This is a genomic window from Mycobacterium sp. (assembly GCF_032159765.1).
GTDB lineage: Bacteria > Actinomycetota > Actinomycetes > Mycobacteriales > Mycobacteriaceae > Mycobacterium.
In genome coordinates, this window is record NZ_JAVHWM010000213.1 from 1 (window position 1) to 43,323 (window position 43,323).

The 43,323-nt window shown below is 66.1% G+C and carries 40 protein-coding genes and 1 tRNA gene; 14 read left to right on the top strand and 27 right to left on the bottom strand.

What is annotated here, in order from left to right; all coding sequences use genetic code 11:
* Positions 1-212 precede the first annotated feature (212 nt).
* Positions 213-2,000, top strand: a complete 1,788-nt coding sequence (locus QOH60_RS27150; RefSeq protein ID WP_526424983.1) for a hypothetical protein — start codon at positions 213-215, stop codon at positions 1,998-2,000.
* 31 nt (positions 2,001-2,031) lie between these two features.
* Here the strand turns inward: QOH60_RS27150 and QOH60_RS27155 are convergent.
* Both QOH60_RS27155 and QOH60_RS27160 read right to left on the bottom strand, forming a co-directional pair.
* Positions 2,032-2,104: transfer RNA gene (locus QOH60_RS27155), tRNA-Thr, on the bottom strand.
* Positions 2,105-2,160: 56 nt separating this feature from the next.
* Positions 2,161-3,369 carry a DNA polymerase III subunit delta' gene (locus QOH60_RS27160; RefSeq protein ID WP_526424984.1) on the bottom strand — a complete coding sequence of 403 codons (1,209 nt, stop codon included), beginning with the start codon at positions 3,367-3,369 and terminating at the stop codon, positions 2,161-2,163.
* A 44-nt stretch (positions 3,370-3,413) separates the two neighbouring features.
* On the opposite strand from QOH60_RS27160, the gene QOH60_RS27165 reads away from it, so the two are divergent.
* Positions 3,414-5,030 (top strand): adenylate/guanylate cyclase domain-containing protein, encoded by a 1,617-nt coding sequence (locus QOH60_RS27165; protein WP_526425016.1) that lies wholly within the window; start codon positions 3,414-3,416, stop codon positions 5,028-5,030.
* On the opposite strand, the gene topA is transcribed toward QOH60_RS27165, so the two are convergent.
* The 3 genes from topA to QOH60_RS27180 form a co-directional block, all read right to left on the bottom strand.
* Entirely contained in the window at positions 5,027-7,819 is a 2,793-nt protein-coding gene (gene topA / locus QOH60_RS27170) for a type I DNA topoisomerase (RefSeq protein WP_526424985.1), read from the bottom strand. The two genes, QOH60_RS27165 and topA, sit on opposite strands and share 4 nt — an antisense overlap.
* A 128-nt stretch (positions 7,820-7,947) precedes the next feature.
* Positions 7,948-8,526: a hypothetical protein gene (locus QOH60_RS27175; protein ID WP_526424986.1), complete on the bottom strand. Its 579-nt coding sequence runs from the start codon at positions 8,524-8,526 to the stop codon at positions 7,948-7,950.
* Positions 8,527-8,683: 157 nt separating this feature from the next.
* A complete protein-coding gene (locus QOH60_RS27180) occupies positions 8,684-8,887 on the bottom strand; it encodes a cold-shock protein (protein WP_003925183.1) in 204 nt (67 codons plus the stop codon).
* Positions 8,888-9,173: 286 nt separating this feature from the next.
* Between QOH60_RS27180 and sftH the strand changes: the two genes are divergently transcribed.
* On the top strand, positions 9,174-11,501 hold the full coding sequence (gene sftH, locus QOH60_RS27185) for a DNA 3'-5' helicase SftH (RefSeq protein ID WP_526424987.1): 2,328 nt from the start codon (positions 9,174-9,176) through the stop codon (positions 11,499-11,501).
* Positions 11,502-11,929: 428 nt separating this feature from the next.
* Here sftH and QOH60_RS27190 read toward each other — a convergent pair whose 3' ends face one another.
* From QOH60_RS27190 to ssd, 7 genes are read right to left on the bottom strand one after another with little or no spacing between them, the layout of a single operon-like run.
* A complete protein-coding gene (locus QOH60_RS27190; RefSeq protein WP_526425017.1) occupies positions 11,930-12,283 on the bottom strand; it encodes an Rv3654c family TadE-like protein in 354 nt (117 codons plus the stop codon).
* A complete protein-coding gene (locus QOH60_RS27195) occupies positions 12,270-12,599 on the bottom strand; it encodes a TadE family type IV pilus minor pilin (protein ID WP_526425018.1) in 330 nt (109 codons plus the stop codon). The genes QOH60_RS27190 and QOH60_RS27195 overlap by 14 nt, the downstream gene beginning before the upstream one ends.
* The gene (locus QOH60_RS27200; RefSeq protein ID WP_526424988.1) at positions 12,596-12,796 is read right to left on the bottom strand and encodes a DUF4244 domain-containing protein; all 201 of its coding nucleotides are present in this window, start codon (positions 12,794-12,796) and stop codon (positions 12,596-12,598) included. Before QOH60_RS27200 ends, QOH60_RS27195 begins: the two co-directional genes overlap by 4 nt.
* Before the next feature lie 46 nt (positions 12,797-12,842).
* On the bottom strand, positions 12,843-13,415 hold the full coding sequence (locus QOH60_RS27205; RefSeq protein ID WP_526424989.1) for a type II secretion system F family protein: 573 nt from the start codon (positions 13,413-13,415) through the stop codon (positions 12,843-12,845).
* Entirely contained in the window at positions 13,412-14,212 is an 801-nt protein-coding gene (locus QOH60_RS27210) for a type II secretion system F family protein (protein ID WP_526424990.1), read from the bottom strand. Before QOH60_RS27210 ends, QOH60_RS27205 begins: the two co-directional genes overlap by 4 nt.
* Positions 14,209-15,375: a TadA family conjugal transfer-associated ATPase gene (locus QOH60_RS27215; RefSeq protein WP_526424991.1), complete on the bottom strand. Its 1,167-nt coding sequence runs from the start codon at positions 15,373-15,375 to the stop codon at positions 14,209-14,211. Before QOH60_RS27215 ends, QOH60_RS27210 begins: the two co-directional genes overlap by 4 nt.
* Entirely contained in the window at positions 15,372-16,436 is a 1,065-nt protein-coding gene (gene ssd, locus QOH60_RS27220) for a septum site-determining protein Ssd (protein ID WP_526424992.1), read from the bottom strand. Before ssd ends, QOH60_RS27215 begins: the two co-directional genes overlap by 4 nt.
* Before the next feature lie 428 nt (positions 16,437-16,864).
* Between ssd and QOH60_RS27225 the strand changes: the two genes are divergently transcribed.
* Complete coding sequence (locus QOH60_RS27225; RefSeq protein ID WP_526424993.1) at positions 16,865-17,734, top strand: HAD-IB family hydrolase; 870 nt, start codon at positions 16,865-16,867, stop codon at positions 17,732-17,734.
* A 359-nt stretch (positions 17,735-18,093) separates the two neighbouring features.
* Here the strand turns inward: QOH60_RS27225 and QOH60_RS27230 are convergent, their stop codons facing one another.
* Genes QOH60_RS27230 through QOH60_RS27250 form a run of 5 tightly spaced genes read right to left on the bottom strand, consistent with a single transcriptional unit; the run spans position 18,094 to position 23,973 of the window.
* Complete coding sequence (locus tag QOH60_RS27230; RefSeq protein WP_526424994.1) at positions 18,094-18,840, bottom strand: oxidoreductase; 747 nt, start codon at positions 18,838-18,840, stop codon at positions 18,094-18,096.
* Positions 18,837-20,471 (bottom strand): dipeptide ABC transporter ATP-binding protein, encoded by a 1,635-nt coding sequence (locus QOH60_RS27235; protein ID WP_526424995.1) that lies wholly within the window; start codon positions 20,469-20,471, stop codon positions 18,837-18,839. The genes QOH60_RS27230 and QOH60_RS27235 overlap by 4 nt, the downstream gene beginning before the upstream one ends.
* Positions 20,468-21,406: an ABC transporter permease gene (locus QOH60_RS27240; protein ID WP_526424996.1), complete on the bottom strand. Its 939-nt coding sequence runs from the start codon at positions 21,404-21,406 to the stop codon at positions 20,468-20,470. Before QOH60_RS27240 ends, QOH60_RS27235 begins: the two co-directional genes overlap by 4 nt.
* A complete protein-coding gene (locus QOH60_RS27245; RefSeq protein WP_526424997.1) occupies positions 21,399-22,325 on the bottom strand; it encodes an ABC transporter permease in 927 nt (308 codons plus the stop codon). Before QOH60_RS27245 ends, QOH60_RS27240 begins: the two co-directional genes overlap by 8 nt.
* 4 nt (positions 22,326-22,329) lie before the next feature.
* On the bottom strand, positions 22,330-23,973 hold the full coding sequence (locus QOH60_RS27250; RefSeq protein WP_526424998.1) for a peptide ABC transporter substrate-binding protein: 1,644 nt from the start codon (positions 23,971-23,973) through the stop codon (positions 22,330-22,332).
* Positions 23,974-24,025: 52 nt separating this feature from the next.
* Here QOH60_RS27250 and acs point away from each other — a divergent pair, with 52 nt between their 5' ends.
* On the top strand, positions 24,026-25,978 hold the full coding sequence (acs, locus tag QOH60_RS27255; protein WP_526424999.1) for an acetate--CoA ligase: 1,953 nt from the start codon (positions 24,026-24,028) through the stop codon (positions 25,976-25,978).
* Between the two features lie 86 nt (positions 25,979-26,064).
* Here acs and QOH60_RS27260 read toward each other — a convergent pair whose 3' ends face one another.
* On the bottom strand, positions 26,065-26,721 hold the full coding sequence (locus QOH60_RS27260; protein WP_526425019.1) for a chymotrypsin family serine protease: 657 nt from the start codon (positions 26,719-26,721) through the stop codon (positions 26,065-26,067).
* A 193-nt stretch (positions 26,722-26,914) separates the two neighbouring features.
* Between QOH60_RS27260 and QOH60_RS27265 the strand changes: the two genes are divergently transcribed.
* Positions 26,915-27,424 carry a phage holin family protein gene (locus tag QOH60_RS27265; RefSeq protein ID WP_526425000.1) on the top strand — a complete coding sequence of 170 codons (510 nt, stop codon included), beginning with the start codon at positions 26,915-26,917 and terminating at the stop codon, positions 27,422-27,424.
* Positions 27,424-28,392: an alpha/beta fold hydrolase gene (locus tag QOH60_RS27270; RefSeq protein WP_526425001.1), complete on the top strand. Its 969-nt coding sequence runs from the start codon at positions 27,424-27,426 to the stop codon at positions 28,390-28,392. The genes QOH60_RS27265 and QOH60_RS27270 overlap by 1 nt, the downstream gene beginning before the upstream one ends.
* A 4-nt stretch (positions 28,393-28,396) precedes the next feature.
* On the opposite strand, the gene QOH60_RS27275 is transcribed toward QOH60_RS27270, so the two are convergent.
* The 4 genes from QOH60_RS27275 to nth all read right to left on the bottom strand — a co-directional run bounded on the left by QOH60_RS27275 (position 28,397) and on the right by nth (position 32,046).
* Positions 28,397-29,863 carry a MarP family serine protease gene (locus tag QOH60_RS27275; protein WP_526425002.1) on the bottom strand — a complete coding sequence of 489 codons (1,467 nt, stop codon included), beginning with the start codon at positions 29,861-29,863 and terminating at the stop codon, positions 28,397-28,399.
* A complete protein-coding gene (locus QOH60_RS27280) occupies positions 29,860-30,654 on the bottom strand; it encodes an NUDIX hydrolase (protein ID WP_526425003.1) in 795 nt (264 codons plus the stop codon). Before QOH60_RS27280 ends, QOH60_RS27275 begins: the two co-directional genes overlap by 4 nt.
* On the bottom strand, positions 30,651-31,283 hold the full coding sequence (locus QOH60_RS27285; protein WP_526425004.1) for a TlpA family protein disulfide reductase: 633 nt from the start codon (positions 31,281-31,283) through the stop codon (positions 30,651-30,653). Before QOH60_RS27285 ends, QOH60_RS27280 begins: the two co-directional genes overlap by 4 nt.
* An 82-nt stretch (positions 31,284-31,365) precedes the next feature.
* Positions 31,366-32,046, bottom strand: coding sequence for an endonuclease III (gene nth / locus QOH60_RS27290; RefSeq protein WP_526425020.1), 681 nt, complete (start codon positions 32,044-32,046; stop codon positions 31,366-31,368).
* A gap of 216 nt (positions 32,047-32,262) precedes the next feature.
* Here nth and QOH60_RS27295 point away from each other — a divergent pair, with 216 nt between their 5' ends.
* Positions 32,263-32,565: a hypothetical protein gene (locus tag QOH60_RS27295; protein ID WP_526425005.1), complete on the top strand. Its 303-nt coding sequence runs from the start codon at positions 32,263-32,265 to the stop codon at positions 32,563-32,565.
* 121 nt (positions 32,566-32,686) lie between these two features.
* A complete protein-coding gene (gene crp / locus QOH60_RS27300; protein WP_526425006.1) occupies positions 32,687-33,361 on the top strand; it encodes a cAMP-activated global transcriptional regulator CRP in 675 nt (224 codons plus the stop codon).
* An 87-nt stretch (positions 33,362-33,448) separates the two neighbouring features.
* Here crp and QOH60_RS27305 read toward each other — a convergent pair whose 3' ends face one another.
* Genes QOH60_RS27305 through sp36 form a run of 3 tightly spaced genes read right to left on the bottom strand, consistent with a single transcriptional unit; the run spans position 33,449 to position 34,883 of the window.
* Positions 33,449-34,234, bottom strand: a complete 786-nt coding sequence (locus tag QOH60_RS27305; protein ID WP_526425007.1) for an MBL fold metallo-hydrolase — start codon at positions 34,232-34,234, stop codon at positions 33,449-33,451.
* Positions 34,231-34,698, bottom strand: a complete 468-nt coding sequence (locus tag QOH60_RS27310) for a RidA family protein (RefSeq protein WP_526425008.1) — start codon at positions 34,696-34,698, stop codon at positions 34,231-34,233. The genes QOH60_RS27305 and QOH60_RS27310 overlap by 4 nt, the downstream gene beginning before the upstream one ends.
* Positions 34,695-34,883 carry a Sp36 family protein gene (gene sp36, locus QOH60_RS27315; RefSeq protein ID WP_526425009.1) on the bottom strand — a complete coding sequence of 63 codons (189 nt, stop codon included), beginning with the start codon at positions 34,881-34,883 and terminating at the stop codon, positions 34,695-34,697. Before sp36 ends, QOH60_RS27310 begins: the two co-directional genes overlap by 4 nt.
* 48 nt (positions 34,884-34,931) lie before the next feature.
* Here sp36 and bagA point away from each other — a divergent pair, with 48 nt between their 5' ends.
* Both bagA and bagB read left to right on the top strand, forming a co-directional pair.
* A complete protein-coding gene (gene bagA / locus QOH60_RS27320) occupies positions 34,932-35,963 on the top strand; it encodes an ATPase BagA (protein WP_526425010.1) in 1,032 nt (343 codons plus the stop codon).
* 53 nt (positions 35,964-36,016) lie between these two features.
* On the top strand, positions 36,017-37,117 hold the full coding sequence (gene bagB / locus QOH60_RS27325; protein ID WP_526425021.1) for an ATPase BagB: 1,101 nt from the start codon (positions 36,017-36,019) through the stop codon (positions 37,115-37,117).
* 16 nt (positions 37,118-37,133) lie between these two features.
* On the opposite strand, the gene QOH60_RS27330 is transcribed toward bagB, so the two are convergent.
* Both QOH60_RS27330 and QOH60_RS27335 read right to left on the bottom strand, forming a co-directional pair.
* Positions 37,134-37,724 carry a hypothetical protein gene (locus QOH60_RS27330; protein ID WP_526425011.1) on the bottom strand — a complete coding sequence of 197 codons (591 nt, stop codon included), beginning with the start codon at positions 37,722-37,724 and terminating at the stop codon, positions 37,134-37,136.
* Between the two features lie 192 nt (positions 37,725-37,916).
* A complete protein-coding gene (locus tag QOH60_RS27335; RefSeq protein WP_526425012.1) occupies positions 37,917-38,270 on the bottom strand; it encodes a WhiB family transcriptional regulator in 354 nt (117 codons plus the stop codon).
* Between the two features lie 348 nt (positions 38,271-38,618).
* Between QOH60_RS27335 and ponA2 the strand changes: the two genes are divergently transcribed.
* The 3 genes from ponA2 (at position 38,619) to cds1 (ending at position 43,220) form a co-directional block, all read left to right on the top strand.
* Positions 38,619-41,045 (top strand): transglycosylase/D,D-transpeptidase PonA2, encoded by a 2,427-nt coding sequence (gene ponA2, locus QOH60_RS27340; RefSeq protein ID WP_526425013.1) that lies wholly within the window; start codon positions 38,619-38,621, stop codon positions 41,043-41,045.
* Positions 41,046-41,172: 127 nt separating this feature from the next.
* A complete protein-coding gene (locus QOH60_RS27345; RefSeq protein ID WP_526425014.1) occupies positions 41,173-42,129 on the top strand; it encodes a metallophosphoesterase in 957 nt (318 codons plus the stop codon).
* Positions 42,126-43,220, top strand: coding sequence for an L-cysteine desulfhydrase Cds1 (cds1, locus tag QOH60_RS27350; RefSeq protein WP_526425015.1), 1,095 nt, complete (start codon positions 42,126-42,128; stop codon positions 43,218-43,220). Before QOH60_RS27345 ends, cds1 begins: the two co-directional genes overlap by 4 nt.
* The last annotated feature ends 103 nt before the right edge of the window (positions 43,221-43,323 follow it).

Below are 43,323 nucleotides of genomic sequence, written 5' to 3' on the forward strand. Positions count from 1 at the left end.
CTTCGACGTACGTCGCGGCGGCGGGACAAAAGGGACACCTGGTGGAGGCAGCGGCGGCCCATACCCCGTCTCCGGCATATTCGGCTGCATTTCGCTAGCTTAAGCGGCCCACCACCTCGTCAGGACCGCCAAACGCTCCCCCGCGATCCAATCGAGACGGATCGCGGCGCCTCGTACAGTCGTGGAGAACTTCCGTCGCCCTGAAAGGACCCATGGCACCCCGCACGGCCCGCATTTCCTGGGTCGCCGTCGTCGCCGCAGTCCTCATCGCCGCCCAACTCGGCGTCAGGGCCGTCCTTGCCTTCCGTGGCTACTTCTACTGGGACGACCTCATCCTGATCGGGCGCGCCGGCACCCAGAGCATCGTCTCGCCGTCGTATCTGTTCGACGACCACGACGGCCACGTGATGCCCGGGGCGTTCCTGGTCGCCGGTGCCATCACTCGCCTCGCCCCACTCAATTGGATAGGCCCGGCGATCAGCCTCGTCCTTCTGCAGCTTCTCGCCTCCGTAGCCCTGCTGCGCGCGCTCCACGTGATCCTCGGCTGGCGTCCGGTCCTTCTGCTGCCGCTGACGTTCGCACTTTTCACCCCGCTCGGCATTCCGGCTTTTGCCTGGTGGGCCGCCGCGCTCAACTCGCTGCCCATGCTGGCGGCGATGGCATGGGCGTGCGCCGATGCGATCCTGCTCATCCGTACCGGCAGGCAGCGGTACGCAGTGACCGCCCTGGCCGCCTACTTCGGCGGTCTGCTCTTCTTCGAGAAGGCTGCCGTCATCCCGTTCGTCGCCTTCGCGGTGACCGTGCTGTTGGCGCACGTCACCGAAGTTCCGCGCCCGCTGCGCACGGTCTGGCGACGCGGAATGTGGTTATGGATAAGCAGTCTCGCGCTCACCGCCGCATGGGTCGGCCTGTACCTCGCCCTTGTCAACCAACAGCGGTGGAGCTCCGACCTCGCGATGACCTGGAATCTGTTGCACCGTTCCGTTACTCACGGCATCGTGCCCGGACTCGTCGGTGGGCCGTGGTCATGGAACCGATGGGCGCCCGCATCCCCCTGGGCCACGCCGGGCCCAACCGTCATGGCCATCGGATGGCTCGCATTGGTTGGCGTACTGTCCATTTCCCTTGTCCGCAAACGACGAATTGTCCCCGTGTGGCTTGTCGCCGCCGGCTACGCCGTGGCATGCCAAGTGCCGATTTATCTGATGCGGTCGTCTCCGTTCACCGCTCTCGAACTCGCTCAAACGCTGCGTTACTTCCCCGACCTGGTTGTGGTGCTCGCACTCTGCGGCGCCGTGGGGCTGTGCGCACCCAATCGCGAAGCATCCGAATGGTTCGCCGCGTCACAACGCCGGACGGTTGTAAGCGCTTCTCTTGCAGTCGCTTTCATCGCATCGAGTCTCTATTCGACGGCGACATTCCTCACGAGTTGGCGTGACAACCCGGCTCAGCCATACCTGCAGAACGCCGAACGCACCCTCGCTGACGCGCACAGGGCTTCCGAATCGCCATTGCTCGACCAAGAAGTCGACCCGCTGGTGCTGCAGCGCATTGCCTTTCCGGAGAACCTGGCCAGTCACATGTTCGCCCTCGTGAGGGAGCGACCCCAATTCGCCTCTTCCACAAATGAACTCAAGACGCTTGATGCCACCGGTCGCGTCGTCAAGGCTCAGGTTACCTGGGTGCGCACCATCACCCCCGGCCCAACCCCGCAATGTGGCTACTTTGTTCAGACCAACATGCCTGCCCGCATGGCCCTCGACGGCCCTCTTCTTCCAGCTGACTGGACCGCTGAGATCAACTATCTCGCGAACACCGAAGGCTCCATGACGATGTCGCTCTCCGAAGGGACTGAGACGAAGGTACCCGTACACCCGGGGCTCAATCGCGTGTTCGTCCGCCTGTCCGGCGCCGGCGACGCAATCACCGTGCGTGCAAACACCGACGCGCTGTCGCTGTGTATCGCCTCCGGACCGGTCGGCTTCGTCGCACCCGTCTAGCCGCGAGGAAGTGGGCCACCTCAAAACGCTGAGCCACCTGGGGGAATCGAACCCCCGACCTATTCATTACGAGTGAATCGCTCTACCGACTGAGCTAAGGTGGCGCGCCCAGCAGCACCGGGCGGCACGAGTCTACGGCAGCCTCGGTGAGCGGCCCAAGTCAGTCGCGCAGCGCCTGGCCGATAGCTGCGACCATGCCGTCGACCGCGAACTTGGGCTTCACGTTCGTGGCCAACGCCTCCCGGCACTCCAGCACCGCCTCGATGCACGCGAGCAACCGTTCGGGTGCGGCATGGTCTGCCAATGCCTGCGCCCGCGAGGCCATGTCAGGATGGTTCGCGCGGACGGCTCCCGCTCCGGTGGCCACCATCAGCGCATCACGGAAGTAGTTCGCGAGGTCGATCATCGCCCGGTCGAGAGAATCTCGCGATGCCCGCGTCAGCCGCGACTTCTGGCGTCGCTCAAGGTCTTTGATCGCTCCGGTCGCACCCCGCAGCGTAGCCGCCGTGCCCTTGCCGGTGCCTCCGGCACCCAGCGCGGTTTTCAACTCCTCTGTCTCCGCCTCGTTCCGATCCTCTGTGAGTGCACGGGCCTCCGCGTCGGCGTTGCCCACCAACTCCTCGGCAGCGGCATACGCGCGTGAGGGCTTCACCGCCTCACGCACCAAACCCAGAGCCAACTGGCGACGGTCGCGGGCTTCGGGGTCTGTCGCCAGACGCCTCGCGCGGCCCACATGCCCACCGCTGACGGCCGCCGCCCACTGCGCATCCTCCGCCGACAGCCCGTCGTTCTCGATAAGAACCTGCGTGATCGCATCGACGGCCGGCGTCACGAGCGCGACATGGCGACACCGCGACCGCAGGGTGATGGCAATGTCCTCGGGATCCACCGAGGGAGCGCACAGCAGGAACACCGTCGACGGCGGAGGCTCCTCGACGACCTTCAGCAGCGCATTCGCCGCACCCTCGGTGAGGCGGTCCGCATCCTCTATCACCACGATCTGCCACCGGCCGGTGCTCGGCCGCCGAGACGCGATCTGCACGATCGCACGCATGTCGTCGACGCCGATGGACAGCCCCTCAGGGATGATCCTGCGGACGTCGGCGTGCGTGCCGGCCATCGTCGTCACACACGCACGGCATTCTCCACAGCCGGGCTCACCGTCGGAGCTGCACTGCAGCGCAGCGGCAAAGCACACCGCGGCCACAGACCGCCCCGAGCCCGGCGGCCCCGTGAGGAGCCACGCATGTGTCATAGTCCCGGTGACGGCCGCGCTGTGAGCCGAGTCACCGCGCGCTGCACGCGCCGCCGCGGTGAGCTCGCTTTCGACAGCCCCCTGGCCCACCAGGCGCCCGAAAACTCTGCTCATCACCGACAAACATAGTGCTCAGCACCGACACGGCCGGTCCGCTCATGCTATTCGCCGTCAGCCTGGCCCGATACGGTAGCTCTGTGGATAGGTCGGCCAGGAATCCCGGACGAATCAGCGCATTCGTCCGCTGGGTGGTGCGCACTCCCTGGCCGGTGTTTGTGCTCGGACAACTACAGGCCGACATCATCGGGGCGTTGTTCGTCCTCGGCTTTCTCCGATTCGGCCTGCCCGCCGAAGACCGCGTGCTGATCCAGAAGCTGCCGGAAGCCAATGTCGCGGTATTCGCCGGGGTGTTGATCTTCGCGTTCGTCCTGGGATCGATCTTCAGTTTGCGGCTGCTCACGCCTGTCTTCCGCTGGCAACGTCGCGATCGCGACGGGCGCCTGACCGAGGCCGATCCGCTCGCCACAGAACAGGCACGCACCCGCGCGCTGAGGATGCCCTTCTACCGCTCCGTCATCAGCACGATCAACTGGGTGCTGGGCGGGACGATCTTCATCATTGCGATCTGGCCGGTCGCCAGCCATTCAGCGCCGGTCGCCGCGGTGGCCACCGCGCTGGGGGCGACCGCGACGTCGATCATCGGGTACCTGCAGGCCGAGCGGGTCCTGCGGCCGGTCGCCATCGCCGCTCTCCGGTACGGGGTTCCGGAGCAGATCCACGCACCGGGCGTGATCCTGCGCACCGTTCTGACGTGGGTGCTGTCCACCGGGGTGCCGCTGCTGACGATCGTGGTGGCCATCGCGGCGGCCAAGCTGTCGATCCTGCAGGCGTCGGCAGACAAGCTCTTCATGCCAATTCTGTTGCTAGCCATCGCCGCATTGTTGATCGGCTTGGCTGGCACCGTTCTCACCGCGATGTCCATCGCGGATCCGCTGCGCCAGCTGCGGTGGGCGCTTGGCGAGGTGCAGCGCGGCAACTACAACGCCCACGTCCAGATCTACGACGCCAGCGAACTCGGCCTGCTGCAGGCTGGGTTCAACGACATGGTTCGCGAGCTGTCGGAGCGGCAGCGGCTGCGCGACTTGTTCGGCCGCTACGTGGGCGAAGACGTGGCCCGGCGCGCCCTGGAGAGCCGGCCGGAGCTGGGCGGCGCGGAGCGTGACGTCGCCGTGCTGTTCGTCGACCTGGTCGGGTCTACCGAGCTTGCCGCCACGCGCCCGCCCGCCGAAGTGGTGGATCTGCTCAACGAATTCTTCCGGATCGTGGTCGACACCGTGAACAGCCAAGGCGGGTTCGTCAACAAGTTCCAGGGCGACGCCGCCCTCGCGATTTTTGGTGCACCAATTGAACATCCGGACGCGTCAGGCGCGGCACTGGCTGCCGCGCGCGAGCTGCACGACGAGTTGATCGCGATGATCGGCGCCAACGAATTCGGCATCGGCGTGTCTGCGGGGCGTGCGATCGCGGGGCACATCGGCGCACTGGCTCGCTTCGAATACACCGTCATCGGCGACCCGGTCAACGAGGCCGCGCGGTTGACCGAGCTGGCGAAGCTCGAAGAGGGGCACGTCCTCGCTTCGGCGATTGCGGTCAGCAATGCGGTTGACGCCGAGGCGTTGTGCTGGGATGTGGGCGAGATTGTCGAATTACGCGGCCGCTCGGCACCCACGCAGCTGGCACGGCCGGTCAAACTCGCTGTGCCGACGAAGGTTTAGCTCGAGCGCTTGGCCGCCTTCTTCGCGCCAGTTTTCTTCGCGGCCTTGCGCGCGCCCTTCTTAGCTGCCGGCTTCACCGGCCCGCGGGCGCGCCGGTCGGCGAGCAACTCGGCGGCGCGCTCGTCGGTGAGGGACAGCACGTCGTCGCCCTTGCGCAGGCTGGCGTTGGTCTCGCCGTCGGTGACATACGGCCCGAACCGCCCGTCCTTGATCACCATCGGCTTGCCGGAGGCCGGGTCGGCCCCGAGTTCACGCAGAGGAGGCATCGAAGCCGCCTGCCGCCCACGCCTTTTGGGCTCTGAGTAGATTTTCAACGCGTCGTCGAGCGTGATCGTGAACATCTGCTCTTCGGTGGTCAACGAGCGAGAGTCGGTGCCGCGCTTGAGATATGGCCCATACCGTCCGTTCTGGGCAGTGATCTCTTCACCATTCGACGGGTCGACGCCGACGACACGAGGCAGCGACAGCAGCCGCAACGCATCCTCGAGTGTGACTGTCTCCAGGTCCATCGTGCGCAGCAGCGACCCGGTGCGCGGCTTGGGCCCGGTAGGTTTCTTGCCCTTCTTCGCACCCGCGCCGTCGCCGTCGTCGTCGCCGCTTTCGGGCTGGGGCAGCACTTCGGTGACATACGGCCCGTACCGGCCGTCCTTGGCGACGATCTCGTGTCCGCTCTCCGGGTCGACGCCAAGTGAGCGGCCCTCTTGCGGTGTGGCGAAAAGCTTTTCAGCCAATTCGAGGGTCAGCTCGTCGGGAGTGATGGCGTCGGACAGGTTCGCCCGCTGCGGCTTCGGTTCACCGTCGTCTCCGGCAACCATGCGCTCCAGGTATGGTCCGTTCTTGCCGACTCGCACGTAGATCGCACGGCCATCGTCGTCGTCAAAGAGCTTGATCGAGTTGACTTCTCGTGCGTCGATGCCTTCGAGGTTGATGCCGACCAGCTTCTTGAGGCCGCCGGCTCGCGCGATGGATTCAGGCACCCCGTGCTCGCCGCCGAAGTAGAAGTTGGTCAGCCACGCGGTACGCCGTTCCTGACCGTTGGCGATCTCGTCGAGCTCGTCTTCCATCGCCGCGGTGAATCCGTAATCGACCAGTCGGCCGAAGTGCTGCTCGAGCAGACCCGTCACCGCGAACGCGACCCACGAGGGCACCAGCGCGCTGCCCTTCTTGAAGACATATCCGCGGTCCTGAATTGTCTTGATGATCGACGAGTAGGTGGACGGGCGGCCAATCCCGAGGTCTTCGAGCGCCTTGATCAGCGACGCCTCCGTATAGCGCGCTGGCGGGTTGGTGGTGTGTCCGTCCGCGGTCAGCTCGGCTGCGGTGACACGCTGCCCCTCGTTGAGATCTGGGAGCCGGCTTTCGGCGTCGTCAGTCTCGCCGCCGGCAAGCTCGTCGAGGCTCTCGACGTATGCCGAGAGGAAGCCTGGGAACGTGATGGTCCGCCCGCTGGCGCTGAACGTCACGCTCTGACCAGTCGTGGCTTCCCCCGTGATCCGCAGGCTCAGCGTCGTCCCGCGGGCATCGGCCATCTGCGAGGCGACCGTGCGCTGCCAGATCATCTCGTAGAGCCGAAACTCGTCGTTGTCGAGCTGCGCGTGCAGCTGGCCCGGCGTGGAGAAGGACTCGCCGGAGGGGCGAATGGCCTCGTGCGCCTCCTGGGCGTTCTTCACCTTGCGCGTGTACTGCCGCGGCGTGGGGTGGACGTATTCCTCGCCGTACAGCTCGCGGGCCTGCCTGCGCGCGGCATCGATCGCCGACTGCGACAGCGTCGTCGAGTCGGTACGCATATAGGTGATGTAGCCGTTTTCGTAGAGGCGCTGCGCGATGCTCATCGTGCGCTCCGAGCTGAACCGCAGCTTGCGTCCGGCCTCCTGCTGCAGCGTGGACGTCATGAACGGCGCGTACGGCCTGCGGGTGTAGGGCTTGGACTCGACCGACGAGACGGTGAGGTCGGCGCCTTCGAGTCCCCGGGCCAATGCTCCGGCACTGGCCCCGTCGAGGACCAGTACCTCGTCGGCCTTCTTGATCTGGCCCAGCGAGTCGAAATCGCGGCCGGTGGCGACCCTGCGGTCGTCGACGTTGACCAGACGAGCGTTGAATGTTTGCGGTTTGGCCTCGGCGCCGGCGTCCATCTCGGCGACGACGTCCCAGTAGCTCGCGCTGAGGAACGCCATCCGGTCGCGTTCGCGCTGGACGATGATCCGGGTGGCGACGGATTGAACCCGCCCCGCCGAGAGCTTCGGCGCGACTTTCTTCCACAGCACCGGGCTGACTTCGTAGCCATACAGCCGGTCGAGGATACGGCGCGTCTCCTGGGCGTCGACGAGGTCGTTGTCCAGGTCGCGGGGGTTCTCGGCGGCCGCGCGGATCGCGGGCTCGGTGATCTCGTGGAACACCATCCGTTTGACCGGGATGCGCGGTTTCAGCGTCTCCAGCAGGTGCCAGGCGATCGCTTCACCTTCGCGGTCGCCGTCCGTGGCCAGGTAGAGCTCGTCGACGTCCTTGAGTAGCCCCTTGAGCTCGGTGACGGTGCTCTTCTTGTCCGGGCTGATGATGTAGAGCGGCTCGAAGTCCTCGTCCACGTTGACGCCCAGCCGGGCCCACGGCTCCGACTTGTATTTGGCCGGCACGTCGGCCGCCGCTCTGGGCAGGTCGCGAATGTGGCCGCGGGATGATTCGACGATGTAGTTGGCACCCAGGTAGCCCGCTAATTTGCGCGCTTTCGTGGGCGACTCGACGATGACGAGCCGCCTCACATTCCGCCTACCGTTGCCGCTGGTGTCCGCCAACTGCGCTTACGCTCCACTTCTAAGGGCTGATCATGGGCAGGCAGGCAATGTGCCCGTCCGCTCCTCAGCACATGACAAGATTGCACTCCAGGCGTGCCGACGCAAACCGACTGTGCTGCCGCGACCCCTCAGACATGGGGCCACTGGGAGAACGCCTCGACGTCTGCGGGCGGTTCCCCAACGTTCTCTACCAGGCGCGATAGCCGTCGCCGGCCACTGATCCGCAGGGCCGGATGGGCGCCGCGAGTGCCGATCAACGTGGGTGCGATCCCGACGCGCATCAGCGCCGACGCCAGGGGTGAATGGGTGTCGGGCGCATGCGGGTCCAGGCCGAGCAGATAGCGGTCAGCTTCAGGTGTGCCCGCCGCCAGCACCCAGGCACGGAGCTCGCGCGGGCCTGGCAGCCACTGCCAGGGCACTGTCTTGACGGCGCCCCTGGTCCAGTCGCCGGCGATCGCGACCAATCTCGGATCCGCGGAGGTGCGCACCAGCGGGGTGCCTTCGTCGGTGCTGGAGATCTCTGCGTCAAGGCCCGCCTCGTGGATCATCTCGGCCAGCGCGTGGGCGCGCCACGGATGTTCGACGACAACGGACAAGCGTGCTCCCCCCGGGACCAGCACGACCTGCCCTGCGGCAGCCAGCAGGCCCGTCAAGTCGGCGACCGCCGGGGGCACCGACTCGGCCGAGAAGAAGGACAGCTGACTCACGCCAACGACAGTAGGCCAGCGGCGCCGGCGGTGAGCGCGCGTCGAATCGGCGAAGACATCGGCGTGTCGGCCGCAGACACGCACGCTCGCGCAGATGTATATAGCGAAAACCCCCGTTGTCGCGTGCGACTGCGGGGGTTTCGTCAGGTCTGGTTACTCAGATCGAGCGCACACCTGTGGCCTGCGGCCCCTTGGGGCTCTGCCCGACCTCGAACTCGACTCGTTGATTCTCTTCCAGGGTGCGAAACCCACTGCCTTGAATCTCCGTGTAGTGGACAAAAACGTCGGCGGAGCCGTCCTCCGGCGCGATAAAGCCGAAGCCCTTTTCCGCGTTGAACCACTTCACAGTTCCCTGTGGCATTTCTCGATGTTTCCTTCTCTTACAGGGTTGCGGCGCACCGTCTTTCGGTACACCGGGCCTGTTCCGACCGCTAATCCTTCGTGGTGTTGCCGGATTTGAGACCGACTTGCCATCCTCGCAGGAACCGCGACCGCAACGTCGATCCTGCGAGTGCAAGTACACGAACACAGAAGCTGCGACCGCGGATAGTCAATCATGATCAGCGCGAAAGCGACAGTCTGTCTGTCGCAAACTTCGTGAACAATTCGTATCGACACGTGCGTCAACGAACCAACGGGAGGGCGTGATGGCCAGCTTCGGCGGCGAGCTGCTCGCCACCGCGCTCGCCGGCACCGACAGCGACGAACATCCGCTGCGTCACGTTGCCGAGCTCCCGGCCCATCAGGGCACGCCAACGGCATGGCCGTTATGGGCCCCCGAAGATGTGGTCTCCGCTTTCGCGGCGCGCGGGGTGAGCGCTCCGTGGTCACATCAGGCACGCGCGGCGACCCTTGCCCACGACGGCCGCCACGTCGTCGTCAGCACCGGCACCGCGTCTGGCAAATCTCTGGCCTACCAGCTGCCGATCCTGTGCGCACTGGCCACCGATCGTCGTGCCCGGGCGCTGTATCTGTCGCCGACGAAGGCGCTGGGCCACGATCAGCTGCGCTCTGCGGCCGCGCTCACCGAAGCGATCGACTTGGGCGACGTCGCGCCCGCCGCCTACGACGGCGACAGTCCGGCCGAGGTGCGCAGGTTCGTGCGCGACCAGTCGCGGTGGGTGTTCTCCAACCCCGACATGATCCACCTGTCGATGCTGCGCAACCATGCGCGGTGGGCGGTGTTCCTCAGGAATCTCAAATTCATCGTCGTTGATGAATGTCATTACTACCGAGGCGTTTTCGGCTCCAACGTGGCGATGGTGCTGCGCCGGCTATTACGGCTGTGCGCCCGCTACACCGGCTCACCGACCGTCGTTTTTGCCAGCGCCACCACCGCGTCGCCAGCTGTCACCGCTGCGAAGCTGATCGGCCAGACCGTCGAGGAAGTCACCGACGACGGGTCGCCACACGGCGCACGGACGGTCGCGTTGTGGGAGCCGGCGCTGCGCAGCGATGTCACCGGAGAGCACGGCGCACCGGTGCGGCGTTCCGCAGGGGCCGAAGCGGCGCGGGTGATGGCCGACCTCGTCGTCGAGGGGGCCCGGACGCTGACGTTCGTGCGCTCGCGGCGCGGAGCCGAACTCACCGCGTTGAGCGCTCAGGCCCGGCTGGCCGAGACCGCGCCTGCCCTCGCGGACCGGGTGGCGTCGTATCGGGCGGGGTACCTCGCCGAGGACCGCAGGGCCTTGGAGCGTGCGCTGGCCAACGGCGAATTGACGGGTTTGGCCACCACCAATGCGCTGGAGCTCGGCGTGGACATCGCGGGCCTGGACGCTGTGGTGCTGGCCGGATTTCCGGGCAGCGTGACGTCGTTCTGGCAGCAGGCGGGCCGGTCCGGACGACGCGGACAAAGCGCGCTGGTGTTGCTCATCGCGCGCGACGACCCACTGGACACGTATCTGGTGCACCATCCGGAGGCGCTGTTGGACAAGCCGATTGAGATGGTGGTGATCGATCCGACGAACCCGTACGTGCTCGGCCCGCAATTGCTGTGCGCGGCCACCGAGTTGCCGTTGACGGATGCAGAGGTGCGCGAGTGGGGTGCCACCGAGGTCGCCGCGGCTCTCGTGGACGACGGCCTGCTGCGCCGCCGGGGCAGCGGGTATTTCGCGGCGCCTGGGGTAGATCCGCATCCGGCGGTGAACATTCGCGGCTCGTCGGGTGAGCAGATCGCCATACTCGAGGCCGACACTGGCCGGGTGCTGGGTGGCGTCGACGCAGGCCGCGCGCCGCTGTCGGTGCATCCCGGGGCGGTGTATCTGCATCAGGGCGAGAGCTACGTCGTCGACGCGCTGGACTTCGACGAGGGAGTTGCGCTCGTCCACGCTGACGAGCCCGGATATTCCACGTACGCAAGGGAAATCACCGACATCTCGGTGACCGGACCGGGCGAGCGTTCGACGTTCGGGGCGGTCACCCTGGGCTTGGTCCCGGTCGCGGTGGCCAGCCAGGTTGTCGGGTATCTGCGGCGCACCCCGGTCGGCGAGGTGATCGACTTCGTCGAACTCGACATGCCCACCCAGAGGCTGGAAACAGTGGCGGCGATGTACACGCTTACCCCAGAGGTGTTGGAGCACAACGGTATCGAATGGCCTCGCGTTCCTGGTGCTTTGCATGCAGCCGAGCACGCCGCGATCGGCCTGCTGCCGCTGATTGCCAGCTGCGACCGCGGCGACATCGGCGGGCTCTCGACGGCGATCGGTGCCGATACCGGCTTGCCGACGGTATTCGTCTACGACGGATACCCCGGCGGTGCGGGTTTCGTGGAACGGGGCTTCCGCCAGGTGGTCAGCTGGCTCTCAGCGACTGCCGACGCCATCGAAGCGTGCGAATGCCCTCACGGGTGTCCGTCGTGTGTGCAGTCCCCGAAATGTGGCAACGGCAACGATCCGCTGGACAAGGCCGGCGCCGTGGTTGTGCTGCGGCTCGTGCTCGCCGAACTTGCTGCGCCGAAACGGAAGCCAGGGTTGTGATTCAGCGGGAATCACGACCTGGAATTCGGTTTCGGCGCAGGTTCTGTTGGAGCGCGGTCACGCGGGGCCCCCGACCCACCCGTAGGAGACGACCTACCCCTCGACGGCCGTCGCCTCGGATTGACGAACTCCGCACCGCCCGCATGGACGGCACGCGATCAGCGTGACAATGCATTTCGTTTCGCATCCAGATTAATTGGACGCACGCGAAAAATACCTTGGCTGTGGAGCATGTGCAAGCAGCGTAGGGCCGCCAGACCGCTTTGCTGGGCTAAATAAGCGCTCTGACGACGGAATCCGCAGCAATTGAGAAGTTCCTCACTTTGATGACATGCATACCAGCACCGTGATGGCAGGCAATTCGCCGGATTTGACGTATCCACTCGGCAACAGCCATGCAAACCACGGAATCCGTAGGCAATCACTGCCTAGTGCGCGTACACCGGTCCTGCGCGGGCAATCGCGTGCGCGGGACCGAGGCCCCACGCCGCTAATGAGAGCTCAGCGTCGATCGTCACCACTACGTCCAGACCATCCGGGGTGCATGCGGTCTGTGTGGTCCCCATGGCCCGCGCGACGTCGGCGGCCGTCGCACACGCTGCCGCCGGCCCGGCGGGTATCACGGTGGCAGCGGCCAGCGCTGCCATGTCAGCGGCGGCTTGTGCGCGGTGCCTGGCGATGACCGCCGAGCCGACGTGGACGGCGCCAATCGTGATAGCCACCAGTACCGCGATCATTGACGCGGCGATGATCGTCGCCGACCCGCGGTCATCCCGCGCCAGGCTCGGCGACGGTGACGGCCTGCGCCGAGATCGTAAGACCCGGCAGCAGCGGCGAATTGGCGCTGACGCGGGCGACCACAAACTCGCCCTCGCGCTGCACCTGAAGCACCGCCCCCGGCGGCCCGACACGCCGCGCCGCGGTTTCGGCCTGTATTCCCTCGCCGCGCGCCACCAGCCGTGCCGCCTCGCGCGCTGCGTCGATACAGCGGATCTGCATCGACACTGCGGTGATCCCCGCGACACACAGCACCAGCACCGCCACCAACGCCACGATCGCCAGCGCGGCTTCGACGGTGACGGCGCCGGCATCACTCAGACGTTGGTGTTCAGCGCCCGGCTGATGATGTTGGTCAGCGCGGTGACAATCGAATCGCCGGTGACCACCGTGTACAGGATCGCCCCGAACGCGGCCGCGGCGATGGTGCCGATCGCGTATTCGACTGTCGACATGCCGTCCTCTTCGGCGACCAAGAGCGCCGTCCTGGCGCGCAGCCGCCGCCATCGCGTGATCATCGTTGTGTCCCTTCCGTTCTGTATCCGTGAAAATGGTTGTGGCCTTTCACAACAAACCTGAACCCAACACCTTGCCGGCGAGCCCCGCGACTATCGGCACGATGCCCAGGCAGACAAACGCGGGCAGATAACACAGGCCGAGCGGGCCTGCGATCAACACCGACGCGCGTTCGGCAGCGGCGCGTGCGGCCTCGGCCGCATCATGTCGAACCGAGGACGCGAGCTCGGCGACGCCGTCGGCCAGCGCCGCCCCCGACGATGCCGATCGCCGAGCCAACCGCAACAGCGCGTCGCAGTGCTGGTCGGTGTCGGCCCGCGCCGACCACGCGACCATAGGGTCCGCTCCGAGCGCCAGCATCTCGGCGGCGTGACGGAGCATCGCGCCCAACTGGCGAGGCGCCGACGGCGCGGTGGCCGCAGCCGCTGCAGGAACCGCCATACCTGCCGTCAGGCACACCGCGAGCACATCGAGGCTGGACGCGATTGCCAGCGGATCCTGCTTCTCAGGGTCGGCCTTGCGGCGTACTGCCCGACGCGCACCGACCGCACGCCGACGCACAGTCAGTGGGCCTGGCGCAATCACCATCGCCATGGCCAACAAGACCGCCGAGACCATCACGGCGTGGCCCGCCCGATGATGCGATCCGACCAGAGCAAGCCGACACACGCCAGCACCGCGCCGGCCAGCATCAACCACGCGCCGCTGCCGATGAGAAATCGAATCGGCTGCGCACCAATGAGTTCGCCGAGGGCGACGCCCACGAACGGCAGACCCGCCAGCATGGTCGCTGTCGCGCGGGCGCCCGCCATTCCGGCGCTGACCCGCGCACCGAATCGCACCCGCTCGACGATGTCGGATTGCGCCGCGCGCATCAGTGTCGCGATCGCCAGGCCATGCGATTGCGCCAATTCCCAATAGACCGCCAGACGCTCCCAGTGCGCCGGGCGCGCGGAGTCCGCGCCGCCGGCGCGCAGCCCTGCGGCGACGTCCGCACCGAGAATCGCGCGAGCGGCGACCGCATGAAACGACGCGGCGACGCGGCCGTCCGTCTCCATTGCCGCAATCCGGAACGCCTCAACGGGATGCGCGCCGGCTCGCAACTCGCCAACGAGAACATCCAGGGCCGATTCCAACGCCCGGCATTCCTCGGCGAGCCGACGCTGCTCCCTGCGCCTTCGGCGGCGAACCAACACCGTCGACCCGATTGCCAACGCCGCGAGCGCAAGTGGCGCCGACGCCGCAGCCGCGAACACGACCACAATCGCGAGCCCGCACACCTCCACCGAGAAAAACCGGTGTTTGATGACGCGTCGGGGCGGCGCGAGCCCCGCGGAGACGAGCCGGCCCCGCGCAGTGGCCGGAAGGAGAAGCAACGCGACCGCGAGTGCGGCCGCCGCCGTCGACACGCCGATCACTGACAGCCTCGCGCACTCAGCATCTCGTCGAGAATTCCAGCGCCAGAACCACTTCCGCTATCAGCGGGCCACGCCGTCACGACCCGCACTCGCTGGTCCGCGTCGCGGCGCAGAACCGCGATCTCGTCGAGTCGTCTGCGACCGTCGGGACCGCGCCGGACATGCAGGATCACCTGCACTGCTGCTGCGAGCTGGCTGTGCAGTGCCGCTTGGTCCAAGCCGCCGATAGCGGCCAGCGCCTCAAGCCGGGCCGGAACCTCGGCCGGGCTGTTCGCGTGGACCGTACCGGCGCCGCCGTCGTGACCGGTGTTCAACGCCGCCAGCAGATCGACCACCTCCGCGCCGCGGACCTCGCCGACGACGATGCGGTCTGGCCGCATGCGTAACGCTTGCTTGACGAGGTCACGAACAGTGACCGCGCCGACGCCTTCGACGTTGGCCGCTCTAGCCACCAGCTTGACTAAGTGAGGGTGCTGCGGCGCGAGCTCTTCGGCGTCCTCGACACAGACGATGCGCTCGTCCGGGGAGACCGCACCGAGCGCCGCCGCCAGCAAGGTGGTTTTGCCTGCGCCTGTGCCACCGGTCACCAGGAAGGCAAGCCGGGCGGCGATGATCCGATCAGTGATTGCGGCCGCTTCTGGCGCGATCGCGCCCGCGTGGACCAGTGCCGGCAAGTCCTGCGTCGCCGGTCTCAACACCCGCAGCGAAATGCACGTCCCGCCCGCAGCAAGTGGAGCCAGGATCGCATGCAACCGCACCGCGAACTGTCCGTTCCCCACGCCTGTCAGATATCCGTCGATCCACGGCTGCGCGTCGTCGAGCCGCCGCCCCGCGGCGAGTGCGAGTCTCTGCGCGAGCCTGCGGACCGCGGCTTCATCCTGGAACCTAATCGTGCTGCGGCACAGTCTGTTTCCGTCATCCACCCACACGGCGTCCGGCCCAGTGACCAAGACGTCTGTAGTCCCGGCGGCGCAGAGCAGCGGTTCCAGAATTCCCGCGCCGGTCAGTTCGGTCTGCAGCACCCGAAGGCCGCTCAGCACCTCTGTGTCGCCGAGCACGCCCCCCGACTCGGCGCGGATTGCAGCCGCCACCACAGTCGGGCGCAGCGGTGCCGATTCTGCTGCCAGACGCTCGCGCACGCGGTCGATCAGCGACGGATTCACGCTGCCTCCGCCGAGGGATGTTCATCGACCACCGCGAGCACTCGCCGGGCGGCGCCGGCCAACGCCGTGCGCCGTCCGAAGTGCAACCCGCCGCGTTCCAGCCTCCGCGTCAGGTGCGGTTCTGCCCGCATCGTGGCCAGGAGCGGAAGCCCGGCGGCGCGAGCCACGTCCACGGCGTGCAGGCCACCCGGCGACGGTCCCCGCACCACCAGACCGACGTTCGGGTTAGCCGACGTCAGCGTCGGCGTCATCGCAGCAAGCGACGAGCAGGAGCGGACATCGCACACGCCGACCGTCACGACCAAGTCGGCCGCGTCCAGCGCAGCCTCCGCGGCCTCGGTCAGCCGCCGCGGCAGATCGCACACCACGAGGGCCCCGCCGCGCCGGCCGGCTTCGACGATCGCCAGCAAGGCACCACTGCCGATGTCCGCGGCTTGCCGGGAGCCCGACAACACGCCGATGTGGCCGTGCCGGGGCAGGGCGTCGCGCACCGTGGCTGTGCTGAGCCGGCCGCTTTGCATCGCGATGTCGGGCCAGCGAAGTCCCGACTGGTGTTCGATGCCCAACAGCAGATCGATGCCGCCACCCCAGGGGTCGACATCGACAAGCAACGGATCGGTGGCAGACATCGCCAACGCCGCGGAGAAGATCGACGCGCCAGCGCCGCCGCGTCCGCCAATCACGGCGACGACGGAGCCGCCACCAAGTGGACCCGTCCCAGAATCGCTGACGTCGGAAAGCAGCCCAACAAGCTCGCGCTCGCCATCTGGCAACCGCAGAACATGTTGTGCCCCAAGCACTATCGCAGCTTGCCAGGTTGAGCTGGCCGGATCGTCGGCAACGAGTAGGACGACCCTGGGCCGCCGCGGCAGCGCGCCGTGCGCGCACCGATTGGCCGCCTCGTCGTCAAGAACGACCGCTGAGGCCGCCGTCCACTCGCGACGACTTGGCAGCCCCGCGTGGTAGACCACCCGGACGCCGACCGCGGCGGCGACTCTTTCGAGATCGTCACGCAGCCTGGCGTCGTCGACGACGCCGAGGACGCCGGCAGTTGAGTTCACCCGTCCAGCGTGGAAGGTGCCCGATCGCAGCCGCCAGCGCTACGTCACGTTCTGTGGACCGAACTCAATCTGTGCACAGAACCCAACGGCGAGAGGCGATTGAAAACGTGGTTCCGCTACCTCGGCTGAGGGTGAATTGAGAGTTTCGAGAAAGTGAACGGAATAATCTTTCCGTATATAAGGGACGACCCCCGCCAGGGGGGGAGGAGGCGAGGGTCGTCGTGTATCAGCCCCGGGGGGTCGGGCTGATGCACACCCGGCATAAGCCGAGTGATGTTCACTATACACATCGGGCACGACAACGGCGCAAGAGTCGCTGACTTCGATAACCCTGAGCTATCGCTGAATTGCAGTCTCCGACACGTGACTTGATCTGCCATTTCGACGGCCCGCCTAATCGAGCTGTGGCGGCGCCTATGCTGAAGCCCGTGACGGTGTCAGAACAGGCCGCCGAACCGTTGACGATGACGCAGTTCCCCGTGCCCGCCGATCCGGCGGCCAGCAGCCGGATCAAGACCGCGGCCTTCTTCGACCTCGACAAGACCGTCATTGCAAAGTCCAGCACTCTGGCCTTCAGCAAACCTTTCTTCGATCAGGGTCTGATTAACCGGCGCGCCGTCCTCAAGTCGAGCTACGCGCAATTCCTGTTCCTGATGTCGGGCGCAGACCACGATCAGATGGATCGGATGCGGTCGTATCTGACGAACATGTGCACCGGCTGGGACGTGGAGCAGGTCAAGTCGATCGTCGCCGAAACCTTGCACGACATCGTCGATCCGCTGGTGTTCGCCGAGGCCGCCGATCTGATCGCAGACCACAAACTGTGTGGTCGCGACGTCGTTGTCGTGTCGGCCTCGGGCGAGGAGATCGTCGCGCCGATCGCTCGCGCGCTGGGCGCCACCCATGCGATGGCGACGAGAATGGTCGTCGACGAAGGCAAATACACCGGCGATGTCGCGTTCTACTGTTTCGGCGACGGCAAGGCCGAGGCGATCCATCAGCTCGCGACGCGCGAAGGCTACGTCCTTGAACACTGCTACGCCTACTCCGACTCGATCACTGATCTGCCGATGCTGCGGACCGTCGGGCACCCGACCGCAGTAAACCCCGACCGTGCCCTTCGCAAAGAAGCTGCGGCGCGGGGGTGGCCCGTCCTGACGTTCTCCAAGCCGGTGTCGCTCCGGGACCGGATCCCGGCCCCGTCGACAGCCGCGGTGGCAACGACGGCCGCGGTCGGTGTCAGTGCTCTCGCCGCCGGCGCGCTCACCTATTCGTTGTTGCGCCGCTTCGTGCTCTGAGGCAAGAAGTAATTGCCGTCACGATCAACCCTTGATGTGATCATGGTCACGGAGTACAAAGGAAGCACGGAAGCCCGGTGAGGCCAAGGTCGATTCAGAAGAGAAGATTCGACCTCCCGAATCGGACTCCCCAGCGCGGATCCCGGCACCCACGCGGAGCATGCCGCATAGAGGCAGAAGTGTTGCGGGCCTGCGTAATTACGAAAAGCGGATAACACGACAGCTCTTTGGGTAGGGCAGCAGTTACAGCGCATCGTAAGGACGCCGAGGCCAACCCACGCAGCCCCTGTTGCACGCTTGGTAACCGGTATCCGCGCTAGCGGGCGGCGAGCCGAAGCGATTCGGATCGCCGCCCGTTTTCATGTGCCAGCGCCCTCGGCGATCGCCAGCGCTTCACGTGCGCCGGCTTCCAGTCCGCGACAGCACAGCAGCAGCCATCGGCGAAGCCCATCGGCGGTGCCGGCCGCGAACTGCTGAGCGGCGGTCCGGTACTCGGCGGCGTTTCGCATCCAGTGCACCTCCGGCACCCCGAGACCGTGCGGGTCCAGACCGCTGGCCTGCGTCACCAACCGTGAGACCGCCCGCGCGACCACACCGTCGGCGCTTCCAAATGGCGCCAGCGTCAGGATCTCGCCGTGGGCGACCGCCGCGAGCACCGGCGCTGGTGCCTTGCTTGCTCCTGTCAGCAACCCGGCCAGCAGATCCAGCCGGTCGGCCACGTGCACGTCGTCGCGTGGCCGGCCCAATTCGTCGTCGCCGACGAGGTTCGCCGCAGCCAGGGTGTGCAGCCGTGCAAGTGCCTGCAACGGAGCCCGCTGCCAGACGGTTACGAGCGCTGTCTGCCCGCCCTCCAGCGCTTCTGCGACGCGCAGCGCGCCGGCCAGAATCGGGTCGCCCCCCGGTTCGTCGGATGCGAACCGGGGCGCACCGCCGTCCAGCGTCGAGGAAGCCTGAGCGGCGCGGACAGCGGCTTCCGCGGCGGTCGTTTGCCACCCACGGATGTTGGCCCGGTGCCGGTGTGCCTTCGCCAGTGCTTCGCTGGCCCGCTCGCCGGCCTCGGCCACGCCCGGCAACTCGGCCAGCGGTGCCAGCGGATCGTGATTCACCGGCGCCGCCCGGGAATCGCATCGAGAAGGCGGCGGGTGTATTCGTCGCGGGGATTCTCGAAGACGTCGTCCGTCGCTGCGTGTTCGACGACCCGGCCACGGCTCATCACGACGACGTCGTCCGCGATCTCGCGAACGACCGCCAAGTCGTGGCTGATGAACAGGTAGGTGAGCCCCAGCTGTGCTTGCAAGGTGTTGAGCAGGGCCAGAACCTGCGCTTGCACAACAACATCCAGCGCCGACACCGCCTCGTCGCAGACCAGCATTTCCGGCCGCAGCGCCAACGCCCTGGCGATCGCGACTCGCTGGCGCTGCCCACCTGACAGCTCGCGCGGGAACCGTCGCAGTGTCGACGACGGCAGGGCCACCTGGTCGAGCAATTCGCGGACGGCACGCTGCCGTGCGGCACGGTCGCCGATACCGTGCGTGCGCAGTGGCTCCTCGATGGTGCGGTATACCGAGTACATCGGATCCAAACTGCCGTACGGGTTTTGGAACACCGGCTGGACTCTGCGGCGAAATGCTTTGGCTGCGTCGTTGTCCATGGTGGCGACGTTCTGGCCGTCGAATCTCACGGTGCCCGAAGTGGGTTCGAGCAACCCGAGGACCATCCGCGCCACTGTCGTCTTGCCCGAGCCGGATTCGCCGACCACAGCGGTGGTGGTGGCCCGCCGAGTCGTGAACGACACTGCGTCGACCGCGACGATGTCCCGGCGCGCCCACGGCGCACCGACGCGGTACACCTTGCGCAGGTCCGTGACCACAAGCGCGTCATCGATCGGCTTGTCGGTGTGTTCGGCCGCTTCCTCGACGACCCGGCGGCGTGCCTCCACCACCGCGCGCCTGCGCACCGCCAGCGACGGCGCGGCAGCCACCAGCCGCTGCGTGTACTCATGTTGCGGGTCTTCGATAATCGCCTGCGCCGGACCGGATTCCACGACGGTTCCGCGGCACATCACGACGAGGTGTTCCGCCCGTTCGGCGGCCAGCGCCAAATCGTGGGTGATCAGCAGCAGAGCGGTGCCGAGTTGATCGGTAAGCGTGTCGAGGTGGTCGAGGACCTGCTTCTGCACCGTGACATCGAGCGCCGACGTCGGCTCGTCGGCGATCAACAGCTGGGGCTGGCCGGCCAGGCCGATCGCGATCAGCGAGCGCTGGCACAGGCCGCCGGACAGCTGATGCGGGTACTGGCCGGCGCGCTGAGCCGAGTCCGTCATGCCGGCGTCGTTGAGCAGCTGAACGGTCTTCGCACGCGCCGTCTTTCGATCGGCCATACCGTTGGCGCGCAACGCCTCACGGACCTGAAAGCCGACCTTCCAGACGGGGTTGAGATTGGTCATCGGGTCTTGCGGCACGTAGCCGATCCGTCGGCCGCGAATGCCCTCCAGTTCACGACGACCGGCATGGGTGATGTCCTCGCCGTCGAAGATGATGCGCCCACCGGTAACTCGGCCGCCCGCCGAGAGCAGGCCCAGCACCGCGGCGGCCGTCGTCGATTTTCCCGACCCGGACTCGCCTACCAGCGCCACGGTCTGGGCGGGATAAACAGTCAGCCGGCCATCTCGTACAGCTGGTGCGTCGTCACCGAACCGGACCTCCAGTTTGTCGATCGACAGCAGCGGCTCGGTCATATCCGTCGCCCTATCCTGGTGCGGGAGGCCGGGTCGAGCGCATCACGAAGGGCGTCACCCATCATCATGAACGCGAGGACGGTCAGCGCCAGAGCGCCTGCCGGATAGAACAAAATGGTTGAGCCCGAGCGCAATCGAGTCTGCGCCAGGTTGATGTCCCCGCCCCACGACACCGTGGAGCTGGGCAGCCCGACGCCCAGATACGACAACGTGGCCTCCGTGACAATGAAGATACCGAGGCTGATGGTGGCCACGACGATCACCGGTCCCAGCGCATTGGGAAGGACATGGCGGACCAGTGTGCCGAATCTGCTGACTCCCAGAGCTTTTGCGGCCACGACATACTCCGCGTTGCGGCCCGACAGCACCGCGCCACGCGTGATCCTGGCTACCTGCGGCCAGCCGAAAACCGTGAGCACCGCGATCACGGTCCATACCGTGCGCTCATGGAACACCTGCGCCAACACGATGGCAGCAAGCAGCAGCGGGATGCCGAAGAAGATGTCGGTGATCCGCGAGACGACGGCGTCCAGCCAGCCTCCGTAAAAGCCAGCCAGCGCGCCGAGGGTCGCGCCGATCAGCACGACCAATACCGTCGTGCCGAGTCCAACCACGATCGACGCGCGGGCGCCGTACACCGTTCGCGCGTAGACGTCGTGGCCTTGGAGATCGGTGCCGAACCAATGCTGTGCCGACGGCCCGAGCATGCTCTGGTCGGGGTCGGCGTACGTCGGGTCGGCGCTGGTGAACAACCAGGGAAAGACAGCAAGGGAAAGGACAAAAGCGATCAGCACCGCGGATACGATGAACAGCGGACGTGTGCGCAGATTTCGCCAGGCCTCCCGCCAGAACCCGCCTGGCGCAGTGGAATCCGTCTCGGCGGTGGTCTCGAGCGACCCGCCGATATATCGCTCCTGGCCCGGCCGCTCAGCCATAACGAATCCGTGGGTCTAGAGCGGCGTAGAGGACGTCGACGGCGAGATTGGCGACGAGGTAGACGACAACCAGCACGGTCGCGATCGACACCACTGTCGGCGCTTCGTGCCGGGTGATCGCCTGATACAGCGCACCGCCGACGCCGTGGATGTTGAAGATCCCCTCGGTGACGATCGCCCCAGTCATCAGCGCGCCGACGTCGACGCCCAAGTACGTGACAACGGGGATCAGCGAGTTGCGCAGGATGTGCACGGTGACCACGCGCGGTCGCGACAACCCCTTGGCCGTCGCTGTTCTCACGTAGTCGGCGCCGGCGTTCTCGCTCACCGCCGCTCGGGTGAGGCGTACGACGTACGCGAACGACACCGCACCGAGCACGAAACCCGGCAACAGTAGACGGCCGAACGTCGCCTTGTCACCAACGGTCACCGGCGCAATACCGAGCTTGATCCCGAAGACGTACTGCGCCAGAAATCCCAGCACGAAAATCGGCACGGCGATGATCACGAGGCTCGTCACCAGGATCGTCGCGTCGAACAGTCCGCCTTTGCGCAGTCCCGCGATCACACCGAACCCGATACCGAACACCGCCTCGACCGCGAGCGCCACCAGCGTCAGTCTGATTGTGACGGGAAAAGCCTGTGCCAGAACGTCTTTGACCGGAAGTCCAGAGAACGAGCGGCCCAGATCCCCGGTGAACACGCCTTGCAGGTACTTCAGGTACTGCAGCCAGAACGGGTCGCCGAGGTGGTATTGCGCCCGAAGCTGGGCGGCCAGTGCCGGGCTCACCGGACGATCGCCGCCGAGAACGGCGATCGGATCACCCGGCAGGAGAAACACCATTGCGTAGATCAGCAACGTCGCGCCGAGGAACACCGGGATCATCGCGAGCAGGCGACGACCGATGTAGAGAACCATACGATCAGTTCCTAGAGAGACCCTCGTAGTCCGGCAGCCCATTCCAGCGGATCTTCACATCGTGCACGGCTTGCGAATAGCCCGCCGCGTTGATGTAGTCCCACAGCGGCACAACAGCCATGTCGCGCAGCAAGACTTCCTGCGCCCTGTTGGTGAGCCAGTACGAATCCTTGATCGTCGTCGCGTTTTCGGCCCGGCCCACTGCCTCGTCGAACTCCGGGCTCGAATAGCCGGTGTCGTTGGACCCGGCACCCGTGACGAACAGTGGTTCAAGGAAATTGAGCATGGACGGATAGTCACCTTGCCAGCCCGCGCGGAAGGCAGTCTGGATCGAGCGGTCGGTGATCATCGTGCGGATCTGAGCGAACGTCGGTTGCGGCGCGCCGGCTGCGTCGATCCCGAGCGTGTTCTTGATGCTGTTGGCCACGGCGTCCACCCATTCCTGGTGGCCGCCGTCCGCGTTGTAGGCGATCTGATACGTCCCGGTCCACGGCGAGATCGCATTGGCCTGCGCCCATAACTGTTTGGCTCGCGCCGGATCGAAGTTGAGCGCGTCGCTGCCGAGGATGTTCCCGTCGTATCCCGGTAGCGAACGTGCCGTGAATTCCGTTGCGGGCGCACGGGTGTCGTTGAAGATCTGCTTGCAGATCTGCGGCCGGTTGATCGCGGCCGAAAGGGCAGCGCGGCGCAGCTTGCCCTCCTCACCGTCGAAATGTGGCAGCCGCACCGGTGTGTCCAGGGTGGCGTTCTGCGCGGTCGGCGCCGTGAGCGCGCGGTCGCCGAGGTCTTTGTGGTAGGTCGGCAGCGCGCTGGACGGGATGGTGTCCAGAACGTCGAGATTGCCGGCAAGCAGATCGGCGTATGCCGTGTCGAGGTTCGCATAGAAGACGAACTTCAGGCCCTTGTTTTTCGGTGGCCGGCTGCCCTTGTAGTCGGGGTTGGGCACGAGATCGATCTTTACGTTGTGCTGCCAGACGTCGCCGTCGGCGAGCTTGTAGGGCCCATTGCCGATCGGGTGCTGGCCGAACGCGGCCATGTCCTTGAACGCCACGTCAGGCAGCGGGTAGAACGGGGTGAACCCCAGGCGCATCTTGAAGTCGATCGTGGGCGCCTTCAGCTTCACCGTGAACTCGTTGTCGCTCACCACGTTCAACCCGGACATGGTTTTCGCGGTGGGTTTCGCCCCGGGCTCCTGCGGCGCGACGGCGTCAAATCCCTCGATCGGGCTGAAAAAGCTCTGCTGCAGTTGGGCATTCGTGGTCAGCGCGCCGTAGTTCCACGCGTTGACGAACGAGTGGGCCGTCACCGGGGAGCCGTCGGTGAACTTCCAGCCTTGTTTGAGGGTGATCCGGTAGTTGACGTTATCGGTGGACTCGATGGACTCGGCCACCTCGAGTGAGGGAGTTCCGTTGTTGTCGTAGGTCATTAGGCCCGCGAACAGCCGGTCGACGATCCGACCGCCGTTGGTCTCGTTGGTGTTGGTCGGGATCAGCGGGTTCTGTGGCTCGCCCCCGTTGACCGAAACGACATCGGATGAGCCGCCACCGCCACCGCCTCCGCTGCAGCCCGACAACGTCATCGCCGGCGCGAGCAGGATGACGACGGTCATCAACCCAGCGGTGAGACGCGAGGTACGCATTCGGCTCATTGCGCCGACAATAGGCGTTCCAGCCATTGTGTCGCTGATTAGGCTCGGGTCTATGACCGAGACGCAAGCTGATGGCCCCGCGACCTACCCGCCGTCGGAGGATTTCGCCGCACAAGCCAACGCCAACGCCGACCTGTACAAGGCTGCCGATGCCGACCGATTGGAGTTCTGGGGCGAGCAGGCGAACCGGCTGTCGTGGCAGACCCCGTTCACCGAGGTTCTCGACTGGTCGGAGGCGCCGTTCGCGAAGTGGTTCGTCGGCGGCAAGCTCAACGTCGCGTACAACTGTGTCGACCGGCACGTCGAGGCCGGCAACGGCGACCGCGTCGCGATCTACTGGGAAGGCGCACCGGAGGGCGACAGCCGCGAGATCACGTATTCGGAGCTGCTCGCCGAGGTGTCGAAAGCGGCCAACGCGCTCACCGAGCTCGGACTGGAAGCCGGCGACCGCGTGGCGATCTACATGCCGATGGTGCCCGAGGCGATCGTGGCGATGCTGGCGTGCGCGCGCATCGGTGTGCTGCACAGCGTCGTCTTCGCCGGGTTCTCCGAGAAGGCGCTGCGGGCGCGCATCGAAGACGCCGAGGCCAAGTTGCTGATCACCACCGACGGCCAGTACCGCCGCGGCAAGGCGGTCTCGCTGAAGGAAGCTGCCGACAAGGCGGTGGAGGGCCAGGACTGCGTCCAGCACGTGCTCGTCGTGCAACGCACGGGAATCGACGTGCCGTGGACCGAGGGCCGCGACCTGTGGTGGCACGACACCGTCGACAGCGCGTCCAGCGAGCACACCCCGGAGGCGTTCGACGCTGAGCACCCGCTGTTCCTGCTGTACACGTCGGGCACCACCGGCAAGCCCAAGGGCATCATGCACACCACCGGCGGCTACCTCACGCAGTCGTCGTACACGCACCACAACGTGTTCGACGTGAAGCCCGAGACCGACGTGTACTGGTGCACCGCCGACATCGGCTGGGTCACCGGCCACACCTACATCGTCTACGGCCCGCTCTCCAACGGCGTGAGCCAAGTCGTCTACGAGGGCACCCCGGCCTCGCCCGACGAGCACCGGCACTTCCAGGTGATCGAAAAGTACGGTGTCACAATCTATTACACCGCTCCAACTGTGGTCCGCATGTTCATGAAGTGGGGTCGCGAGCTTCCCGACGCGCATGATCTGTCGAGTCTGCGGTTGCTTGGGTCCGTCGGTGAGCCCATCAACCCGCAGGCGTGGCGTTGGTACCGCTCAGCATTCGGCGGGGACCGCACCCCGGTCGTCGACACCTGGTGGCAGACCGAGACCGGGGCGATCATGATCTCGCCGCTGCCGGGCGTGACGGCGGCCAAGCCGGGGTCGGCGATGAAGGCGCTGCCCGGTATCTCGGCCAAGATCGTCGACGACGACGGCAACCAGCTCAAGCCCGGCTCCGATCACGGCGAGCAGCCCAGCGGTTACCTGGTTCTCGATCAGCCGTGGCCGTCGATGCTTCGCGGCATTTGGGGCGATCCCGAGCGGTACAAGGACACCTACTGGTCGAAGTTCGCAGAGCAGGGCTGGTACTTCGCCGGCGACGGTGCCCGCTACGACGCCGACGGCAACATCTGGGTGATGGGGCGCATCGACGACGTCATGAACGTCTCCGGGCACCGAATCTCCACGGCCGAGGTGGAGTCCGCGCTCGTAGGTCACTCGGGAGTCGCAGAGGCCGCGGTCGTCGGCGCCACCGACGACGACACCGGGCAGGCCGTCTGTGCGTTCGTGATCCTCGAGGGCCATGCCCAGGACCGCGGCGACGACATGGTCGAGGAACTGCGTCAACAGGTGGCCAAGGAGATCTCGCCAATCGCCAAACCGCGAGAAATCCATGTCGTGCCGGAGCTGCCGAAGACCAGAAGCGGCAAGATCATGCGCCGCCTGCTTCGCGACGTCGCCGAGGGGCGCGAACTCGGAGACACCTCGACGCTGGTGGACCCAAGCGTGTTCGAAGCAATCCGCGCCAGTAAGTAGGCCGCCACTTCGCGAAATGGAATTCCATGTAGTGATCTTCGCGATTGAGCTACATGGAATTCCATTTCGCGGCAGAGGTGGGCGCGCTAAACGACGGGGACGAAGCCCGCGCCCGGTCGGCCCTTCGCGTTGAGGTCGGCCAACACCGCGGTAAACGACTCGGCCACCGCCGGGGTGTGCAGCGGGATGTACTTGATCACGCACGTCGGCAAGTCCTCGCTGAACGCGCCGTGGATCATCCCCACCAGGATGTTGTTGACGGTCATCGGCGCGCCCGAATCACCAGGCCGGCCGCACACCTGGCTGAGGATCGTGCCCGGTTGCTCGCCGGGCCCCCACGTGACACCACACGAATATCCGGTGGTGCGGCCCAGCTTGCAGGCGATCTGACCGAAGGTCGGATCGGGGCCGATACCGTCGATCCGGAAACCGTTGTAGCTGTTGACCGGTGCCACCTTGGCCGGGTCGAACTTGATCACCGCGTAGTCCAGCGCATCGTTGCCCGTGACCATCACGCCGAGCGTGCCGGCTCCCGGCGTGCCCTCCGCGCCGACCGGCGCGCCGGGGCCACCGCAGTGCGCAGATGTGAATCCGACGAGATTGCCCTGGTTGTCGTTGCCGATCGCGGTGAGCGTGCACGCGTCCTCGCCGTTGACGATGATCGCCGCCCCTCCGCCTATCGCGACCTTGTCGGCCGACGACGCGACGCCCGGCGCGCAGACGCAGAGAAGGGTCACGACCATCACCGCCAGGCGCGGGATATGCGCCATCCCCAAGAGAGACTCCCGTCAACGAGAACCAAATCGTATCGAAAACACCAGCAGCACCTTGCGTACCAACTGCGCGTGCCGCGGGTTAGATGGCCGAACTCGTCCCGGCTGCAGGCGCGTGGCAACATAACTCATCGACGAGCGAATGACAGCGGGGAGGACTTCCGTGACCAACGGTGATCGCAGAGACGGAGTGCCGAACACCATCACGTCGATTCCGCTCACCGACCCGCATGCGCTGCCGGCCAACCCGTCCATCGGTGAGCTCGTCAAGGAGGCCACGACCCAGGTATCGACCTTGGTGCGCGCGGAGGTCGAGCTGGCCCGCACCGAGATCACCCGGGACGTCAAGAGGGGTCTGACCGGCAGCGTCTTTTTTGTCGCTGCGCTGGTGGTGCTGTTTTACTCGACGTTTTTCCTTTTCTTCTTCTTCGCCGAGCTGCTCTCGATCTGGCTGGAGAGATGGGCCTCCTACCTCATCGTTTTCGGCCTGATGGTGGTTACGACGGCGCTGCTCGCGCTTCTCGGCTTTCTCAGGGTGCGGCGAATCCGCGGGCCGAAAGAAACCATCGCGTCGGTGAAGGAAACCCAACAGGCACTGATGCACTCTCACAAACCTGAGCCCGAAGGTCCTGGAGGGAGGCCGGGCGGTCGGACTGACCCGTCAGGCTGGTAGTGCCCCCGCCTGCACCGTCGGTCGTCCGCATCGATGGGCCCTGGCGACATCTTGACGTGCACGCCAACGGGATTCGCTTTCACGTCGTGGAAGCCCGACCCGAGAATGCCTCCGATCCCGACGTCGCTGACCGACGTCCGTCCCCGTTGCCGCTGGTGGTGCTGCTGCATGGCTTCGGCTCGTTCTGGTGGTCGTGGCGACACCAGCTGCGCGGCCTGACCGGAGCCCGCGTTGTAGCGGTCGACCTTCGCGGATACGGCGCGAGCGACAAACCACCGCGCGGCTACGACGGCTGGACGCTGGCCGGTGACACGGCAGGGCTGATCCGTGCGTTGGGGCATTCGTCGGCCACGCTCGTGGGCCACGCAGACGGCGGCCTGGTCTGCTGGGCCGCTGCGATGCTGCACCCACGACTTGTCCGCGCAATCGCCGTCGTCAGCTCGCCGCACCCCGGCGCGCTGCGCGCGTCGGCACTGACCCGGCGCGACCAGGGCCGGGCGTTGCTGCCGTGGTTGCTGCGCTGTCAGGTGCCGATGTGGCCCGAGCGTTGGCTCACCAGGAACAATGCCGACGAACTAGAAGAACTGTTTCATTCCCGAGCAGGCCCCAAATGGACTGACACCGAAGACTTCTCAACAACGATGCAGCACTCGCGCCTGGCCATCCAGATCCCAGGCGCGGCACACTGCGCCATGGAGTACCAGCGGTGGGCGGTACGCAGCCAGCTGCGTCGCGAAGGGCACCGCTTCATGCGTTTGATGAATCGCCAACTGGCGATACCGATGCTGCACCTCCGGGGCGACGCCGATCCCTTCGTTCTCGCCGACCCGGTGCGGCGCACGGAGCGGTATGCGCCCAACGGACGATACGTATCGGTGTCAGGTGCTGGACATTTCAGTCATGAAGAGGCACCGGATGTGGTCAGCGAGCAACTGATGCGGTTCTTCGACCACGTCTATGACGGCTGAGTGGTCAGCCGGAAATGCACGGACCGGTGGCCACCGGCGCAGTGTTACCCACTCGCTCCATCTGGCGCGCCACCTCGGCGGCGGTGAGGACAAATCCCGTTTCTGGATCGTCGACTGCGGCCCCGAACACCACACCCAGAACGCGACCGTTGAGGTCGATCAGCGGCCCACCCGAATCACCTTGGCGCACAGTGCCTCTGATCATGTACACCTCCCGGTTGACTGTCGTCGTGCGATAGATGTCAGGCCCGTTGAGCTGAATGACCTGGCGGATCCTGGCCGGAGTCGCGACGAACGAACCACCGCCCGGGTAGCCCAGGACGAGAGCGTCCGCGCCGGTGTTCGCGGGAGCATCGACAAAGGTGAGCTTTGGCGCTTGCAGGTTCGGCACGTCGAGGATCGAGATGTCGGCGTTCGGGTCATAGGACACGACGTGCGCGTCAGAGGTGGCGCCGTCGGCTTCGACCGAGATCGTGTCCGCTCCCGCGACGACGTGCGCGTTGGACATCACCCGGTTGGGCGCGACGACGAATCCGGTCCCTTCGAGCACCTTGCCGCAGGAGTTGGCCACTCCTTTGATCTTGACGACGCTGGGCGCAACGGCGGCCACCACCGGATTGCCTGACAGGTTTGCATCCGGAGCATCGACCGGCAGGATCGGGCGGGGGCCGAACGGCTTCCATACGTCGGTGATTCCGCTGGTACTGAAGAGGTTCGCCAGCCTGCTCGGCACCTTCTTCAGCCACCCTGGCGCGAATTCGTCAACAGTGCTGCGGATAGCCGAGTCTTCGCACGCTTTGGCCAATGTCGCCTGACCCGACTTCTCCAGTGGTGTCGCCAAGAGCCACGCAGCCACCATCACGGCGAAGATCTGCAACGCCACACCGGCGATCGAGTCGATGGTGCGCATGACATTGTTGCGGATCGCTCCTCGGAATCCGCGTCCGACAACGACGCCCGCGACTTCACCGATCACCACTAGGCTGAGAACGAGGAAGACCGTGATGAACAGCCGTGTCCGCGGCCCGCTGACGTGAAGAACGATGTGCGGCGCAAGCAGTACACCCGCCACCGCGCCCAAGACCACGCCGATGAACGACATCGTCGACCCGAGCGCACCCGAGTTCCATCCGGACAGGGCAGCAAGCGTCGCGAACCCGACCACGATCCAATCGAACCAGTTGAGGCGATCTCGCAGCAGCACAACGGCAATGACGACCAGGGCGACGGTGAAGATGTATCCCAACACCAGCCCGGCGACCGCCAGCTCCCTGCCGCGCTCGCGTCGTCGGCTGATCTCTGACAGCGCCGTGTTCCCGAACGCAATGGCCAAAGGAGGGACGCAGAACGCGAACACCAGCGCCGCGATCGCATTGCCGTTCACCGGACGTACTTCCGGGTACGGATTCCGAGGCGGCGCCACCGGCATCGGCCGGCGGCCCGGCATCGGCCGGCGGCCCGGCATCGTCACCGGCGTGCCTCGATGTGTGCGCCGTCCCCGTGGGAACCGTTGTGCACCAATGCCATCGCGTCCTCGAGTTCGCGAACGTCATCGTCGTTCCAGGGTTGCGTCCAGCCTGCGCAGTCGAGCATCGCCGAAATCACCTGACCGGTGAATCCCCACACCAGCATCTCGTTGAGGACGAAGGCCGGTCCGGCGAACCTGCGGGTGAGGTTGCTGCGATAGACCATCAGCCGGTTCTGGGGATTTACGAACGCCCGCAACGGAACTCGCGCCACGATCGCGGTCTCGGCCTCGTCCATTACCGAGACCGGGCCGGGGTCAGGCGAGTACGCGAGCACGGGGACCACGTGGAACCCCGACGGAGGAATGAAGGTCTTCTCCAGCGTCGCCAGTGGCCGCAGCCGGGAGGTGTCGATGCCAGTCTCCTCCCATGCCTCACGGAATGCGGTGTCGATTGGACCGGTATCGCCCGGGTCGACTGCGCCGCCTGGAAACGCGGCCTGGCCGGCGTGATGGCGCAGCGTCGATGCGCGGACTGTCAGCAGAAGATCGGCATCCTGCGGAAAGCCCTCCCCTGCGGCATCTTCGGGCCCCGAGAACAGCGTGAGCACGGCCGCGTCACGTGGCGCCCGTGTCAGCGAGGCGGTCACGTTGGCGACGGTGACCATCGCGAGTACCTCCGCCGGCAGGCGGCGTCGATAGGCGGCGGGCACGCAATGGGCGTTGGCGACCAGAGGTTTGAGCCAATCCGGGGCAGCATCAGGAGTCAGCACGTCCGTCGGACCCGCTGGACTCACCGAGGCGCTCCCATCGTTTGTTCGACCGCTGTCGCGATCTCGTCGGCGCTGGCGAACGCCCGCGGCAGGATGCCGGCAACGCTACCGTCAGCACGCAGTACCACCGACGTAGGTACGACATTCGGCACGCGCAGTGCCGCCGAGACGCGTTTGTCGCCGTCCTGCCAGGTCGGCAGCGTAACTCGCCAGTCGGCCAGGCGCGACAGCGCAGCGCCCGCTTCGCTGTCCTCGTGCACCGTGATCACCGTCAATGCCGCACCCACTCGTCGCTGATACTCCGCCATCGCGGGCAACTCCACGGCGCACGGAGCACACCAGTACGCCCATAGATTCAGCAGCACTGCCCGTCCGGCGACAGCCCTTCCGGCGTCGACGGTCGCGCCGTCGCCCAGGCATTGGACCGTCACGCCCCGCAGCGGCGATGTGGCGACGGCGGCGCCGGCAGGTGGGCACGGCGCCAAAGCCGCACGCCGGCGCAGGTCCGCCAGATCTGGGGCGTTGGGTGCCGCAACGCTGAGCCCGGGCCGCTCGCTGTTGGCGGCAGGCTCACGCAATTCCAGCGCGAGGGCGACGATGAGCGCGGCCACCACGACCAACACCGCCACGGTCCAGCGGGTCGTCGTTGTCATCGGCGGATGGTCGCTCGGGCGAGCCTCGCTCGGCGGCTGATGGTCGCTCGGGCGAGCCTCGCTCGGCCGGGTTGGTGCATGTTCACAGCCCGGCCAGGGCCAACAGGTGTTCGGTTTCTGGTCCCTTCACCAGAGCTGCCGCGATCTCGGGCTCAGTGGGGCCCAGGCCGAACGACGGGCAGTCCTTGGCCAGCACGCACACTCCGCACGCCGGTCGCCTGGCGTGGCAGACCCGTCGTCCGTGAAATATCACCCGATGGCTGAGCAACGTCCACTCACTGCGCTCAATCAGTTCACCGACCGCGGTTTCCACCTTCACCGGGTCGGTCTCGTCGGTCCACCCCCAGCGCCGCACCAGCCGTCCGAAATGCGTGTCGACGGTGATGCCGGGCACCCCGAACGCGTTCCCAAGGATCACGTTGGCCGTCTTGCGGCCCACCCCGGGCAGCGTCACGAGCTCCTCCATCGTGGCGGGCACCTTGCCGTCGAATCGCTCCTCGAGCGCCTGCCCGAGTTTGATCAGCGAGTTGGCCTTGTTGCGGTAGAACCCGGTCGTGCGGACCAGGTCCTCGAGCTCGGTCCGGTCGGCCTGCGCGTAGTCGCGCGCGGTGCGGTACCGCTTGAACAACGCGGGCGTGGCCAGGTTGACCCCTTTGTCGGTGCTCTGCGCCGACAGAATCGTCGCGACGGTCAGCTCCAGCGGATTGGTGAAGTCCAGTTCGCAATAGACGAGGGGAAAGGCTTGGGCCAGCATGCGATTCATTCGCCGGGCCCGGCGCACGAGACCCAGGCGAGTCTCCGTCGCCCAACGCCGCTGCGCAGAGGCGGTCCGCGTCGATGAGCCGCTTGCGCGAAGAGGATCCTGTCCGGTCGCAGTCACACGCCAAGGGTACTGACCGGTGACTGGTCTTCTCTCCCGTCGCTTCGCTCGCCCCTCTTCGTGACCCCGTTGAGATGTTCGGCGTGTTTACTACTGCCTGTGTCATGGCCGTTTGTGGTGTTCATCCCGGGTTTGCTGATGCTGGCAGCCTTCGGGTTGGGGCACCTCGAAAGCCGGCTCGGCCGCGGTTCCGTCGGCGCCGCGGATGTGGCCGAGTTCCTGGCGCACGCTCAGCCGACGGACATGACGAGGCTCGCAAGTGACGGCATGTCAGAAGCGCTGGAGTGTCTGCAGCGGCGCCAGATGAGCCGCTTTACGCCATCCCGGGAGCCCGCGAGCTATTCCCGCGCCTTCCCGCAATATGTCCACGCTCGGCCAATTCCGCAATTTCGACAGACTTGACGTGCGGATTCTGTGTAGCGTCAAAGGGTCATAAGACACACCGACCGCTGGCCGGAGAGAAAAGCCCGCCAGTGGTCGGCGCAAGCGTGTGTGTACTACACGAGAGCTGAAGAGGGACAACGTGGACGAGATCCTGGCCAGAGCCGGAATCTTCCAGGGTGTCGAGCCCAGCGCGGTGGCTGCGCTGACGAAACAACTGCATCCGGTTGACTTTCCGCGCGGACACACGGTTTTCGCCGAGGGCGAGCCCGGTGATCGCCTGTACATCATTATTTCCGGCAAGGTGAAGATCGGGCGCCGCTCGCCGGACGGTCGGGAGAATCTGCTGACGATCATGGGCCCGTCGGACATGTTCGGCGAGCTCTCGATCTTCGACCCCGGCCCGCGCACGTCGAGCGCGACGACGATCACCGAAGTGCGCGCCGTGTCGATGGACCGCGACGCGCTGCGGGCCTGGATTGCCGACCGGCCTGAGATTGCTGAGCAATTGCTGCGAGTTTTGGCGCGTCGGCTCCGGCGCACCAACAACAACCTGGCCGACCTCATCTTCACCGATGTGCCCGGCCGCGTGGCCAAGCAGTTGCTGCAGTTGGCGCAGCGATTCGGGACGCAGGAGGGCGGCGCCTTGCGGGTCACCCATGACCTCACGCAGGAGGAGATCGCGCAGCTTGTGGGCGCGTCGCGAGAGACGGTGAATAAGGCGCTCGCCGACTTCGCCCATCGTGGCTGGATCAGGCTGGAGGGCAAGAGCGTTCTGATCTCCGACTCCGAACGGCTTGCCCGCCGAGCGAGGTAACGAGCGAGCATCCGGCCCCGCGCCCGCTGAGCCTTCTTGCGATTTCGGCGTGCTTACCGACGCTCAGCGTAGGTTTGCACGCCGAAATCACTGGCGGAGGTAGTCGAGTTGGGCCTGCACGCTTGACTCGGCGGCGTCCCACAGCTTCTCGTCGACGTCGGTGTAGACGTGTTCGACGACCTGGCGGGCTGTCGCTTCGTCGCCGAGCACCTCGAGCGCAGCGCGCACCTGGTTCAGCCGCTCCTCTCGGTGCCAGAGGTACATGTCGGCGACGCTTTCGAGGTCCGGCAGATCCGGGCCGTGTCCCGGTAACACCACGCGGCTGCCCAGGCCCCGCAGCCGCTTCAGCGACTCCAGGTAATCGCTGAGGCTGCCGTCCTCAGGGTCGATGACCGTGGTCCCGCGGCCCAACACGGTGTCGGCGGTCAGCACCGCATCGCTCAACACGAATGACAGCGAGTCGGCGGTGTGGCCTGGTGTGGCGATCACCGTGATCCGCACGCCTGCCGCGTCGATCACCTCGCCTTCGGACAGCGGACGCCCCATGGCTCGCAGGAAGCCGCTCCCGACCGCACGCACCGGCGCGCCGGTCAGCTCGACGATCTTGTCGATGCCCCCGGTGTGGTCCTCGTGCCGGTGGCTGATCAGCACCAGTGACACCGTGCCGAGTTCGGCGATTCGGCCGATGTGCTCGGCGTCGTCCGGACCGGGGTCGACAACCACGATCTCGTCGCTGGCGGGGTCACGCAGCACCCACGTGTTGGTGCCTTCCAGCGTCATCAAGCCGGGGTTGTTGCACAACAGCACCGACGCTGTCTCTGTCACCGGGCGCAGGAGGCCGTATGCCGGATGTTCCAGCGCCGATGAACTCACGCGAGCTCGACGACGACTTCGACCTCGACGGGCGCGTCGAGGGGCAACTCGGCCACCCCGACCGCTGACCGGGCATGGGCGCCCGCGTCCGTGAACACCTCTCCGAAAAGTTCCGAGGCACCGTTGAGCACGCCCGGCTGCCCGGTGAACCCCGGCGCAGACGCAACGAAGCCGACGACCTTGACCACGCGACCGATCGCGTCGACACCCACGAGGGCGTCGATCGCGGCGAGCGCGTTGATCGCACAAATGCGCGCCAACGCCTTGCCCTGCTCCGCGCTGACCTCGCCGCCAACCTTTCCGCTGCGGAGCAGGTTGCCATCCACCAGCGGCAGCTGGCCCGAGGTGAAAACAAGGTTGCCCGCGCGCACCGCGGGCACGTATGCGCCCAAAGCCTTTGCAGCCGTTGGCAGCTCGATGCCGAGCTCATCGAGCCGGGCACGCCACGACGGGCGCTCGGTCATTTCGGCCTCTTCATGTACGCGACGTGCTGCTCGCCGGAGGGCGCCGGAACCACCGCGACCAATTCCCAGCCGTCATCACCCCAGTTGTCGAGAATCTGCTTCGTCGCGTGAATCAACAGCGGGACGGTCGCGTACTCCCACTGAACCTTCTTGTGCTCGTCACGCCCGCCGTCCGCTTCGCTCATGGCGCTAACCCTAACGGCCGGCAGACCGTGGTTGGTTAGCATGCTGAGGTGGCAACCACACGCGAGGCCTGGCCCGAGACTGGCTGGCCGGCCCGGGTGCGGGACGCGCGTCTGCACTTCGTCACGGGAAAAGGCGGCACCGGTAAGTCCACAATTGCCGCGGCCCTTGCGCTGGCGCTGGCAGCGGGCGGGCGCAAAGTACTCCTCATCGAGGTGGAGGGCCGCCAGGGCATTGCGCAGCTTTTCGACGTTCCTCCGCTGCCCTATCAAGAGGTGAAGATCGCGACGGCCGAGCGGGGCGGCGAGGTCTGCGCGCTCGCCATCGACATCGAAGCCGCGTTCCTTGAATACCTTGAGATGTTCTACAACCTCGGATTGGCCGGCCGCGCAATGCGGCGGATCGGCGCGGTCGAGTTCGCGACGACGATCGCGCCGGGTCTTCGCGACGTCCTATTGACCGGAAAGATCAAGGAAACCGTGACGCGCGGTGACAAGCCCGCGCGGGCTGCGAAGGCACGTGTTTACGACGCCGTCGTGGTCGACTCGCCGCCAACGGGGCGGATCACCCGGTTCCTCGACGTCACCAAGGCGGTCTCCGACCTCGCCAAAGGCGGCCCTGTGCACTCGCAAGCCGAGGGTGTGGTGAAGCTGCTTCACTCGGATCTGACCGCAATCCATATAGTCACACTCCTTGAGGCGTTGCCGATGCAGGAGACCGTCGAGGCCATCGACGAGCTGCAGAAGATGGGCCTGTCGGTGGGCAGCGTGATCGTGAACCGGACCTTGCCGGTGTATCTGCAGCCCGACGATCTCGCCAAGGCCGCTGAGGGAGACGTCGACGCGGACGCAGTGCGGACCGGACTGGCGACTGCAGGCGTGAAACTCAGCGACGCTGATTTCGCCGGCCTGCTCACCGAGACGATCCAGCACGCAACCAGATTGAAGGCGCGCGCCGAAGCGGCCGAACAGCTCGACGAGATCCATGTGTCCAGGCTCGAACTGCCGAATCTGACCGATGGCGTCGATCTCGGCAGCCTGTACGAACTCGCGGACGAGCTTGCCCAGCAGGGGGTTGGGTGAGTACCGACCCGAAGATCAGACGACAGCGAGCAGCCGCGCCGCCGATTCTGGACATGGGCTCGATTCTTGCCGACACCTCCAACCGAGTGGTGGTGTGCTGCGGTGCCGGCGGTGTCGGCAAGACGACGGCTGCGGCAGCGATGGCACTGCACGCGGCTGAGAACGGCCGCATGGTAGTGGTTTTGACCATCGACCCTGCGCGCCGGCTGGCGCAGGCTCTTGGCATCGACGACCTGGGCAACACACCGCAACGTGTTCCGCTCGGTCCCGATGCCAAAGGCGAACTGCACGCGATGATGCTGGACATGCGCCGGACATTCGACGAGATGGTTACCGAGTACTCGGCACCTGAACGCGCGCAAGCGATTCTGGACAACCCGTTTTACCAGACGGTAGCGACCTCGCTTGCGGGCACGCAAGAGTACATGGCGATGGAGAAGCTCGGACAGCTTGTGTCCCAAGACAAATGGGATCTGGTGGTGGTTGACACCCCGCCGTCGCGCAATGCTCTGGATTTCCTCGACGCACCCAAACGTCTGGGCAGTTTCATGGACGGCAGGCTCTGGAAACTGCTGCTTGGGCCCGGGCGGGGCATCGGTCGACTGGTGACCGGCGCCGTCGGGCTCGCGATGCGCGCCTTGTCGACTGTTCTCGGCTCGCAAATGCTCTCGGACGCTTCGGCGTTCGTCCAATCGCTGGATTCCACCTTCGGCGGATTCCGGGAAAAGGCCGACCGCACATACGCGTTGCTCAAGCAGCCCGGCTCGCAGTTCGTCGTGGTATCGGCACCCGAGCCGGACGCACTCCGCGAGGCGGCGTTCTTCGTGGACCGTCTCACGCAAGAGGAGATGCCGCTGGCCGGGTTGATCCTCAATCGCACCCACCCGACGCTGTCCGGGCTGCACCTCGAGTCAGCGGTCGACGCCGCCGAAGACCTGGAGTCGACGGATCCCGAATCGTTGGCCGGGGCGGTCCTGCGAATTCATGCCGACCGCGCTCACACCGCCAAGCGGGAAGTCAGGCAGCTTTCGCGCTTCACCGGCGCCAACCCGAACGTGCCGATCGTCGGCGTGCCGTCGCTGCCGTTCGACGTGTCAGATCTGGATGCGCTGCGCGCGATCGCCGATCAACTCACCACGACGAAGGCGGCGTAGAGCGCGACTCGCCGAGTCAGTGGCCGAACTTCACGAACGCCGTGCGCGCCAGGATCGTATGGGGGGGTTCCTCGGGCCGATCGGGCTCGGTAAGTGCGAAGAGTTCGATCTTGACCTTGGCGATGGGGAGATTCACAGTCACATTGTCGTCGAGCGACTGGAGCCCTCCCCTGCTGCAGACCCTGCGAGTTTCATGCGTTGCGCGGACTTTTCCTCCGCCGAGGAAGGAGATAACGGCCCACGTGCAAATTTGGTCGTCTCCGGTGCCGCCGTTGTCGCTATACATCTTGCCGATGACTTGCACCCGCGTCGCGTTGGCGTAGTAGGCATTGCCGTCCCAACAGACGACGGCCGTGCCCCTGGGTGCCCCGCCGAGATGGGGGTCGTCTCCGTAGTCGGCAAAATCACCTTCGAGGCTGATCTGATCGACTTGATTCCACGAAACGCCTTGGCTGCACGCTGATCGGTCATACGCCTGGGCGGCTGGCACGCCTTGAGCCGCACCCGCGAACAATACGGTCAGCGTCGCTGTTTGCACCGCTAGCCGATTCCGCTTGCTCCGGATGCCTTTGGCGCTCGCCGGACCCGGCGCCCGAATCGTGCTCATTAGCTGGTGCTCCTGCCGTGCAACAAAGGAGTTCCGTTGACCCAGACGGTCAAACGGCGGGCAGAAGCGATGCCTACAGCCTGGCGGTCCCAATTAGTTTGCAAGGCCCGAACTACTGCGCAAAACATTACGCGCCACTGACTGCCGCGTAGCGAGTTTCAGCGAAAGACCGCCAACCTTCAGCAGACGCTGCTAGACGGCGCTGCGATGCTTGCGCTGCGCGGAGAAGAACTCTGACCAGGAGACGACGTCGGGATGCTGCTTGAGCAACGCTCGCCGCTGGCGTTCGGTCATGCCACCCCACACCCCGAACTCCACCCGGTTGTCCAGCGCATCGGCGCCGCAGTCGGCAATCACCGGGCAGTGGCGGCAGATCACCGCCGCCTTGCGCTGTGCTGCGCCCCGGACGAACAGTTCGTCGGGGTCGGACGCACGACATCGCGCTTGTGACACCCACGCAATCCGGGCTTCCGCTACCGCGCCTTGGACCATCGCTTGTAGCGAACCTGTTGTGGTCCTCCGCGCCGCGGGCCGTGTACCTGACACCAGCGTTCCCCTTCTTTCGGCCGCCTGGTAAGGGGCGGGCGTTCCGGCGGCGACCACAAGAAATGCGATCTACGCCACACTGTGCAGGCTTTTGTTACCTATATCGCACTGTGATTACAAATTAGGTGGTCAGGTATCGTTTGCGCAACAGTTTGGTACCGGTTTTTTTGGGACGGCCGTGCCGTCATCCCCTGCCGTTCACCTCTTCGGACTGTGCGCAAGCCCCTCGCGTCGACCCAAACTTGACGCGGAAGGTAATTATGCTGGGCAAACACGCCGAATCCAAGAGCTAGGCCGTCCGTATCGCGTGACGGATAATGCCGCCGCGTAGTTTGTACTCTTGTACTCATGTCGCAGCGCCCTCCGACCGGGGTGACGGTTGTCAAGCTCGCGTGGTGCTGTCTCCTTGCCGGAGTCGTCGCCGCGGCCCTGATGTTTCCCTTCGCCGGCGGAATCGGCTTGATGTCCAACCGGGCATCTGATGTCGTGGCAAACGGCTCCGCGCAGTTGGTCGAGGGCGAAGTCCCTCAGGTCTCGACGATGGTCGACGCCGCCGGGAACCCGATTGCATGGCTGTATTCACAGCGCCGGTTCGAGGTGCCCAGCGAGAAGATCGCCGACACGATGAAGCTTGCGATCGTTTCCATCGAGGACAAGCGGTTTGCCGAGCACAACGGCGTCGACTGGCAGGGCACGCTGACCGGGCTTGCCGGCTACGCGTCAGGCGACCTCGAGACCCGCGGCGGCTCGACCATCGAACAGCAGTACGTGAAGAACTACCAACTGCTCGTCACCGCGCAGACAGACGCTGAGCGCCGCGCCGCGGTCGAGACCACCCCGGCCCGCAAGCTGCGCGAGATCCGGATGGCGCTCACGCTCGACAAGTCGTTCCCGAAGTCGGAGATTCTGACCCGCTACCTCAACCTGGTGTCGTTCGGAAACGGCTCGTTCGGCATTCAAGATGCGTCTCAGACCTACTTCGGCATCGATGCCTCCCAACTGAACTGGCAGCAGGCGGCGCTGCTGGCGGGCATGGTGCAGTCCACTACGGCATTGGACCCGTACACCAATCCCGACCGCGCCCTTCAGCGCCGAAACGTGGTGCTGGACACCATGATCGACAATTTCCCCGACCAGGCCGACGCGCTGCGGGCGGCAAAGGCGGAGCCGCTGGGCGTGCTGCCGGTCCCCCAACAACTGCCGCGGGGATGCATCGCCGCCGGCAACCGCGCGTTCTTCTGTGACTACGCCCTCGAATACCTGTCGCGCGCGGGGATCAGCAAGGAGCAGGTGGCTCGCGGCGGGTACCTGATCAAGACCACTCTCGATCCGCACGTCCAGGACTCCGTCAAGAGCGCGATCGACAACATCGCGAGCCCGACAATCGACGGCGTCGCCGACGTGATGAGCGTGATCAAGCCGGGCAAGGATTCACACCGAGTGCTGGCGATGGCGAGCAACCGGACCTACGGGCTCAACCTGGACGCGGGCGAAACCATGCAGCCGCAGCCGTTCTCGCTTGTCGGAGATGGCGCCGGATCGATCTTCAAGATCTTCACCACCGCCGCGGCCCTCGAGATGGGCATGGGCACCAACGCCAACCTCGACGTGCCGGGCCGCTTCGAGGCCAAGGGCATGGGCAGCGGTGGCGCCAAGGGCTGCCCCAAGGACACCTGGTGCGTGCTGAACGACGGCAATTACCGCGGAGGCATGAACGTCACCGACGCGCTCGCGCAGTCGCCGAACACGGCGTTCGCCAGGCTGATCCAGCTGATCGGCGTGCCCAGGGCGGTGGACATGGCCGTCAAGCTGGGCCTTCGCTCCTATGGCCAACCGGGCACCGCGCGCGCGTACGACCCCACCAGCAACGAGAGCCTCGCCGATTTCGTCAAGCGACAGAATCTCGGGTCGTTCACGCTGGGTCCGCTCGAACTCAACCCGCTGGAGCTGTCGAACGTCGCCGCGACGCTGGCATCCGGCGGCGTGTGGTGCCCGCCGAGCCCCATCGACAAGATCATCGATCGAAAAGGCAACGACGTGCCCGTCACCACCGAGGCGTGCGAACAAGCGGTGCCCGAAGGGCTAGCGAACACACTCGCGAACGCGCTGAGCAAGGACACCACCGGCGGCACCGCGGCCGGTTCGGCAGGATCCGCGGGCTGGAGCCTGCCGATGTCCGGCAAGACGGGCACCACCGAAGCGCACAGGTCGTCTGGCTTCGTCGGCTTCACGAACAACTACGCCGCGGCGGCATACATCTTCGACGACTCCACCAAACCGACCGACCTGTGCAGCTACCCGCTGCGTCAATGCGGGTCCGGCAACCTGTACGGCGGTAACGAACCGGCTCGTACCTGGTTTCAGGCGATGAAGCCGATCGCAAACGACTTCGGTGACGTGAGGCTGCCGCCCACTGATCCCCGGTACGTCGACGGCGGGCCGGGCTCGAAGGTGCCCACCGTGTCAGGCCTGACCGTCGAGGGCGCCAAGTCGCGACTGCGCGACGCCGGCTTCGGAGTCGCCGACCAGGCCACGCCTGTGAACAGCACAGCCCCCTCCGGCGCCGTGGTGGGCACCACGCCGAGCGGGCAGACGGTGCCAGGTGCCATCATCACGGTCAACGTCAGCAACGGCATTCCGCCCGCACCACCACCGCCGCCGCCGGGCGCGCCGCCACCGATCGTCGGTTCGACGGTCGTCGAGATACCCGGCCTGCCCCCGATCACTGTGCCGGTGCTGGGACCACCGCCGCCTCCGGCCGAGCCGCCGCCGTAAGGGACTGTGGCGACTGTCACTCGTGAGCCCCAACTTGCGCGGTGGCTCGGCGCTTGGTGCTGACGCGTCCAGGGGAAACGCGTTCATCAGACGGCGCAGCGGCCGTCTCGCGCGATACGCTGCGAGGATGGTCACCTCGCCCCTGCTGAAGACGTCGGCCGCCGTTGTGGGCGGTGCAGCGCTCGCCACCATCGGCTACGCGTCGGTCATCGAACGCAACGCGTTCGTCGTGCGCGAAGAGACGATGCCTGTGCTGACCCCGGGATCCTCCCCGTTGCGGGTGTTGCACCTCAGCGATATCCACATGCGGCCGACCCAGCGGCACAAGCAGGCGTGGCTGCGTGAACTCGCGAGGTGGGAGCCCGACCTCGTGGTCAACACGGGCGACAACCTGGCCCACCCGCGTGCGGTTCCCGCCGTCGTACAGACCCTCGGCGATCTGCTCAGCGTCCCGGGCCTATTCGTGTTCGGCAGCAACGATTACTTCGGGCCGCGGCTGAAGAACCCGCTGAACTATGTGACCAATCCGGATCACCGCACCCACGGAACGCCGTTGCCGTGGCAGGACCTTCGCGCGGCGTTCAGTGAACGTGGATGGCTCGATATGACGCACACGCGGCGCGAGCTCGAGGTGGCCGGGGTGACCATCGCGGCCGCCGGCGTCGACGATCCGCACATCCAGCGCGACAGGTACGAGACCATCGCGGGACCGGCCAACGCGGCTGCGAGTCTGCGATTGGGACTGGCCCACTCGCCGGAGCCGCGGGTGCTCGACCGGTTCGCGGCCGACGGCTACCAACTGGTGCTCGCCGGCCATACCCACGGCGGTCAGGTCTGCCTGCCGTTCTACGGCGCGCTGGTGACCAATTCCGGGCTCGACCGGACACGGGCGAAGGGCACATCCAGCTGGGGCTCGACGATGAAGTTGCACGTTTCGGCGGGCATCGGCACGTCGCCATTCCATCCGTTCCGACTGTTCTGCCGCCCCGAGGCCACCTTGCTGACGCTGGTGGCTGCACCGATCGGCGATCATGAATTCTCCGTGGAGTCGCAACGGTCGCCGTCGACCGCCGCGCTGCGGTGATTCGATCGGCGGCGCATGACCGGCCGCGGGAGTGGGTGAACAACGCAGTCCGGCTCATCGAGGCCGACACCCGGCGCAGTGCCGACACGCACCTGCTTCGTTATCCGCTGCCGTCGGCGTGGTCGGCCAGTGTGGATTTGGCGCTGTACCTCAAGGACGAAAGCACCCACATCACCGGAAGTCTCAAGCACCGGCTGGCGCGGTCGTTGTTTCTGTACGCGTTGTGCAACGGCTGGATCACCGAGAACACCACGGTCGTCGAGGCGTCGTCGGGTTCAACGGCGGTGTCGGAGGCGTACTTCGCACAGTTGTTGGGGCTGCCGTTCATCGCTGTGATGCCGAGGTCGACGAGCGCGGCGAAGGTCGCGTTGATCGAAGAACAAGGCGGGCGTTGCCATTTCGTCGACCAGTCGGGCGAGGTCTACGCCGAGGCCGAGCGGTTGGCGCGCGAGACCGGCGGACATTACCTCGACCAGTTCACCAACGCCGAGAGGGCGACCGACTGGCGCGGTAACAACAACATCGCAGAGTCGATCTTCACGCAGTTGTCCCTCGAAGAGCATCCGGTTCCGGAGTGGATTGTGGTCGGCGCGGGGACGGGCGGCACCAGCGCGACGATCGGCCGCTACATCCGGTATCGGCGGTACGCGACGAAGATGTGCGTCGTCGACCCGGAGAACTCCGCGTTCTTCCCGTCGTACGCAGCGGGCGAGGATGTCGTCACCGGCACGTCGTCGCGGATCGAGGGGATAGGGCGGCCGCGGGTCGAGCCGTCATTTTTGCCTGACGTGGTGGACCGGATGCTCTCGGTGCCCGATTGCGCCTCCATAGCTGCCGCGAGGCATGCCAGCACCGTGCTGGGCCGCCGAGTCGGGCCGTCAACCGGAACGAATCTGTGGGGGGCGTACTTTTTGCTGGCCGAGATGGCGGCCGAGGGGCGCAGCGGCTCGTTGGTCACGCTGCTCGCCGACAGCGGCGACCGCTATGCGGAGACCTACTTCTGCGACGAGTGGCTCGCAGAGAATGGGCTGGACCCGACCAGCACCTCTTCTGCGTTGACGGAGTTCGAACGCTCCGGGTCATTCGGCTGATCGACAGGGGCCTCGGCGCGCTCGGCCGTCAGCAACAGCCACAACGCGGCTACGCCAAAGAAACTGGCATAGAGGCTTGCGCCCAAGACCGTCATGATCGTCG

Excerpts from the sequence above, each read along its gene's own strand:
- sp36 (WP_526425009.1), bottom strand. The coding sequence starts at position 34,883 with ATGAGCGAAGCGGACGGCGGGCGTGACGAGCACAAGAAGGTTCAGTGG.
- QOH60_RS27240 (WP_526424996.1), bottom strand. The coding sequence starts at position 21,406 with ATGGCTGAGCGGCCGGGCCAGGAGCGATATATCGGCGGGTCGCTCGAG.
- QOH60_RS27260 (WP_526425019.1), bottom strand. The coding sequence starts at position 26,721 with ATGGTCGTGACCCTTCTCTGCGTCTGCGCGCCGGGCGTCGCGTCGTCG.
- QOH60_RS27285 (WP_526425004.1), bottom strand. The coding sequence starts at position 31,283 with ATGACAACGACGACCCGCTGGACCGTGGCGGTGTTGGTCGTGGTGGCC.
- sftH (WP_526424987.1), top strand. The coding sequence starts at position 9,174 with ATGGCCAGCTTCGGCGGCGAGCTGCTCGCCACCGCGCTCGCCGGCACC.
- QOH60_RS27310 (WP_526425008.1), bottom strand. The coding sequence starts at position 34,698 with ATGACCGAGCGCCCGTCGTGGCGTGCCCGGCTCGATGAGCTCGGCATC.
- QOH60_RS27250 (WP_526424998.1), bottom strand. The coding sequence starts at position 23,973 with ATGAGCCGAATGCGTACCTCGCGTCTCACCGCTGGGTTGATGACCGTC.
- QOH60_RS27165 (WP_526425016.1), top strand. The coding sequence starts at position 3,414 with ATGCTATTCGCCGTCAGCCTGGCCCGATACGGTAGCTCTGTGGATAGG.
- QOH60_RS27180 (WP_003925183.1), bottom strand. The coding sequence starts at position 8,887 with ATGCCACAGGGAACTGTGAAGTGGTTCAACGCGGAAAAGGGCTTCGGC.
- QOH60_RS27150 (WP_526424983.1), top strand. The coding sequence starts at position 213 with ATGGCACCCCGCACGGCCCGCATTTCCTGGGTCGCCGTCGTCGCCGCA.
- bagB (WP_526425021.1), top strand. The coding sequence starts at position 36,017 with ATGGGCTCGATTCTTGCCGACACCTCCAACCGAGTGGTGGTGTGCTGC.
- QOH60_RS27245 (WP_526424997.1), bottom strand. The coding sequence starts at position 22,325 with ATGGTTCTCTACATCGGTCGTCGCCTGCTCGCGATGATCCCGGTGTTC.
- QOH60_RS27345 (WP_526425014.1), top strand. The coding sequence starts at position 41,173 with ATGGTCACCTCGCCCCTGCTGAAGACGTCGGCCGCCGTTGTGGGCGGT.
- ponA2 (WP_526425013.1), top strand. The coding sequence starts at position 38,619 with ATGTCGCAGCGCCCTCCGACCGGGGTGACGGTTGTCAAGCTCGCGTGG.
- QOH60_RS27200 (WP_526424988.1), bottom strand. The coding sequence starts at position 12,796 with ATGATCACGCGATGGCGGCGGCTGCGCGCCAGGACGGCGCTCTTGGTC.
- acs (WP_526424999.1), top strand. The coding sequence starts at position 24,026 with ATGACCGAGACGCAAGCTGATGGCCCCGCGACCTACCCGCCGTCGGAG.
- QOH60_RS27235 (WP_526424995.1), bottom strand. The coding sequence starts at position 20,471 with ATGACCGAGCCGCTGCTGTCGATCGACAAACTGGAGGTCCGGTTCGGT.
- QOH60_RS27330 (WP_526425011.1), bottom strand. The coding sequence starts at position 37,724 with ATGAGCACGATTCGGGCGCCGGGTCCGGCGAGCGCCAAAGGCATCCGG.
- nth (WP_526425020.1), bottom strand. The coding sequence starts at position 32,046 with ATGAATCGCATGCTGGCCCAAGCCTTTCCCCTCGTCTATTGCGAACTG.
- QOH60_RS27160 (WP_526424984.1), bottom strand. The coding sequence starts at position 3,369 with ATGAGCAGAGTTTTCGGGCGCCTGGTGGGCCAGGGGGCTGTCGAAAGC.